The organism is Parashewanella sp. 2210YD4-3, assembly GCF_056591735.1.
Map to the genome: position 1 here is coordinate 288,131 of NZ_JBWQOG010000003.1, position 57,671 is coordinate 345,801.

General features: G+C 38.6%; 46 protein-coding genes and 1 tRNA gene (2 of these 47 running past the window's edge). 17 read left to right on the forward strand and 30 right to left on the reverse strand.

What is annotated here, in order from left to right; translation table 11 throughout:
- The 3 genes in view from AC1EU0_RS06565 to AC1EU0_RS06575 are tightly spaced (at most 10 nt apart) and all read left to right on the forward strand, a layout consistent with a single transcriptional unit that may run on beyond the window.
- Positions 1-1,029, forward strand: the 3' portion of a protein-coding gene (locus AC1EU0_RS06565) for a type VI secretion system Vgr family protein (RefSeq protein ID WP_480301362.1). 1,011 nt of this gene lie to the left of the window's left edge; the window shows 1,029 of its 2,040 coding nt (coding positions 1,012-2,040); its start codon lies beyond the left edge, outside the window; it ends in the stop codon at positions 1,027-1,029.
- Positions 1,029-1,598 carry a DUF6931 family protein gene (locus AC1EU0_RS06570; protein WP_480301363.1) on the forward strand — a complete coding sequence of 190 codons (570 nt, stop codon included), beginning with the start codon at positions 1,029-1,031 and terminating at the stop codon, positions 1,596-1,598. Before AC1EU0_RS06565 ends, AC1EU0_RS06570 begins: the two co-directional genes overlap by 1 nt.
- A 10-nt stretch (positions 1,599-1,608) precedes the next feature.
- Positions 1,609-1,908, forward strand: a complete 300-nt coding sequence (locus AC1EU0_RS06575; RefSeq protein ID WP_121837495.1) for a PAAR domain-containing protein — start codon at positions 1,609-1,611, stop codon at positions 1,906-1,908.
- 57 nt (positions 1,909-1,965) lie between these two features.
- On the opposite strand, the gene AC1EU0_RS06580 is transcribed toward AC1EU0_RS06575, so the two are convergent.
- The 13 genes from AC1EU0_RS06580 to AC1EU0_RS06640 all read right to left on the reverse strand — a co-directional run bounded on the left by AC1EU0_RS06580 (position 1,966) and on the right by AC1EU0_RS06640 (position 28,089).
- Complete coding sequence (locus AC1EU0_RS06580; protein WP_480301365.1) at positions 1,966-8,418, reverse strand: tetratricopeptide repeat protein; 6,453 nt, start codon at positions 8,416-8,418, stop codon at positions 1,966-1,968.
- Between the two features lie 128 nt (positions 8,419-8,546).
- Positions 8,547-11,042 (reverse strand): VWA domain-containing protein, encoded by a 2,496-nt coding sequence (locus AC1EU0_RS06585; protein ID WP_480301367.1) that lies wholly within the window; start codon positions 11,040-11,042, stop codon positions 8,547-8,549.
- 10 nt (positions 11,043-11,052) lie between these two features.
- Entirely contained in the window at positions 11,053-12,759 is a 1,707-nt protein-coding gene (locus AC1EU0_RS06590; protein ID WP_480301368.1) for a BatA domain-containing protein, read from the reverse strand.
- Positions 12,756-13,667 carry a DUF58 domain-containing protein gene (locus tag AC1EU0_RS06595; protein WP_480301370.1) on the reverse strand — a complete coding sequence of 304 codons (912 nt, stop codon included), beginning with the start codon at positions 13,665-13,667 and terminating at the stop codon, positions 12,756-12,758. Before AC1EU0_RS06595 ends, AC1EU0_RS06590 begins: the two co-directional genes overlap by 4 nt.
- Positions 13,668-13,735: 68 nt before the next feature.
- Positions 13,736-14,746, reverse strand: coding sequence for an AAA family ATPase (locus AC1EU0_RS06600; RefSeq protein WP_480301372.1), 1,011 nt, complete (start codon positions 14,744-14,746; stop codon positions 13,736-13,738).
- 25 nt (positions 14,747-14,771) lie between these two features.
- A complete protein-coding gene (locus AC1EU0_RS06605) occupies positions 14,772-16,268 on the reverse strand; it encodes a hypothetical protein (protein WP_480301373.1) in 1,497 nt (498 codons plus the stop codon).
- Positions 16,261-17,847, reverse strand: coding sequence for a hypothetical protein (locus AC1EU0_RS06610; protein WP_480301375.1), 1,587 nt, complete (start codon positions 17,845-17,847; stop codon positions 16,261-16,263). The genes AC1EU0_RS06605 and AC1EU0_RS06610 overlap by 8 nt, the downstream gene beginning before the upstream one ends.
- Before the next feature lie 196 nt (positions 17,848-18,043).
- The gene (locus AC1EU0_RS06615) at positions 18,044-19,420 is read right to left on the reverse strand and encodes a TolC family protein (protein ID WP_480301377.1); all 1,377 of its coding nucleotides are present in this window, start codon (positions 19,418-19,420) and stop codon (positions 18,044-18,046) included.
- A complete protein-coding gene (locus tag AC1EU0_RS06620; RefSeq protein WP_480301379.1) occupies positions 19,398-20,390 on the reverse strand; it encodes an HlyD family secretion protein in 993 nt (330 codons plus the stop codon). Before AC1EU0_RS06620 ends, AC1EU0_RS06615 begins: the two co-directional genes overlap by 23 nt.
- A gap of 11 nt (positions 20,391-20,401) precedes the next feature.
- Positions 20,402-21,103, reverse strand: a complete 702-nt coding sequence (locus tag AC1EU0_RS06625) for an ABC transporter ATP-binding protein (RefSeq protein WP_480301380.1) — start codon at positions 21,101-21,103, stop codon at positions 20,402-20,404.
- Positions 21,103-22,215 (reverse strand): ABC transporter permease, encoded by a 1,113-nt coding sequence (locus AC1EU0_RS06630; RefSeq protein ID WP_480301381.1) that lies wholly within the window; start codon positions 22,213-22,215, stop codon positions 21,103-21,105. The genes AC1EU0_RS06625 and AC1EU0_RS06630 overlap by 1 nt, the downstream gene beginning before the upstream one ends.
- Positions 22,216-22,341: 126 nt before the next feature.
- Positions 22,342-25,092 carry a M16 family metallopeptidase gene (locus tag AC1EU0_RS06635; RefSeq protein ID WP_480301383.1) on the reverse strand — a complete coding sequence of 917 codons (2,751 nt, stop codon included), beginning with the start codon at positions 25,090-25,092 and terminating at the stop codon, positions 22,342-22,344.
- A gap of 309 nt (positions 25,093-25,401) precedes the next feature.
- Positions 25,402-28,089 carry a TonB-dependent receptor domain-containing protein gene (locus AC1EU0_RS06640; protein WP_480301567.1) on the reverse strand — a complete coding sequence of 896 codons (2,688 nt, stop codon included), beginning with the start codon at positions 28,087-28,089 and terminating at the stop codon, positions 25,402-25,404.
- Here AC1EU0_RS06640 and AC1EU0_RS06645 point away from each other — a divergent pair.
- Positions 28,043-28,348, forward strand: coding sequence for a hypothetical protein (locus AC1EU0_RS06645; RefSeq protein ID WP_480301571.1), 306 nt, complete (start codon positions 28,043-28,045; stop codon positions 28,346-28,348). The genes AC1EU0_RS06640 and AC1EU0_RS06645 overlap by 47 nt on opposite strands.
- Before the next feature lie 223 nt (positions 28,349-28,571).
- Here AC1EU0_RS06645 and AC1EU0_RS06650 read toward each other — a convergent pair whose 3' ends face one another.
- The 5 genes from AC1EU0_RS06650 to dapA form a co-directional block, all read right to left on the reverse strand.
- The gene (locus AC1EU0_RS06650; RefSeq protein ID WP_480301384.1) at positions 28,572-29,975 is read right to left on the reverse strand and encodes a HAMP domain-containing sensor histidine kinase; all 1,404 of its coding nucleotides are present in this window, start codon (positions 29,973-29,975) and stop codon (positions 28,572-28,574) included.
- Positions 29,968-30,648, reverse strand: a complete 681-nt coding sequence (locus AC1EU0_RS06655; protein WP_480301386.1) for a response regulator transcription factor — start codon at positions 30,646-30,648, stop codon at positions 29,968-29,970. The genes AC1EU0_RS06650 and AC1EU0_RS06655 overlap by 8 nt, the downstream gene beginning before the upstream one ends.
- A 168-nt stretch (positions 30,649-30,816) precedes the next feature.
- On the reverse strand, positions 30,817-31,518 hold the full coding sequence (gene tsaB, locus AC1EU0_RS06660) for a tRNA (adenosine(37)-N6)-threonylcarbamoyltransferase complex dimerization subunit type 1 TsaB (protein WP_480301387.1): 702 nt from the start codon (positions 31,516-31,518) through the stop codon (positions 30,817-30,819).
- Between the two features lie 121 nt (positions 31,519-31,639).
- A complete protein-coding gene (bamC, locus tag AC1EU0_RS06665; RefSeq protein ID WP_480301389.1) occupies positions 31,640-32,725 on the reverse strand; it encodes an outer membrane protein assembly factor BamC in 1,086 nt (361 codons plus the stop codon).
- A 4-nt stretch (positions 32,726-32,729) separates the two neighbouring features.
- A complete protein-coding gene (gene dapA / locus AC1EU0_RS06670) occupies positions 32,730-33,614 on the reverse strand; it encodes a 4-hydroxy-tetrahydrodipicolinate synthase (RefSeq protein ID WP_480301390.1) in 885 nt (294 codons plus the stop codon).
- Positions 33,615-33,789: 175 nt separating this feature from the next.
- On the opposite strand from dapA, the gene AC1EU0_RS06675 reads away from it, so the two are divergent.
- Positions 33,790-34,332, forward strand: coding sequence for a glycine cleavage system transcriptional repressor (locus AC1EU0_RS06675; RefSeq protein ID WP_480301391.1), 543 nt, complete (start codon positions 33,790-33,792; stop codon positions 34,330-34,332).
- A gap of 3 nt (positions 34,333-34,335) precedes the next feature.
- Positions 34,336-34,803, forward strand: coding sequence for a thioredoxin-dependent thiol peroxidase (gene bcp, locus AC1EU0_RS06680; RefSeq protein WP_480301393.1), 468 nt, complete (start codon positions 34,336-34,338; stop codon positions 34,801-34,803).
- Between the two features lie 204 nt (positions 34,804-35,007).
- Here the strand turns inward: bcp and ihfA are convergent, their stop codons facing one another.
- From ihfA to pheS, 3 genes are read right to left on the reverse strand one after another with little or no spacing between them, the layout of a single operon-like run.
- Entirely contained in the window at positions 35,008-35,304 is a 297-nt protein-coding gene (gene ihfA, locus AC1EU0_RS06685) for an integration host factor subunit alpha (RefSeq protein WP_480301395.1), read from the reverse strand.
- A 3-nt stretch (positions 35,305-35,307) separates the two neighbouring features.
- On the reverse strand, positions 35,308-37,695 hold the full coding sequence (gene pheT, locus AC1EU0_RS06690) for a phenylalanine--tRNA ligase subunit beta (protein ID WP_480301396.1): 2,388 nt from the start codon (positions 37,693-37,695) through the stop codon (positions 35,308-35,310).
- Positions 37,696-37,710: 15 nt separating this feature from the next.
- A complete protein-coding gene (pheS, locus tag AC1EU0_RS06695; RefSeq protein ID WP_480301398.1) occupies positions 37,711-38,691 on the reverse strand; it encodes a phenylalanine--tRNA ligase subunit alpha in 981 nt (326 codons plus the stop codon).
- 406 nt (positions 38,692-39,097) lie between these two features.
- Between pheS and AC1EU0_RS06700 the strand changes: the two genes are divergently transcribed.
- Both AC1EU0_RS06700 and AC1EU0_RS06705 read left to right on the forward strand, forming a co-directional pair.
- Positions 39,098-40,564: a methyl-accepting chemotaxis protein gene (locus tag AC1EU0_RS06700; RefSeq protein WP_480301400.1), complete on the forward strand. Its 1,467-nt coding sequence runs from the start codon at positions 39,098-39,100 to the stop codon at positions 40,562-40,564.
- Positions 40,565-40,638: 74 nt separating this feature from the next.
- Positions 40,639-41,163, forward strand: coding sequence for a hypothetical protein (locus AC1EU0_RS06705; protein WP_480301401.1), 525 nt, complete (start codon positions 40,639-40,641; stop codon positions 41,161-41,163).
- A gap of 40 nt (positions 41,164-41,203) precedes the next feature.
- On the opposite strand, the gene rplT is transcribed toward AC1EU0_RS06705, so the two are convergent.
- The 4 genes from rplT to thrS all read right to left on the reverse strand — a co-directional run bounded on the left by rplT (position 41,204) and on the right by thrS (position 44,336).
- The gene (rplT, locus tag AC1EU0_RS06710) at positions 41,204-41,560 is read right to left on the reverse strand and encodes a 50S ribosomal protein L20 (protein ID WP_480301403.1); all 357 of its coding nucleotides are present in this window, start codon (positions 41,558-41,560) and stop codon (positions 41,204-41,206) included.
- 16 nt (positions 41,561-41,576) lie between these two features.
- Positions 41,577-41,771 carry a 50S ribosomal protein L35 gene (gene rpmI / locus AC1EU0_RS06715; RefSeq protein ID WP_011496149.1) on the reverse strand — a complete coding sequence of 65 codons (195 nt, stop codon included), beginning with the start codon at positions 41,769-41,771 and terminating at the stop codon, positions 41,577-41,579.
- A gap of 90 nt (positions 41,772-41,861) precedes the next feature.
- Positions 41,862-42,404, reverse strand: coding sequence for a translation initiation factor IF-3 (infC, locus tag AC1EU0_RS06720; RefSeq protein ID WP_480301569.1), 543 nt, complete (start codon positions 42,402-42,404; stop codon positions 41,862-41,864).
- Positions 42,405-42,407: 3 nt separating this feature from the next.
- The gene (thrS, locus tag AC1EU0_RS06725) at positions 42,408-44,336 is read right to left on the reverse strand and encodes a threonine--tRNA ligase (protein ID WP_480301405.1); all 1,929 of its coding nucleotides are present in this window, start codon (positions 44,334-44,336) and stop codon (positions 42,408-42,410) included.
- 257 nt (positions 44,337-44,593) lie between these two features.
- Here thrS and AC1EU0_RS06730 point away from each other — a divergent pair, with 257 nt between their 5' ends.
- Positions 44,594-44,869 carry a hypothetical protein gene (locus AC1EU0_RS06730; RefSeq protein ID WP_480301407.1) on the forward strand — a complete coding sequence of 92 codons (276 nt, stop codon included), beginning with the start codon at positions 44,594-44,596 and terminating at the stop codon, positions 44,867-44,869.
- Here AC1EU0_RS06730 and AC1EU0_RS06735 read toward each other — a convergent pair.
- Positions 44,866-45,480, reverse strand: a complete 615-nt coding sequence (locus AC1EU0_RS06735) for a riboflavin synthase subunit alpha (protein ID WP_480301409.1) — start codon at positions 45,478-45,480, stop codon at positions 44,866-44,868. The genes AC1EU0_RS06730 and AC1EU0_RS06735 overlap by 4 nt on opposite strands.
- Positions 45,481-45,513: 33 nt before the next feature.
- Here AC1EU0_RS06735 and AC1EU0_RS06740 point away from each other — a divergent pair, with 33 nt between their 5' ends.
- Together AC1EU0_RS06740 and AC1EU0_RS06745 are read left to right on the forward strand one after the other, a co-directional pair.
- Complete coding sequence (locus AC1EU0_RS06740; protein WP_480301411.1) at positions 45,514-46,881, forward strand: MATE family efflux transporter; 1,368 nt, start codon at positions 45,514-45,516, stop codon at positions 46,879-46,881.
- Between the two features lie 113 nt (positions 46,882-46,994).
- Positions 46,995-47,071: transfer RNA gene (locus AC1EU0_RS06745), tRNA-Val, on the forward strand.
- Between the two features lie 594 nt (positions 47,072-47,665).
- Here AC1EU0_RS06745 and AC1EU0_RS06750 read toward each other — a convergent pair.
- A complete protein-coding gene (locus AC1EU0_RS06750) occupies positions 47,666-48,028 on the reverse strand; it encodes a cupin domain-containing protein (RefSeq protein ID WP_480301413.1) in 363 nt (120 codons plus the stop codon).
- 19 nt (positions 48,029-48,047) lie between these two features.
- Positions 48,048-48,545, reverse strand: a complete 498-nt coding sequence (locus AC1EU0_RS06755; protein ID WP_480301414.1) for a VOC family protein — start codon at positions 48,543-48,545, stop codon at positions 48,048-48,050.
- 157 nt (positions 48,546-48,702) lie between these two features.
- On the opposite strand from AC1EU0_RS06755, the gene bla reads away from it, so the two are divergent.
- Positions 48,703-49,602: a class A beta-lactamase gene (gene bla / locus AC1EU0_RS06760; protein WP_480301416.1), complete on the forward strand. Its 900-nt coding sequence runs from the start codon at positions 48,703-48,705 to the stop codon at positions 49,600-49,602.
- 96 nt (positions 49,603-49,698) lie between these two features.
- Entirely contained in the window at positions 49,699-50,751 is a 1,053-nt protein-coding gene (locus AC1EU0_RS06765; protein ID WP_480301417.1) for a serine hydrolase domain-containing protein, read from the forward strand.
- Between the two features lie 98 nt (positions 50,752-50,849).
- Here AC1EU0_RS06765 and AC1EU0_RS06770 read toward each other — a convergent pair whose 3' ends face one another.
- Both AC1EU0_RS06770 and AC1EU0_RS06775 read right to left on the reverse strand, forming a co-directional pair.
- Positions 50,850-52,106, reverse strand: coding sequence for a Y-family DNA polymerase (locus tag AC1EU0_RS06770; RefSeq protein WP_480301419.1), 1,257 nt, complete (start codon positions 52,104-52,106; stop codon positions 50,850-50,852).
- Positions 52,094-52,513, reverse strand: a complete 420-nt coding sequence (locus AC1EU0_RS06775) for a LexA family protein (protein ID WP_480301421.1) — start codon at positions 52,511-52,513, stop codon at positions 52,094-52,096. The genes AC1EU0_RS06770 and AC1EU0_RS06775 overlap by 13 nt, the downstream gene beginning before the upstream one ends.
- 214 nt (positions 52,514-52,727) lie before the next feature.
- Here AC1EU0_RS06775 and AC1EU0_RS06780 point away from each other — a divergent pair, with 214 nt between their 5' ends.
- The 4 genes from AC1EU0_RS06780 to AC1EU0_RS06795 form a co-directional block, all read left to right on the forward strand.
- The gene (locus tag AC1EU0_RS06780) at positions 52,728-55,403 is read left to right on the forward strand and encodes an AAA domain-containing protein (RefSeq protein ID WP_480301422.1); all 2,676 of its coding nucleotides are present in this window, start codon (positions 52,728-52,730) and stop codon (positions 55,401-55,403) included.
- A gap of 679 nt (positions 55,404-56,082) precedes the next feature.
- A complete protein-coding gene (locus AC1EU0_RS06785; protein WP_480301424.1) occupies positions 56,083-56,406 on the forward strand; it encodes a TrbC/VirB2 family protein in 324 nt (107 codons plus the stop codon).
- A 9-nt stretch (positions 56,407-56,415) separates the two neighbouring features.
- The gene (locus tag AC1EU0_RS06790) at positions 56,416-56,751 is read left to right on the forward strand and encodes a VirB3 family type IV secretion system protein (protein WP_480301426.1); all 336 of its coding nucleotides are present in this window, start codon (positions 56,416-56,418) and stop codon (positions 56,749-56,751) included.
- Positions 56,751-57,671, forward strand: partial view of a VirB4 family type IV secretion/conjugal transfer ATPase gene (locus AC1EU0_RS06795; RefSeq protein WP_480301428.1) — the beginning only. 1,557 nt of this gene lie beyond the right edge of the window; 921 of the gene's 2,478 nt are visible here — the first part of the coding sequence; its start codon is at positions 56,751-56,753; its stop codon lies off the right edge, out of view. The genes AC1EU0_RS06790 and AC1EU0_RS06795 overlap by 1 nt, the downstream gene beginning before the upstream one ends.

The window sequence follows — 57,671 nt, forward strand, 5'->3', positions numbered from 1 at the left end:
CAGAACAGCTTTCAATGCATTCCTGCCGCAGTACCTTTTAGACCTAAACTGGAACCTAAACCACTAGTACAAGGACTACACACAGCAACCGTTACAGGGCCAAGTGGTGATGAAATTTATTCAGATAAAAAAGGACAAGTTAAAGTTCAATTTCATTGGGATACCAATGGTCAGAGTGACGAAAATACTTCATGCTGGCTTCCAGTTTCACAAATCTTCGCAAGCAATGGTTTTGGTGCGGTATTTATGCCACGAATTGGTGACGAAGTACTGGTGCAATATATTGACGGAAATCCGGATCGGCCAGTTGTAGTCGGCTCTATTTATAATACTAACAACCAAATCCCTTACGATGTTCTCACTCAATCAGGCATAAAAACTCGCACATCTCCAAATGGCAGCAGTGACAGGGCTAATGAACTCGTATTTGATGATAAAGAAGATAACGAGCAAATATACCTCCACGGTGAAAAAGATTTACTTCTTGATGTAAAGAATGACGTCATTACCACTATTGCCAATGATTCAAATACAAGCATTGAAAATGATTGCATTTCAACCATAAAAGGTAATCAAACAACAACGGTAGAGAAAGCAATCGAAATGACTTGCAAAGAAGCTTGGACAGCTTCAACTGACAAAGATTTCACAGCTACTACCAAAGGTACATTTAGCGCTACCGCTGATAAAGACGTTTCATTACAAGCAAGTTCTAGCCTAGAAGCGAAAGCGAACTCTTCAGTAACCGTGGATGGCCAAAGCATTGAGCTTAGTGGCAAAACTAAAATAGCGCTATCAGTGGGAGGCTGCTCAATTGAACTAAGTCCAAGCGGAATAAAAATCTCAGGCCCACAAGTTGAAATTGAAGGTAAAGCAAAAGCTGAATTGAAAGCGGCAATGGTTACAGTAGAGGGACAAGGTAAAGCGGATCTAAAAGGAGCGCTTGTAAGTGTAGAAGGAACAGCTATGACGCAACTAAAGGCTGGAGCCATGGTTCAACTTCAAGGGGCAATTGCCAAAATCAACTAATGAAATTATTAAAAATCCCTTACGAGACACCACAACAGCTATTCAGCGTTTACCAACCAAATGCAGATTACATAATTTTTGCAGAGCCATACCCTACCCCTTATGAATTGATTCAAAACTCTCGCACCAATGAGAACTTTAGCCATGTAATTAGCTTTCTTGCACATGGTTTACCAATAAGAGAAGCCGTATGGTGGGCAGTATGCTGCGCATCAAAGCGTACTGATTGGAATGAACCTGAACTAAATGCCATCCAAGCATCAAGAGCTTGGGTTCACGCACCAAATGAAGCAAACAGAAGATATGCAGAAGACATGGCGAAACAAGCAGGATTAGAGTCAGGAGCTGGTTGGGCTGCTCAGTCAGCATTCTGGAGCGGTGGCAGTATGATTGATCCTGATTCACCGGAAGTGTTACCTCCAGCTTATTTATACGCACAAGCAGTGTCAGGCTGCATTACACTCACAGCCGTATTACCCTATGGTGAAAATGCAGAACAAAGATACAACGAATTTATTGATATCGGTTTAAACATCGCCATGGGAGGCAATGGTAAAATAGAAAAATAGGTAATAGATTATGAGTTTTCCCGCAGCAAGAGCAACAGATATGCATGTGTGTCCAATGCAAACGCCTGCAATAGTGCCAATTCCTCACGTTGGCGGTCCAATTCTCCCCTTACCAAATATGGTACTTATCGGGAATCTACCAGCTGCAACCATGGGGCAACCCTGCGTTTGCGTGGGGCCACCAGACAGTATTGTGAAAGGAAGTATGACAGTATTGCTAAGTAATCAGCCAGCAGCCCGAATGCTGGATATCACAGCACACGGAGGAACCATCATTTTAGGTTGGCCAACAGTATTGATTGGTGGCTAGCAAATTATAGATAAGACCCAGCTATAAGGACTGGATCTTATACTTGTAGCTTAAGCTTTAAAACTTAAATTGAGCTCTAGCTTCTCGTTCAACGATTACTTTCTTTGTTAATTCAGGTTCTGTCTTATTTAAGCTCTCAGCCATGGACAAAAGCGCTTCCATCACATTAAGCTTATCTGTATCTTCAGCAAATAATTTAGCTTGACGATACTGACTTTCACTTGGTTTTCCTTTACTCAACCGTTGTATTACTCTCGCTTCGTCTTCAGAGGATAGCATCCCGCTTTCAGCAAGTAATTGTGTTACCGAAGCTGATAACGCTATATCAAGGTTATTGCTAATAGCAATCACCTGTTCCCAGTTGCGACCTGTGAAGCGATCAGGGTTGGCTTCCATAAATCCGATAATTTGAGTCACATTATCGGAAGCTAGTATTGGGCTTATTTTTCCTATTTGAGCATTAACCAAAAATGCTAGTTCAACTACTTTGCCAGACTCAAATGTAGCATCACTCAAAGCATTGGATAATTTGTTACTAACAAAAGATAACCATTCTCTATCTTCTTTCTGAAATAGAGATTCTGAATTAAAGAAGATTTGTTGCCATGGTGTTAATAGTTTACGACTAAACCGGTTTGTAGTGAGAGCAGCAGTTACCCCCAACACTTTAGCTGTTTGCTGCACATTTGATATAACTCGATATGATTCAGATTCATCTAAATCCTGCTCAAAAATGCTATTTGTTACTGAGTATTGGCTCAATAATTCATAGGCTTTATCAAAGTCCCCAATTTGTTTATAAGCTTCGATAAGAGCTATGCGTTGAGGAGACTGAAACTTCAATTTAGGATCTTCACTAACAGCATTTTTCGAAATAGAGCGAGCAAGTGCAATGGGATTTTCAGGAGCAACTAAAAGACTCGCCTTTAATACAAATGCATTATAATAACTATCAACAGCTGCTTTATTATCAGCACGTTTTACTATATTTGCTATTTGTCTGAACAACGATTGTGCCTGGGATGGTTGATAATAGCTCTTAATTCTCTTAACTATTTCTAAAACCGTAACAGCCGGAATGGCATTAATAGCGTCAAAATTTGGAGCAGTTGAAAATTCATCATATTGTACTAATTGCGCTGCTAATAATAGGTACTGCTCACTTGCAACTGAAAACTCACCATGCCTTGCAAGTAAATCAGCTGACTTAGCTGTTTGCCAATGACTAGAAGCAAATTGATTATTAGAAATATTTTTTAGAACACCAATTACTTTGTCGGAAACTTCTATAGACTGCTTATCAACTAGAGTTAAGTATAAACTTAAGTCATGTGATGAAATTGTACCTTTGAGTAATCTTCTCTCTAACTGTATTAATTTTTTATCAACACCATTATTGTGAATGATAGAATCAGCAATGAGTGAATAGAACTTACCCACTTCCCCTTGCTTTTTGTAAGGAAGAGCACGTATAAATTTATCAAATTCAACGGAAGCAAATTTGTATTCGGCAATTACATCAAAAAGATTTTGCTTAATTTCTGCCGTCGTATCAAGTCGTGAAATTAGATCATTTGAAGTCGATGATTTTACAACTCTATTTCTGTTAGTCACACTTTTCTCAGAAACGCCCATATCCCACTGTAATGCATCATTGTATGAAATACCAGGACCGAAATTTCTAGTTTTGGTTGAGCCAGAAAGAACATGCCTCCATAGAGCTCTAAGATTGGCTTGAACTTTTAGGCTATCTTTTGCTTCAACACTCGCAACTAACCCGTCGATATAACGTAAGCTAGCATTTTGGGTCTGACCACCACTAGGAATATTAGATGCGTCAATCTTAGCCACTACCTTGTACAAACGAGCACTAGAAAGCGAGATTTTTGTATCCGTCAATGCCTGTTGGCTTAGTTTTTCCTTCACTTCAGGTAAACGAAGATCCTCTCCGCCATCTTGCAGTAACGTCAACGCCTTAGTGTATTTATGCTCACTAATCAACTGCTCATATAAAGCTGCACGTACAAAGGGTTCTTTAGGATCATGCTGATAATAATTGAGCAAACTTTGCTCGAACTGAATCTTATCATCCAGCTTTAGAGCTACATCCATTTCAGCCAGTCTGAACGTTTTTTCTGCTGGGTAGTTCTTTATTAATTTCTTTAATAAAGATAATTGTTGTGTATATTCCTGAGAGCTTAACTCATAAAAACTGAAACGATATTTAGCATCGTAAAAGGCTTTGACTATATCAAGAGGTAGTTTGATATCACCATCAACACCAGATAAATATTCATCTACAATAGATGAGAAGTTATCGACAACTAAGGTGTTGAGCTGATACCCAATTGTTGGATTCTTAGCTTTAAACTCAAATATTTTAAACAGTAGTTCTTCATCGGAGCCATTGAATATTAATTCAGCTAAATCAGTATAAGATGAGCCTAATTTTGCTTTACTTCCAATATAACCAATTGCTTTAGATAGTAATTCTTTATGAGACTTATTTGCACCAGGAACAATAAAACCCACTGCCAACTGTGGTATATCAAAAGCATTTTTGAAGTCAGCACGCTCTAATATCTCTTTAATTAGTAAGTCAAATTTTTGTTTTTCCTTATCAGAAAGCTGTTGCTTCAAACCCTTTTTAACAAGGTCGAAGTGTGACAAAACAGCGTAGCCTGCTGTCGCTTTTGCAATTTGTTTTCGAGCATAGTCAATTTGCTCTGAAATAGATAATGATTCAGCAAGGATAGAATTAATATTTTTTGAGGCTATAAACGATGTTCTTGGATCTAACTTGGGATCATAATTATCAATATATTCAGCCATTGTCTCTGCAGATAACAATTTTCTTCCTAGAGCTTTCTCTACATTACGATAGAGGTCTAAATTGGTAATCGCCGTATTAAAATAACCTTGGTCCATTGAGCCATCATTAATCAATTTAGCACCAACAACAGATTTAAACTGTTCTAGTGATAATAAAGATAACCCTCGAGCAAAAACCTCTACAAATTCTTGCTTCTGAATCAATCGATTGAATAATGCTGAGATTTTAGCTCTGTCGTTAGATGCACTCAGCAATTGAAACTGTGTTTCAATATCATTTTGGTACTCTGCATAACTTAATGCATTTGATAAAACCGATGTATTAACCGGATCACTTACAAAAATTTGATGTTTTTTATCGGCACTAGCTTCTAACTCTGCTAATTCCTTAAAATTTCCAACTCTATGGTAATGCTGTGCAATATCGGTATGGAGTAACTCATCATCCTTAAACAATGAAAGTAACTTTGTATCAATTTGCAAAGCAATATCACTATTGTCGGTTGAAGTGGCAACACGTCTGACCAATTTTGATGTTTGATTCAACCTTGAGTATTGATTTAAAGGTAACGGCTCTTCTTGTAATTGAAGTTTTTTAACATTCACCAGTTCAGAATTAAACAATGAGAGTAATTCTTGCAGTCTAGTTTTGACTAATTTCGAGTCTGTTGGCCAAGTTACAATGAACCCCTCTGCAAGCGATTCAAAATGATTACGAAATGAACGGCTTACCGTGGTATCAACCGGGGGCTCCCAAAAGTTTGATCTTTTTTCTTTTGGAACGCCATTACGAAGCGCTGCTGGCTGTTGTTGAATAAGCCCTTGTAATGCATTCCAGTACCATGCATTTGCAATGTCATCTTGCCCAATTTCTTCCCGTAACAACGCTGTACTTTTAAGTAAGCCAAGATCTGAACGGTTACGGCTTAGTGCTTTATTGAAGAAACTCAACGCTTTTTCTACATAACCTGCATCAAGGAACATTTGCGCCTTTGTTTTGTCAACATCTATTAAACCTGTGATATCCGTGATCATATCAAAAGACTTTTCTGCCTCTAGCACATTGCCTTTACTGAGTAATGTTTTACTTAAATCGATATATATTTCAGGAGGAAGCTCTTGTTTTAATCCAATAAGACGTCGACCGTAAGTCAATTTACGTTGTTCATCACCGAGTCTAAGGCCTGTTATTCCGTGTGCCGCAGTAGATAAGGTGATAAGCTCACGCAAAATACTCGCACGGCGAATCCCAGCCTGCGCTAATGAGTTTTCTACTGCAGTAAACTCCCCTTGTTTATCATTAGTTTCTTGAGAAATTTCAGATAAAAGCGTGTAAAGATAAAACTTATCCGCTCTAGATGTGATACGTTCAAGAATGAGACGATGAACCCAACGGAATGTGCTTTGAATTTTGGGCGTTAACTCCTCGCCGAAGCGACGAGCACCGATCATATTTATGATGCCGTCAATAGCGACAACGAATTCGTTATCTCCGTCAGCATGTTCAGCTACGTATTGTAAGATCGCTACGGCTTCATCACGTCGCCCGTGATCTTTCATTAGATCGGACATTAATAGTAGATTGTCAGACATGGTTGGTGTTTCTGCAATTGAGCGACGATAACTTTCAATCGCTCGCTCAGGGAATCCACCCATTGTCATAATACCAGCTTCAAACTCACCTGCGACTTGAGCGGCATTATCTGCTTTCAAACTGTTAAGTAAGTTATTAACTTCAGCCAACCGCTTGTCTTTATCTTGCTCTAATTCATTAGTTAGCATATTCAAAATTATGTTGCGAACATGCTCCGTCTTGAAATCGGGTTCAGCGACAAGAAGTTTCCGTAAGACTTTATCGTATGATTCAGGATCTTCCAGCATTAAGTAGACTTTACTTAATTGATTAAGCTTCTCGACTTCGTTCATATTGCTGCGGCGAGCAAATTCTTCAATAACTTCAATTGCTGATAACTGATCACCGACTTCAACGTAAATACGAACCAGTAGATTGATTTCGTTTTCGTTGGCTTTATTCAGAATGAGCTTTTCTTCAATATCTACAACGATGTCAGCCAATTTATTTAATTCAGCAGCTAATAACATCAATTGAGCTTCAGAGAAACTACGTCGAGCCGGACTTTTAACACCAGTCCAAATATCCTGCCAAAGATCTAGGGCTTGTTGTTTTTGACCGTTAATACTGTATAGCCAAGCAAGGCGCATGCGCTCGTCATAACCAAGGCCCTCGCCTTGCTGATCAAGGCGTTGATAGATGGCTAATGCTTTGTCAGCACGAGATAATCGCTCATAAGCATCAGCGATATCTTTATGTTCTCCTGCTGTTTCAGATAAGAGAGTTTCTAAACGCTCTAAAGCCTGTGTTGCTTGTTGCTCTTGACCACTATTTAAGTAAGTTTCGAATAAAAAGAAATTGGCGGGAGCTGCAAACCCTTTATTAGTTGCATGCTTGGTAACAAAAGAAATCGCTTCATCAACAAACCCCATTTTGACCATGCTTTCAGCGCCATCAACCAGAGAAAAAATATTTTTCTCATTATGCGAAGCCATTTCCTTCCATACATTTAAGGCCTTCTCAGTTTTCCCTATGTTCATATAGTGGGAGGCGAGACCATCATACCAAGCGATAACATCAGGCTCTTTTTTGATCTGATTGTTATATTCATTAATCATATCTTGAGAGCGATCTGCAGAAAGATACAATTTAATTAATCTTTGTCTCTGTCCCAGATCAAGTTCATCAGCTGACGTCGTTTTGAATAAATCAATAGCCTCGTCATAACGACTTAACTCTACTAAAACATCAACACGAGCTTGCTGAAGATCTAAATCGTTTGGATAGGTTTCTAAAAGTGGCAGTACTGATGCTAATTCGTCGGCATCACGGTAGGACTCAATCAGAATAGAAAGCGCATAGCGTAAATCGTATTTAGCTCCTGCGTTCTCAAAGGCAGCCCATGCATTTTTTTGAGCAGTTTTGTAATCTTTAGATTTAATCGCCCAGCCAGCTAAGCGGATATATTGCTGAAAAGGTTTACCGGCTTGTTCTTCAACTTTGTATAAATCCAGTGCTTTCTTTTGATAGCCCATAATAGCTAACACGACAGCTGCACGGTTTTTGAAAGCTTGCTCACGAGTATTTGCCAATTCAACTAATGCATCTGTATTATCAGTTGCATTTATCATGGTTAAGCGGATCAGTATAAATTCTTTTTCCACTTTACTTTTTGTCAAATCAATGGCTTTTTGATACCAATTTATGGCTTGTTCTGGTTTTCCTTGTGCGTCAAGCAAACGAGCTTTAAGCAAAAAACCATCTGAGGTTTTTGCCAGCTTAAGTCCTGCATCCACCGCTTTTTGAGCATTAATAGAATCGCCATGTCGCCAATACAAATGACCAATAGTCAATTGAGCATTAGCTCTTTCAGATAAATTATTTTTTTTATTCTTTGAGAATTGATTAAGTTTGGTAATGGATTGGCTAATGTCTTTATCTTCCAAAATGGACTTATTATAAAGATCATGAATACCTTTATTTTCAACACCGCTTACATCCTTAACTACAGAAGCAATGTCACCAGTAGATACAGCAGCATACACAGGAAAACATAGGGCCGCTGAAATAGTGGTCGCCAGCAACGTCTTTTTAACATTAAACATAGTCTCAAAACCCTTAATTCTTTTTGATATTTGGGATACACATCCGTGTGTTTCATGGAACACTAATCTCAAGACTGAACTTAAATGCTTATAGAAGCCTTACATTAAGTCCAATCTTTTATCGATAATTAACGGCGAGTGCTCTTTGGCCAGCGGCGATACACAAGTTCTGCGATATAAAACAATAAAGCTAATAACAGTAAGTAAGGCCAAAGCTTGGTAACGATAAATGCCATATCACCTTGCTTGCTTTTTAACTGCCAATCACTTGTTGCGATCTCATTTAGGAACTGTCCTTGGGTTAATTCAGATAGCTTTGCAAAATCCAGTAGCTTCGATGGGCTTACCTGATTTTCTTTAGCGATATCTGAATATGAACGTAATGCATTACGTTGCCAGTTACGGCTACCTTTAACTTCGACTAAAGCATCTTGCCCAACAGGGAAATCAATATTAGCTACAAATAGACCTGGGGCTTTTTCATCAAAGCGGATTTTCTGACTGTTACTCGCACCATCCCAATCCAAAATTCGAACACTTGGCGTTAACTCTAAATCATGTGAAAGACGTTGAGCAGCGATCGATAACTGATCATGCTTACGATCAACCGTTAAATGGAACTCATTCTGATTACTTGCTGTTTTTCGAATTATGCGACCTAACCATTGACCATATTGCTCCCAATCAACGAAATTTTGAGTACCATGACCTAAAGGCTCTGTCATCAAGGCCGTAACACGACCTAAACCATATTGCCAAGTGGACAAGACTGGATATTTACCAACCGACTCTTCAAGTAATACTTCAGCGGCAGGTTTACGGCCTACTTGTACATAACCAGCAAGTTGAGGAAGGTTGTCTTTTTTTACATCCCCCCACCAACCCGTTCCGCCTTGCGCTGTCATTGAGAAAGCACCACGTTTATAGGTTGGAAGTTTCTTAGTAGATGGTTGCTTGAGGATCATTTCAACAAGGTTGAATTCATTTCCTACAGAATAGAAACGCCCTTTACCCCAATTGGCCATATCAGACATAATTAAGTTATGGCCACCCTGACCAACCAAAATAGTTGATACGTTAATATTGTCTTTGGCAATACGACGTAACATACCTTCGTAGTCATCATCCTCAATACCTGCATCTGTAATCATGATAATATGTTTGAAGCGTGTATTGATGTTTTTTAAACCGTAATAAGCTTCTTGTATGGCAGGGAATAAAACGGTTCCACCAATAGCTTTCATACGGCCAATTGCACGGTCAACTTCAATTTTATTAGATGCTGGCTGCATTGGAATAGCCCAGTGCTTAGCACCATAAAACTCAACAATACCTATACGATCATGTGGTTGTAAGCGTCGAACAGCAATACGCGCCATTTGTTTTGCCAACTCGATCCGTGTCCCAGCCATAGAACCAGAAGTATCGATAATGATAGCTAGACCAACACTTGGATCATTTTTATCGTCTTTCTGTTGCAACTGAACAGGCAAAGCATCAGCAATTGGGGTGTCAAAATAACCGCCACCGGCAAAGGCTGATTCACCACCAGAATGTAGCAAACCGACACCTTTATTCTGAACCGCAGTAACCAGCTTTTCTTGAATGGCTTTCGAGATTTGATTTGAAGGAAGGTCATCTTGGATTACAACATCATATTCAGAAAAATCAAAATCAGTAGTGAGCTCAGCAGCATCTACCGACTCAATATTAAAGCCCGTGCCCAATAACTTACCGAAATGCTGTTCCGCATTAATCTGGCGATCGCCTAAATACAAAACGTTAATACCATCTTGAACAGCCAGTACAGTAGAAAGTTGATTATTAGATGCATCCGACTCATCACCAGAGATAACCTCAAGTTGTGCACGTAATGGATAAAACCCAGCATTTTCCGCTTCAAAGCTTAATTCGATGTGAGCCTGGCCATTGACAGTAAATGATGAAGATTTTGCCAGTAGGGTGTCATTACTGAATAAGTTGACAATTACGGACTCTGCATTACCTGCGACCTCAACTGATACATTTGCTTTTTCACCAACACGTACAGTTCGAGCTTTAATATCAGCAACGTAAAGATCAGAATAATCACGGTCAAGCTCGTAAGTATGAACTGGAATACCTCGATCTTGATATTGAGCGATGACTTTGCTCCAATTTTGGTCTGTAGCTAAACCATCTGTAATCAGTGATACTGAACTATTCACACCTAATGGAATGGTTTGAATTGCATGAGCTAAAGCTTGTGACAACGATGAAGTATTTAATGTATTACTGATCAACAAATGGTTTTCAGCATCAAAACTGTGCTTTTGACCACCTAGCTGTACCAAAATTAATTCATCATCTGCCGATACATTAGCTGAGAGTTCATTAAAGATTGATTGAGCATTTTGTTGTGCTTCTGCAGAAAGGCTATCCGATTGATCTACAATAATGACATGATGAGCCTTATTACTTGAATTAATCAATACTGGTTGTGTCAATGCCACTATCACACAAGTAAAAACAGCTGCACGGATTAATTTGTGATTATTATCGCCACGTTTTTTCCATAGCAACCAAAGCACAGGCAATCCGAAAAGTAATATGCCAAAATAGGCGTGTAAAAATGATAATTCCATAACAACCTCTCTACGGCATTAGGCCACGTTGATAGATAACCCACTCAGCAATTAGCAATAACAAAATCAAACTGATCAATAGTGTGACAAACTCACTAAAGTCACTGAGTACCGAATTTACCGAGGCAACGTTATATTCTGTGCTATCGGTAATAGCTGTGGTCACATCGCTATTAGTTAAAGATACATGAGCCTTTTTACCAGCTAACTCAATGCCACCTGCTTTACCCAGATACAAGCTACCATTTAAGCTTTGTTCAAAACGGTCTTGAATATTTGATAGACCATATAAACTGTCTTGATGATATAACTCTTGACCAGCACTCAAGTATGGCTGCCAGCCATTATTACCGCTTAACCATCGAATTGATTGAGCGACAAACACAGGATAGGATTTTGACTGGGTAAAGTTAAATTCAGGCTGAAGCAAAGCATTCCACACCTGAACACTTGGTGTATCTGCATGACTAAGTTCAACACTGATAGGTTGAGAAGATGCAGTAGCCAACCCATTAGCATCTATTTGATCGAGTGCTAATTCATGCAAGCTGTCCGCTAACGCTTGTTCCGTACTCTTATCACCTTGATAAAAGAGGTTAAACGCTGGCGTTTGATTCGACATTTGAGAAAATTCTAGCGCGGGTAACTGGCTGCCAAAATTTTCACCAACTTGGCGAATCACGACATCTGCATCCTCAGCTCCAACCAAACGTACACTTGGATCGGAATTGACTACTGCGAAAACTGAGTTATGTACTGTTGATGAAACAGCAACATTAACAATTGAATTTTTGGGTAAAACAACACTTGCACTATCATCGATGGCAAACGCATCACTATTTTTAAGACGTGCAGTAAACTGCTCACCAGCAAGAGGCACATCACGTAATACGAATTTACCTTCACCTAACTTTTGGATTTGATCTGGTGTAAAAAATGCATCGTCTAATAAGAACTCTAAATCAGCTAGCTTAACCTTAGTTGTAGCATTCGTTTTAGCCTCAACCAAGATATCAATTAGATTTGCTTTACCAGAAGCGGCAAGGCTAATACCTAAGTTTACTAATCCAGCATTATTTTCAGCTGTTTTAAATGAAGTGGCATGAGAAACCGTGATATTGTCTGGTATAGAAACAGGCAATTTAGACTTGCCATATACAATCACATTAACTTGCGTATTATCATTAAATCTTTGGGATAAAAGCGTTAATTGTTCTGCAAATGAATCAGGCACCGCTTGCGGGAAAATTTTAGTTAAACGTTGCTCGAATACTGCTAGTTGTTCACTTTGACTTAAGATCTTTGTGTGAAATTCACCACCGAATATCACTTCTCTACGATTCTCAGGTAAGCTTGAAATATCGGCTTCTAAAGCAGTCACCGCTTTTTCAAAGTGTTCACCTTGTGTCATGGCAGCACTGCCATCCAAATACAGGACATAATATTCGTTACTTGCTTCTTTATTCACTTCTGGCTCAGAAAAGCCAAGCCAAAGTAAACTGGCAATCAGCAAGGTTAATAAGTAAGCCAATATATGCTTAAATTTTTGTCTAAAGACGCGTACAGGCGCATCTCGTGCCGCTTGTTGCCAAAACATAGATGTTGGCACAATCAGCGTACGATATCTTGTACGTAACTGTTGAAGTGCAAACAACAAGCCAGCAATAGCTAATAGGCCAGCCACAACAAAACTGGGACTTAAATTGATGAAGTTCATAGAACCAAACCTCCGGACTCGAATAAGCTAGACAACTGTTCTAATACATCTTCATCAGTATCAATCTGAACAAAGCCAGCACCGTATTGATTAGTAAAATCCAATAATCGTTGGTTGAATGATTGGTAGATTTCTTTGTATTTTTCGAGTAAAGCTGGCGTAATAGTGATCTCAGCAGATCCGTTAGTCTCACAATCTTGCAGCTTTATATCACCATAAAAATCATCACTTAAACTTGGGTCTGCATCACTCGCCTTAGTTAATTGAACAAGAAGTAACTTGTGGCGTAATAATTTCAATGAATCCACTATCTTTTCTATACCTGAATCATCAAAGAAGTCAGAAATCACAACAACCAAACCTTTTCGTAAATTTAAATTTGCTAGGTGATGGATACTGGTTGATAAATTAGTTTGATTTTGAGGCTCTAATTCAGATAAATGCTTTGCGATTTTCATTACATTTCGCTTACCCGATGAGGATTTAACCTTTACCTGCATTTCATCAGCAAATGGGAATAAACCAACACTGTCATGCTGACTTAAACTAATAGAAGACAATGCTAAACTAGTTTGTAGAGCGGCATTAATCCTTGGAGTATTCTCTAAAAACATACTAGCCGACACATCGATTAAGAAGTAGACCGGCATATCTTGCTGCTCTTCGAAAATTCGAACAAACACACGACCAAGTCTACGATAAATGTTCCAGTCGATGGCGCGTAAATCATCACCTGCTACATAAGGTTTGAAATCCGCAAATTCTAAACCTTGTCCTCTGGCCGCTGTTTTTTGCTCTGCCAAACGTCCGCCCTTCTGCACCTGTGCCACTCTCAACGAAAAGTGCTGAAGTGCAGACAAAAAATCAGCATCGAATAGCTCATTAAATGTTAAAGTTTGTGATGCCATGATAGTTACCTTGTCAATTACGTACTCTTATTGTTATTACCCCAGTCATCGCCAGGGCCATAAATTATTTATGAGACTGTATTTGGCACTTGTACATGGTTTAGTACATCAGTAATTAAAGAATCTGCACTAACACCATTAGCTTGAGCATGAAAGTTCAGTACTAATCGGTGGCGAAGTACGGGTGTAGCAATAGATTTAATGTCATCACAACTTACAGCAAATCGACCACTTAACAATGCTTGCACTTTAGCCGCTAACATAAGGCCTTGAATACCACGAGGCGATGAACCTAGAGCAGCATAAGCATTAACTGATTCAGGCGCATATTGGCTTTGTGGCTGTGTTCCCATAACGAGGCGAATTGCGTAAGATTTAGCAGCTTCAGGTACAGGAACGGCACGGACAATGTCACGCATTTCACGGAGAGTCGCGGCATCCGTAACAGGTGTAATTTCAACTTTTTCGCCACTAGTCGTGCGGTCAATAATCGTGTGATAGTCTTGTTCGGTTGGATAGCCAACAACAAGTTTGAATAAGAAACGGTCAAGCTGTGCTTCAGGTAATGGATATGTACCTTCTTGTTCAACAGGGTTTTGAGTTGCCATTACACAGTAAGGCTCATCCATTTTAATGGTACGACGACCTACGGTAACTTGCTTCTCTTGCATGACCTCAAGTAATGCAGACTGAGTCTTAGGCGTTGCTCGGTTAATTTCATCAGCAAGCACTAGATTAGAAATGATTGGTCCTTCTTGGAAGGTCAATTCATGACCACCACTTTCAGTTTCGGTTAGTACTGTCGTACCTTGTATGTCGGCTGGCATCATATCAGGAGTAAACTGAATACGAGAGAACTCTAGGCTAACAGCTTTACTCAGTGAACTAACCAACATAGTTTTACCTAGACCAGGAACACCTTCTAGTAAAACATGACCACCAGCTAATAATGCAGTGAGTACTCCTTCGATAATATCGTCTTGACCGACCATCATATTGCTAATTTCGGTCTTAATTTGAGTGAACGTATGTTTAAACTTTTCAGCTTGTTCATTTACATTGATTGAATGTTGTTCCATAACGCTAACCTTCTTAGTTGGTAAATTATTGTTTAGTTTTTTCGTCTGAACGTTGTGCGACAAAATATTGAGTAATGACTTTCTTGATCCAAGGCAGTAAAGGTTTTTCTGGCACCTCACCTACCGCACCAGTTCGAGCACCGTGGTCTTCACTATTCGTTTGAGCAACTTGCTGCTGTTCAGGTTGAGATTGTTCTTGTATGGACTTTGTTCGCCCTGGATTTGGGGTTCCTTGCAATCTATCTGGCATAGGTACACCTAATAACATTGCAGCCACTCCACGAGTTTTCTTTAATCCGCCAGGGCCACCACGACCGTTAGCATCCTCATTTTCTTGATCTGACTCTCCAGATATACTGAGCTTGCGATCAGCTGGCGCTTTACGTTTGTTTTTTTTCGGCCCTGATGAAGAATTTGCTTTTTGTTCTTCGTCTTCCTCTTCTTCAGCTTCATCCGCATTGTCAGTTTCATCTTCTTGACGAGCCTTGTTTTCAGCGGCAGCTTTATCTGAATTAGCTGGCTGCTGACCAGAAGTGCTTCCCTTGCCGTTGGCTACGCCAGCAGAAGGGCTATTTTTCTGTTTTTTTTCACCATCTTGCTTTGTTTGCTTATTGGTCTTTTTCTTGGTCGCTGGTTTTTCCTTCTTTTTCTGCTTTTGCTTGGAAGACGAACTTTGTGAAGAAGCACCACTACCAGCCGTTTCAGATTGATTCTGCTTTGCATCACTATTTTGACTCGATGCATTTGAGGCTGCCTTAGGCTGGCTTTGCTTGGCTTTTAACTGAGATTGTTCCTCACCCATCTCAGATGCTGAATCAGATTGAGATGAGCTGTTCTTTATTCCTGAAGTTTTTTTATTCACCTCAAGTTTAGACTCAACATGCTCAGAGTCTTGTGTCGTTTTTATTGCCGATAGCAACTGAGTTGTTTCTACTTGTTTTTCAGCAACATTGGTATCAAAACCAAAATTGATAAAGGGTAATAAAACAGCTAATACAGTCAAAGATACCGCAGTGGCTAAACTGCGCCATTTGGCAAATGAAAGCACTGGAGCAGATAACTCTTTTTTAGGTAGATTAGTGACAATAGCTTCATTGATGAATTTTTTTGAATCTTCAATAGCGGCTAACTCAAAATCAGATGGATTTTCGATATTTAGAAATTCATCAGCTGTTTGTAGACGATCTTTGATAGCTAAATGATGGTCATAAAGCGCTAAAGCAAGCCTTCTGTCTATTTGATACTGACTCGAAGCTTGAAAGTATCGAATAACAAAAGCCACTAACGGAATAAGTACGAGGCCAATGTAATAAAACAGATTCAATTCAAGTTGCACAAGTTCTGTTACATCAACCAAAGCAGCAATAAATAAAATTGCAGGATAAAACCACACACTATATATAGCGACTTTCCAACCTTGCTCAAGCGCATGGCGATGTCTAAGCTGTGATAGATGTTTAGTACCCTTTTTCGCCAGCTCATTTAATTGTTGTTTTAACTTCATTGCTGTCGAATCAGTCATTATCTTTCTCCAATAGCGGGTCGTTAAGTTTTAAATGCTTTCGCACATCTGCCATTGCTTTAGTAAGTCCTGCTTGTTCATGGAATTCCGAAGGAATTAACTTAGCAACACGTTGATAATTGGAATAAGCACGTCGATAGCGCTTTAAGGCAGCATATGTTTTAGCAAGTCCCATTCGTGTAGGAATTTCTTGTTGTGGGTCACCATTAAACGATGCAGATAGGAAATATTTCCATGCCGTGTGAGGATCATTTTTATGTAAGTAAGCTTCACCCAGCATGCGTTGTACAGGTTCACGGTCTTTAGGCGACTGAGAGCGAGCAATGTAATTAAGAGCTTTTTGACCTAGTGTTATGACGATTTCATTATGCTTTTTTTCATACTTATCTTGGTTAGCTAGCCAAGCAAATCTACTGTAATAACTAGCAATAGCACGAGTCTTTTGGGTTGCAGCACCTTGTTCAATAGTCCGAACAAATTCGTCATGTGCTACATTTGTAGCTAAACCAATTTTCGCCATCTCAGTTACAGCTTCTTCAACATTACGATCTTTGGGATAGGCGTCAATATAAGCCTTTAAGTTGTTCCAATTTTGCTGATACGAAGCTTCGTAAAAAGCGGCATCGGCATCAGAATATTGGCTATCAACCACTCGAGTAAGTGCGAGGAAACCTACTTGTGAGTCAAATTCAACTTCATAGCCGCTCCATAAACTCAAACCAGCCTTCATAACACGATCTTTAGGGAACTCTTGTTGGTAGATAATTGTTGGCATTTCGCCTTGTTTTTGTGACGGCTGCTCAACAATGAAGGCTTTAGGCAGTGCTTGCTTTCTAATGGCAACCATTTCAGACAACATTGCATTCGTCTCGGACTTACCAAATTTGATGTCTTTAGCAATGATTAACTTATTTCCAACTTCGGGCTTGATGATGGTGTGATATCCTGCGGTATTAAGTTCCATTAAGCCGATATCTTTTCCGTTGGCATGAACAGGAACATACACATTATTTTGGTAAACGGTTAAAGAAGGTAAATAAACATCAGCACTTTGCTGTACTTTAGCGGCATGAACTATTGAAGAAGGTGTAAAATGAATTTCTTTATTATTCAAATTTAGTTTGATGCTGTAACTTTTTAAAATCGGGTAACCGATTATTGCTGCAATATCAATATTCTGTAATTCAACATCATATCTTGCCGTCAAAGCGTCCATAGATGTCGAGCCCGATGATTTTTTAGTGATTTCAGCTATAGGCACTTCAATCCCAAAGCTTTCAAAATTAATCTTGAGGGTCGTTTCATTCTTTCCCAGTCGACCTCCCAGGCTATCATATACGCTTTCATGCAAACCGAATGCTTCGTGGTTGCCGTAATCAAGTATGATGTGAGTTTGTTTGGTGAGGCCAGCTGTTTTTAAAGTCACAGGAATTAGTATGTGATCACCCAAGATCTTAATTTTTACAGATCCACCTTGTTCGTTCGCAACTGCATACTGACTTGCCAACAAACATAACATTGCCAGTAGTACAACATGCCGTATTCGTGCGATGTGTTTAGTCAGGTTATCCCAGTCCATAATCATTGCCTTAAAGTGTAATTGGTATTGGCTCACTTTATTTAACTGGCTTTAACTTATGGCAACCTTACGATTTAACCTTTTAAAAACATTTGATTGTTTTACGGACTATTTTATTAGAAATATTGATAAAAAAACGCAGCTAAGTATTAGAATAGCTGCGTTTCGACTTGATTTAAGGAATTGGAGTAATAGATTATCTAGAAGGGTGAATCCCTAGTGCTCTAATCAGCGCAATGGTAGTTTTTAAATTACTTAGTTTTTGCTGCAATATTGCTTCCTGTTGGTTAACTAAAGCTCGCTCTTGACTAATTTTATCAAAAGCCGAAACCGTTCCTAATTGATATTTTAGATTCGTCTCCCGAGTTAACCTTTGTTGCGAACTTAGCTGTGCAGTAGCTATCTTTAATTGTCTTTGGCCTGAAGACTGAGCACTCAGTGCATCTTCTACCTCTTTAAGAGCATTAAGTATTGATCGTCGAAAAGATATTATTTGTTGCTCAGCATCGAGCTTTGCCCGTTTAATACTTCTTTCTCTAGTCCCATTATCGAGCAACAATACTGCAACGTTTGCTGCAGTTCCCCAACTAAAAATATCGCCTTTAATAAAATCAGAGAGTTTATTACTTGATACTCCAGTATTAATGTCTAGTTTCAAATTAGGAAAAATACTGTCTTTCGCCAGATCAAAATTTAGATAGCTTGACTTTAAATTAGCTTCCGCAATTTGAATATCAGGTCTATGCCTTAATACTTCTAGTGGCGTTTTTGCAGTTAAAAGCACTTCAGGCAGCTTTGTATGAGATTGATCAATAAGTTCAAATTTTTGAGCCGGAATTCCTTGCAAATTTGCCAATCGAGTTACATTACTTTGCCGATCAGCCCTCAAGTCTTCAATTCGTGCTTTAATACTTTCAATTTCAACAGATTTATTAGCTACATCAAGGCTGGTGATCATTCCAGCTTTGTGCCTTGCCTCCAACATATTCAGCTGTTTTGCATTATTGTGTAAAGTATCACTTAATAACGTTAGACGTTGATCTTGAACCACGATATCGTAATAAACATCTACAATAGTGGCTACCAGAGTAATATGTGCAATTTCAAGATTTACCTTTGAATTAAATAAGCTTAATTGCGCAATGTCTAACTGTTTTTCTTTTTTCCCCCACAAATCAACTTCATAGCTAGCTTGTCCATTTAAACCAAAGGTTTGATTTCCACTGACATCTTTTCGCTTGGAATAACCAGCACTAGTATTTACTGAATAATTTATTCCTTGCTGGCTATCTGTATCTTCAAACTGTAATTTAGCTAACTTCAATGCGAGCGAAGCGGAGTTGAAATCAGGATTATTGTTTAAGCCATTAGCAATCAATTTTTTTAATAATCGATTATGTAAATTCTCCCAACCAATTTCAGCATTAGGAATATTTTGCTGCTGTTCAAGCCATTGTTCTGGAACGTTATTGTTCACAACATCAACATGCTCTAAATTTACAGAAGAGCAACCAGCTAGAATAACGCTAAAGGTGATAGCAAAATTCGATTTAGTAAGACTTAGTCGAAGCATTGTCACCTCCTAGCTTTGCTACAGATCTATTCGGCGCTTCTGAAGATGATTTTTCAAACCGCACCAATACCTTTTGACCAATTAACAATGGAATATTACCCGCAGCGACAACAACTTCTATCATTGAATCGTTACCTGCACCTCCGCCAACTCCTTGACTACCTGATGAAGAATTACGGCCAAATATTTCACCTACTCGAATCACTTTACCTGAATAAGTCGCGGTCTTATCAGAATTAGGAATTATGGTGGCAAGTTGTCCGACCCTAACCTTGCCAACAAACTCCTGACCTAGATCAGTTCTTACAATCTTTTGGGCATTTGGCATTAAAGTAAATGCGGTAGATACATTTAATGTTGATGCTCCCATACCAGGTCTTGCTTTAACTTCAATGATTCGGCCTGGTCTTGGTGCACGTATGGTTCGTTGATCTAATCTGAATTTAGCCGACTCAAGACTCGCTTCAGCTTGTTCAATTGCCGCGTACTGTTGTTCGAGCTGAATATTTAACGATTCAATTTCATCTTTGGCACGATCCAGCTCTAATTGCGATGAAGCATCAACTTCAACTAATGGCATGAGCCGAGCAAGCTCACGCTTTTTGATTTTTAATGAAAGTTGTTGAGATTTAAGCTGAGCCATGGCACTACGTAACGAAGCTTGTGCAGTCTTCAAGCCTATTCGCTCTTCGTCATCTTCTTGTACAGCAAGTACCTGCCCTTGATCAACAACATCCCCTTCTTTAACCAAAACCTCGCGGTAAGTACCACCTTGTCGCGCTGATATTTCTATAACCCCACCCTCAATATCTATTTTACCTTGTGCGACAGCACTGTAATTAGGAGCGGGGATTGAAACCATTTGATAATCATATGTCTTGGGTTCTAGACCTAGATCTTTTTTGAATAACCAGATCAAACCTAATACAATTAAAATTAACAACCAAAATTTTTTTGACTTAATTATCATAATACTGTCCATTAATTATTGCTTTTCGCTGGCCTTGTATCGCTATAAATCTTACCATCTTCTATTGTTAGAATGCGGTCTGCATGTCCGGTTAGGCGGTCATCATGGGTTACGCAAAGCACCATTGCATCGTGCAATTTAGCGGACCGATGAAGGAGGTCTGCTACTATTAGTCCATTCTTACTATCTAATGCTGAAGTTGGTTCATCAGCAAAAATGATTTTAGGATTTTTAGCTAACATTCGTGCAATAGCGACTCTTTGATTTTCTCCACCTGACATTTGCGCAGGTCGATTATTTCTTCGGTGGGATAGCCCTACTTCATCCAAAAGTTCATCAGCAATTTTAGAAGCCTCTTTAAAATTTGCTCCCATGTATTGCAGCGGGAGTACTATTTGTTCATGTGCAGTTAAAGAAGCAAACAGTCCCATACTTTGAAATACAAAACCACAATGCTTAGCTCTAAACTCGTCTAATTTTCCTTCTTTTTTAGACCAAATATTTTCATCTAAAACGTTCACTTCACCAGAGTTTGGTCTTTGAAGTCCCCCCAGACTTGATATCAAAGTTGACTTACCAGAACCTGATGGGCCCTTAACTAAAGTCATCTCTCCAGAATAAAGTTCTAAACTTAAATGATCCATGGCTGTTATAAGGGTATCCCCCTGTCCAAAGGTTTTAACCACATCTTTAGCGACAACTACTTTATTCATTATCGTAATAACTCCGCTGGTTGGGCTTTAAATACAGCCGTAAGAGAAACTAAGCCTGCGATAAGAGCGACAAGCAATAATAAAGCCGAACTTGCAGCTAATAAGAAAAATGGGATATGAATCGTGATATCAAATATCCCCATAATGAGCCTCAAAATATGTGCTGTAATTGCAGCAATAGGAATACTGACAACGCCAGTCCAGAAGGCTTGTTCCATCGCAATATAAGCAAGAATTCGCCTTTTCACTCCAAGCGCCCTAAGTGAACCAAATTCTTTTATTTGTGCTAAAAATGCTCCACGTAGCGTTTGACTTGCAATTGCACAACCGACTAACAAAGCAAATGCAGCAGAACCTATGAGCATTCGCCCATTACCCCTTAATACCTGAGAAAAGCCAGCATTAGAAGCAGAATTTTCGACAGTAGTGGCTTTCAAATCATGTGCAAGTAGCATCTGATTGAGTTGCGATTGAACTACTAGTTTATCGGCGGATGGTTTTAGTTTGATTAAAAATAATGAAGCATTATTTGTTGGGTTTCCACCGATCAATTGAACTGTTTGAGGCGAAGCAAATACTTTGGCTTCATAGCCACCAGCTAAACCATTTACCAAGCCACCGACTGTAACTTCTACATTGCCAATTCTAGCCTTTTGACCTATTCCGGTATTTAGTTGATTTGCCGAAGCGCGAGGTAATATAACAACACCTGGAGTTTCAAGAATTGTTCTCAATTCATCAGAAAAATATCTTGGAAAGTCGAGTGATTCAGGCCGCGGGTCGATAGAATAAATACTGACATAGTTACCGAAACTAAAACCACTATTTTGATCGGTTATTTGTTTTTCAGAGTCTTGATTAATATTTTCCCAGCGACTATTAAAGCCATAACTTGACCATGGTTCTACAGCTTCTACATTTGGATTCATCCAGATCAAATCTTGAAATCGGGTATCTAATTGGCCATTAAAAAATTGAAAGCGGTTATTACCATTATTTTTAACTACGACCAGATCGGCACGAAGTTGACTTTGTAATTCACTATAAGATTTAGAAAAACCAAAAACAAAACCAAGTTGAATTGTCATCAGCAAACCAGCTAAAACTAACACAACAATCGCTGTCGCATGTCGCTTCCAATCGTGAATTAAATTTGCTCTTGCTAACGAGATCATTATTGACCCTCTTGTTGTTATAAACGCCACCACGATCATAATGATCGTGGTGGTTTATCGGGATTAATGACGTACTTTATTTCCGTAAGCATCCCATACTTCTACGTCTCCAAGTTTAAGAGCACGAACTTCTTTTTCAATTTTATCTAAATCGCCAACAATAACCCAAGTCAAAGCATTTGGCTTAATGGTTTTTTGTGCTAACTTTTTAACATCTTCAATCGATACAGCTTGCAACTTGGAAGAGCGGCGCTCATCATCATTGAATGGCAGACCATATTTAGCAGCTCGTAGCATACTACTTAAATAACCAGAGTTTGAACTATATCTTGAAGGAATTGAGCGTGTTTTATTCGCTACATCTCTGCCCATCTCCTCTTTTGATATAGGGCGTGATGTTACATAGTCATTAAATTCACGCTTAAGCTCTTTAATACTTTCAATGGTTTTATCAGTTTGAAAACCACCGCCAGCAGAAATGAACATATCACCGCTGTTGTTGTAACCAATACCTGAATATGCACCGTATGTCCAACCTTTATCTTCACGAAGATTCATGTTGATACGTCCATTAAAACCACCACCTAAAGCAGCATTCATCAATTCAAGAGTTTCAGCTGTTTTATGGTTATAACCAGGAATAGAGTGACCGACTCTGATATTTGATTGAATAGCATTCGGGTTATCTACTAAAATAACGCGAGCTTTATTAGGTTTAGCACTTCCAACAGCCTTAAGTTTTGAGTTGCCAGTGTTATCCCAGTCTTCAAATGCATCACCAACCAATTTTTTAGCTTGCTTTATATTAATATCACCAACTAGGTAGATAGTAGTATTTTGTGGTGTAATTTCATTTTGATGGAAATTAATCAAATCTTGACGAGTGAGTGCATTAAGATTTTCACGAGTCCAAATTGTTCCTAGAGGTGAATCTGCGCCATAAATTGCACGACTGAACAAGCTACGATCTGCACTTCCAGGGTTACGCTCTAAATTAATGAAATAGCCTTCTGCATTATCTTTGTATTTCTTTAATTCATCCGCAGGGAAAGAAGGGTTAATGATTGTTTCTGCTGCAAGCTCTAGAGACTCTTCTAGTTTTTGAGATAAAATACCATAAGAGAATGTCGATGACTCAGTACCACTTCGAATCTGGGGCGACATGGCAATTTTATCAAATTCAGCAACAAGCTCATTTGCGTCATATTTATCACTACCTTTATTTAGCTGACTAAATACAGTAGCCGCTGTATTTGTACGGTAGCCATGGTCTGCAGCACTGCCTGTTTTAAACTCGATACCAACTGAAACTAACGGCAACTTATCACGCTTAGCAACAACAAGCTTAATACCGTTATCTAATAAAGCAGTTTCAATGTCAGGGAACTTGACATTACCAACAGAACCGACTGCAGGGATCTTACTGCGATCAACTTTATTGGTTTTTGCCGTATTTTGCGATGAAGGTAAAATTTGAAGTTCATAATAAGGCTTTGATAACCACTTGTTAGCTACTGTTTTAATATTTTTGGTATTGGCACTGTTGTACCATTTTTGCGAGGTTTTAAAATGCAATGGATCGTTGTGATACAACTCACCTTCAACTAAAAAGCGCCCAATACTACCTGTACTTTCCATCGAAGATACAAAATAACTATTTACGCCATATACTGTATTTTCAATTAAATCGCTGTCAGGACCTTTTTTAAGGAATTTAGCTAACTCTTGATCCAGAACTTTTTCGACTTCAGCTACATCTACACCAGGGCGGACATTAACTGTTACAGAAAATAATCCTGATAGTATTTGTGCATTTGCAGAAGCACTTACACTTGTAGCAAGTTTTAATTCATCGACAAGCTTTTTATATAGAGGTGAGTTTTTCCCTCCAGCCAATGCTTCTCCTGCGATGTATAGTAATGCTGAATCTTTTGATTGGTTGTTTGGAGTAGACCAAACACGCATTAAGCGAGCTGCGCCTACTTTGTCGTATAAAACTTCTTGCTTAACAGTATTAATGTCAGGTTGCCACTCAACCATTTGATTAAGTTGCTTGCCTGGACGCACGCTGCCAAAATAATGCTCAACTTTCTTTTTCGCTTCTTCGGCTGTTATATCACCAGATAGAACAACAACAGCATTGGCAGCACCATAGTAGTCTTTGTACCATTGGTGAACATCTTCCATTGCAGCATTATTAAGGTCATCCATTGAGCCAATCACTGTGTGTTGATATGGATGCCCTTTAGGGTAAACTCCTTTAAGGATCCTTTCATAAGCGCGACCGTATGGTCTGTTTTCGCCTTGACGCTTTTCGTTTTTAACTACTGCACGCTGTTCATCCAGTGCCTCTTTGGTAACAGCGCCAAGTAGATTACTCATACGGTCAGATTCCATCCAAAGCGCCATATCTACGGCTGAACTAGGAACTGTTGCATAATAGTTAGTTCTATCTTGGCTGGTTGTACCGTTCATTCCAACCGCACCTGCTTTAGTGAATGGTAAGAAATACTCACCTTCACGATTTTCAGTACCTTGGAACATTAAATGTTCAAATAGGTGAGCAAAACCAGATTTTCCAGCTGGTTCATCTTTAGAACCAACTCCATACCATACGCCGACGAAAACACTTGGTGTTGAATGATCTGAATGAACAATGACTCTTAAGCCATTATCTAGTGTGATTTTTTGATAGTTAACTTTAACCTGATCCACAATGCTAGATTTCGCTTCTGCTGTTGCAGGTAACATAGTTACACTACTGGTAGCACAAGCTAAAATAACTGCGGCGGCTATTTTTTTCATTGTTGCCATAATTGATCGCTTCCTTTTTATAATTTCAATTCCAATTAAGCGAAATATACATTATCGCAACCTTATCGAACATAAAATTTTACAATTGAAAATTACATCCATAAAAAAAGCACTGCAATTTAAACTTCATTTGCAGTGCTTTACCCAGGGAGAACTAATTTCATCGCTCTAATTGATAATCCCCCCTCAAGCTTACAAAAGCCTTACGCTACTGCTTTATCAACAATAGTTTTTCTGATGTTAAATCGCACATACAAAAACAAGCACGACTGATTAGTAGTGCTTTTATTTTATAATTACTCAATAACATCAAAAGCTATATGAAACTTCGCCATATATAACTCGACCTTTCAAATCAACACGTTTAGCATCATAGGGTTTTCCGAATCCGTTCAACGCAAATGGAAAATCTGCATCAAAGATATTTCTTCCACCAACACGTACTGCAAGGCCGTTGGTAAATTCATATTTTAAGTTAAGATCAAAAGTTGTATAAGAGTCAACATTCATAAAAGGTAGATCTTTTCCTTTTAAATCTTGAGAGTCGTTTACGTAACTAGGGGTATACTTACCAATTACCTCACCAGACCACTTATCATAATTCCATCCAACACTTGAAACTATCTTATATCTATCAACTCCGTTAAATAGCCCAACAAAAGACTTTTTTTCTGATTCTGGTGTTGCTCGGTCAAACTGACTAATTACCCTTGTATAATAAATTCTTGGTGAGAATTGCCCAAAGTCAGTATCGAAAATTGATGTTAATTCAATATCAAGATTCTTTGATGTTCTTTCAGATATATTTATGGGTCGCCCTATATACTCGATCAATTTCCCACTGTCATCTCGAATAAAAAATTGATTGAGATTGCCATAAACTTCTTTTGGCAAAAGATCCATTAATTGCCCACTAGAAGAAATGCGGTTTTTTAGTTCGATATCTGAATAGGTGACGTCTAGTTTTGTGTTTTCACTCCAACTTGGCTCATAACTGAACCCTATACTAGTTATCTGAGAAGTTTCAGGTTTTAGATCTGGATTTGGACCAAATGTACTAAAAGCTGGAACGAATGGAAAGCCATCAACTAATGGATCAAACACAAAATTTGACATTCTTCTATCAGAGTTTCTTGTAGAAAATAAATCTGAAAAACTTGGTGCTTTAAATGCCTCAGTCCAACTGGTTCTAATTGTAAGGTCTTTATTCACATTCCAAGTTAAGCCAATACGAGGACTTAGGTTGCTAAACTTTGAATGAATAAGAATTGGTACTATTCGACCTGTTACAGGATCTTTTACTTCTTTGGGCCTGCCGAAATTATCAGGATCTGGCACTGGTACTTCATTGCCATCAACAATTTGGGTTACAATTTCGCGCCCTGCTGCCCCTTGCATATCGTATTTATCGTATCTTGCTTGTAAGGATAAAGTTAAGCCCTCTATATATGGAAATTTATTATTCTCCCCAATCAAAGGAATTCGTGCCTCAGCATAATAGGCATTTAATTTTCTGTTTGGGTTTAAAGTCCCATGTCTGTCAAAAAGGTCATCCTCGTCTTTATTATCAAGACCTTCTACACGATACTCAGTACCAATGACATAATTAATCGCGCCTGCTGGTAGACTTCCGAATTCTCCCGAAAAATATAAGTTAATGCTTTCATTCGTGGAAATATCTTCATTGGTTGAAATAGGAACTAACAACTCAGCAATTGTGGAGTTTTGTGCTGTACCATCTCCAAATAAATTAATAGCAACCTTCGGATCACTTGAATCTAATAATTCTCGTATCTTTTGCTCTTGCGCTAGATTTCGATACCTTGGATTTCGCTCTGTTGTTTGCCCATAGTCATACTGTGTTGTATCACTAGAAGACTCTGAATTTGTATACTCTAAGCTAATACTATTATCATCATTAAAGTCATATTGTAAGCCCAAATCAAATTGAATTAGTGTGCTTTCATTTGTTTGATTAAAGTTTCCTATCAACCCATTATCTCGCTCATAGACCGGATCATAACTTACCCAAACACTACGCTGTTGGTCTTTCGGCAAATTGTGGTAAGGGCTGAAAGCATTGCTAGCGTGCACCAAAAACTTACCTCCTGACAAAGGAGCTGCAGATGTTTTCGTTCTTGAACGTGTTGCAAGCAAGGTAGTATCTATAGACAATTTGTCTGTAAGGTCTTGCTGGAAATTAAAAGTAACAGAAGTATCAGATGTTTTGCCTCCTGCATCAGGAGCAATATTTTCTGACCATTCAGCTTGAGTTGGTGCTTTTAAATCATCAGGGGTTAACCCAATACCGTTCCCACTCGGCACTATAAAATCAAAAGGACGAAAGCTAGCAAATCGAGGTGGTAGGTTTGGAGGAACAACAATAATACCGGGCCTATTTAAATCACGATCTGTTTTATAATTATAGGCTTGGTTGCCACCAAACCTTGCACTATGATCTCGTGTTACAAAACCTGCTTTTTGAGTACTGATTGGAGTACTTTCACTATACCCTAAAGTTGCAGTTAAACTCCCTGAGTCCCAATTTGTTCCATAAGAACCACTAATTTTAGTAAATCCACCACCGTTGCTTGCTGAATCTCGCTGAATGTTTAGATTTCCGCCATTGTAATCTTTACGAGTAATGATATTAATTACACCTGCAATTGCATCGGTTCCGTAAACAGCTGAACCACCATCAAGCATGATGTCAACTCTTTCAATCGCATCTGCTGGAATTGTTTTTAAATTGGCAAAAAAATTCTGTTGACCAGCAGCACCTGCCATACGTTTACCATTAAGTAACACTAAGGTGTATTGTGAGCCAAGTCCACGTAAATTGGCTGTTGCAGTGCCAGAGCCAAGTGCACCTAGATTTGTATCTAGTGCACCACCAATATCCAAGTTGGTCGTAGAATTAAGCGTAGACAGGTTCTGAGGGATAGTACGTATGACATCTTCTGCAGAAACTAAGCCTCGCGCTCTGATGTCTTGCACCGTTATAGATTCAACACGAACAGATGGATCACCAACTTTAAGACGTGAGCCGGTAACTTCAAAAGATTCGATTTCTTCTTTTTTATTTACTTTATTATCTTCTTCAGCGAACGCCGAAGTAGACAATGAAGAGATTATTGCCAATGGCAATAATTTTTTTGACGTAAGGCAGTACTTATTCATAGATAAGGTTCCTGAGCTAGGCTATTGTCCTTGTCCTCTCTCCCGGAAGGAATATAGCGATATAGTTATTATTTAAATCAACTAACTACCTCTTTACGATGTTGATTGTTCTTACCAGTTACCGAAATCCATATTCAATAACTTACCTTACGTGAACCTTACGACAACCTTATTGTTTTACATTAATTTTACATATAAGAAAATTAAATTTTTGGTAAAAGGTCAAATGAATTGTTTTCGATATCAAACAAACAAGATATCCCCAAAAGTTATATCGGAATTGATTGCGTGAAGAAATATTAAGAAAAATTGATAGAGAAACATGCTCCACTATTTTCTAAGTTGGAAGCGGTAATTTTTCCTTTATGTAAACTGATAATGGATTTTACAATAGCTAACCCTAAACCATGACCGTCTCTATTTGGTGGAGACTTAGCGAAAGGTTCAAATAGCCTTGGTAAAACTGTAGGATTAATGCCTTGTCCTTGATCTTTGACTTGAATACAACCTTCTTCAGAAATTATTACCGATACCTTTCCATTTTTTGGTGAAAAAGAAACAGCGTTATCAATTAGATTTGCTATAGCTACTTCAAAAAGCCCCTTATCTCCAATAATCACATAATCATCAAATTCAGTGTCAAACTCCAATTCAACGCTATTAGTTATAGCATTGGGTGCTCTTTCAGCAATTACACCCTTTATAAGAGACACTAATTCTATTTCCTTTGTAAACTGTTCTGGCGTTTTTATACGCATCAACTTAAGCAAATCATTTATCAGTTTAGTTAAACGATGAATATCATTTTTTAATTCGTTTTTAACTTCACTATCTTCAATTTCTTCAATTCTGGTTCTTAAAATCGCTAGAGGGGTTCGCATTTCATGAGCAGCTGTAGATAAAAAGAAATTTTGCTGCTCTTTTGATTCGTCAATTTTTACTATCATTTGATTTATCGCACGCACCAACGGCAGCACTTCTGATGGAAGACCTTTTTCTGGAAGCTCATGATCAAGAGAATCTGGGTCAAAAGATTGTGCAACTTTAGCGACTCGCCGTATAGATTTAGTTGTAATTAGTACGACTAAAAATGCAATAACCATGATGCCTAGTGTCGTGTAGACATAATTTTTACTTCTATACCAAAGCCAGTCTTGTAAATCACTAGTAAACCATCCTTGGTATTCAGGGATCGGTGTCGTTATCCCCGACACTTCATAATAAATTTCCTTACTTCCACAAAGGCTGGAAAACACATATCCCATTCCATTGTCCGTCTTTTTGTACATTCTTAAACTGACATTGGCACAGTCATCAACATCTGTTAACTTACGTTCCATTTGTGTTACGTTGGGCAAATCAAAAAGTTTTGCCCAACGGGCAACTTTATTGCTAGTTGAACTATAAACGTCATCATTGATTTTTAAATAATATTCAAAGTTTGGATTATATTTTTTTACGTGCTTTATCTTTTCTGATCTTGTTAAATCATTAAGTGTATTTTCTTCACTTGGTCCAAAAACAAATTTGGTGACATCAGCTAGTGAATAATGGATGGTATTTTTTATAGGATCATCACCCTTATGCACCTTTAATATCGGTATCACAACAATTGCAAGCAATACCGTTACGAGAAAAGCAAAAGTTAAAGATAACATTTGCCCTAACATGGAGCGAAAAAGAAATGAAAAGTTCTTAATCATCTGTTATCTCTTTTAAAATATAGCCCACACCTCTCACAGTATGGATTGAGGCATTAATTTCATTTTCTTTAAGGTTTTTTCTTAACTTCGAAACATGAGATTCTAATGAATTAGATAGAATTTCGTCGTCGTAACCATACATCTCAGATTCTATAGTCTCACGTGTTGTTACCCTACCTACACGCTGAATAAGCGTTTCAAGTACGACCATTTCACGTCTAGGTAAAACAAACGCGTCACCATTAAGTTGAAAGCTACGCCCAACGCAATCAAAAACCAATTGACCACATTTGACTTCTTTGGTTACTTCCTCTAATCCGTGCCTCATAGCTGCACGAATTCTTGCAAGCAATTCATCTGGTTCAAATGGTTTGGGAATATAGTCATCAGCCCCGAGATCCAGTCCTTGAATCTTATCTCCTACCTCATTGAGCGCACTTAGTACAAGAAAACGATTTGGGATATGTTTATGTTGAGAGAACTTAATCAATTCAAGGCCTTCCCCGTCAGGAAGCATCCGGTCTAATAAGATTATGTCATATTTGATATCTACGACAGCAGCCTTAGCGATCGCAAGAGAAGGCGCTACATCGACTACATACCCTTCTCGAATTAATAAACGACGATTTACATCAGCTAAATTCATATCGTCTTCAACTAACAAAATACGCATACAAAAACCTCCATATTTATAAACATATTTGTAACATATGAAAAATACAAAGAACAGCTTAATTAATGAGGATTTTTCACTGCTATGCGGATTTTATTGTTGACATAAAAAGCTTATGAAAAGCTTATGGGGTAAAGAAATGAGATTTTTAAGAGATAAAGGCAGAGATTATCCTCTGCCCGGTAATTTTTTCCATGTGACTGTATCGCGCAAGTAAACAGGAGAAAGATCATCTACCGACGTATATAGCCCTTTTTGCCATGCTTCAATTGCAATCGAGAGCATTGCTTTGGCTGAAGGAAGCTCTGCGAGGGGCTGAATTTCTAAATCGGCAAAATTTTCAGCTAAATCAGGATAAGCAGAAAATCCCGTTCCGCAGCCAGTAACTTTCATTGCATTATCTAAAGAAATGCTGATGCTTTTTGGTGCACAGACTTGTTCATCAGAAACTGCAATACATTTGTCTTCTTCGATTCTATATTGTGCTGTGTAAATCTCATTCATTCGAGCATCAATGGCACAAATGATTTGCTTTGCTCCATGTTCTTTAGCGACTTGAGCCATGGTTTCTAAAGTTGATACACCATAAACAGGAATATTGTGCCCTAAAGCCAAGCCTTGTGTCATGCTTGTGCAAATTCTAATCCCTGTAAAGCTTCCGGGACCACGGCCATAAGCAATTCCATCTACATCACTAAGTGAAACATCCGCTTTAGACAGTAATAAATCAACCATTCCTAACAGTCTTTGACTGTGCTCTCTTGGCGCATTGGCTGATTCAAAGAATATTTGGCCATTTACATACAATGCTGCGGAGCAGGCTTCTGTGCAAGTATCAACGGCAAGAATAATTGGGTTAGTTTTAGGCATAGTGTTACTACAAATTGAAAGGTTAGATTGCTAACGCATGAAAAGGACAGAAATCGCGATTAGAGCATAAGCATAGGCAAAATAGCAAGTGGGATTAACCCCACTTGCCAGGAGCAATAGATTACTTACGCTTTTCAGCCATTTGAGTAATCAATGGCTTACTTAACGTCTTTAATTGCTCAAGAGGGAGTGCTTTATCTTCAATATCATGAAGAGTGATTTTAACTGATGAGTTATCTTGTGGTTCAACAGTTAAACGATACGATCCTTCTTTAAGATCAATCTTATTGCTGTCACCCCACAATGAGCTCCAAAAACCGGTATCATTTTTATAATCTACGAAGTACAGGTTTTTACTTAAATCTTTGTCAACAATTTCAAAACCTAGTTCTGGTAAAACGATGCGTAATCGTTCCCAAACTTTGTTATGAGCAGAGTTAACTATCCAGTAACCGGACTCCGAGTCCGTTTTAAACTCAACTTTCATGCCTAGGCTACGCTCTACACGTTCAGCTTTAATCGCTTTATTTCGCTCAATTCTTAAATAAGAAATGGCTGAATTTAACATATCAACTGTATAGCGATGCATATCTGTATCGGTAAGCTTCATTCCTTGCATATCACCATTATATTGCTCTTGGTGATCAAGTAATTTAACTGCGATTTCTCCAGTACGTCCGTGGGGTTTTATGTTCACATCAAATTCATAACGTTGACGCAAAGTGTAACTGGTATCGCTGCCGATAATACTTGAATCAATAACTTTAGTGGTATCAACCCAATCAGTTTGTATTTTCAAAGGATTATCGGTTTGTTTCAATATTGAGATGTTACGGCTCTTAAGAAACGCTTTAAGCGTTGCAATTATCTCGTTCTTAAGATTTATTTTATTATTTACTGATTCAACAAGTACTTTTACACCCTTACTATTATCCTCAACCCGAGTTCCTTCAGCCAATGCCAACACTTGCAAAGGGGGACGAATATCTAGGGAGGCTCCAACTTGCTTTGGCGCATCATTACTTAGTTTAGGCAAATCAAATTCTGACTTATAGGTGATCGGCTTCAAACCATTGGGAATAATAAGTGATGGTTCTGTTTTTTGTTTGGTGTAATTATCCGAACCGTTAGCTTGACGACGGTCTGTTGGAGTAGAACAAGCTGCAACGGTCATAATCAAGACCAATGGTGAAACTTTTTTTAGCATGTAATTATTTAACCTCTAGTTGGGCTTTTTTCATTGCGTCTATTAACAGACCATGGTGACTAGAAGAAAGTTCAGTCAAAGGTAGTCTCATTGTTGGATTAGCAATTAAATCAAGATGGTATGAAGCCCATTTTACAGGGATAGGATTTGCTTCTACAAATAAAGCATCATAAAGACCAGATAAGCTTTCATCAACTTGTTGAGAAAGATCTGTGTTACCAGCTAAAGCAAGATCACAAAGGTGTTTGAATTTTTTTGGGGCGATGTTATTCACCACAGAAATAACCCCATCTCCACCGAGCAACATAAACTCACGGCAAGTGGCATCATCCCCACTTAAAATTGCAAAATCTTCACCGCAAAGTTCACGCAAAATTTCGACTCTATTAACATCACCGGTAGCTTCTTTTATACCAACAACATTAGATAATTTAGCAAGCTGAGCAACAACTTCTGGCTGCATGTCTACAGCTGTTCTGCCGGGAACGTTATATAAAATCTGAGGGACATCTGTGCTGTTAGCTACTTGTGTAAAGTGTGCAATTAAACCTTTGGGAGATGGTTTATTGTAATAAGGAGTGACGCAAAGCATTGCATCTATACCAAGTGGTGAGAGCGCTTGGGTAAGCTCAACAGCATGTGCCGTGGAGTTCGAACCATTTCCAGCAATGACATGCACTCTACCGTCTACGACTGTTACAACATGTTTAACTACATCAACATATTCAGTTGTAGTAAGAGTTGCGGACTCGCCAGTTGTACCAACAGCAACAATCCCATCAGTGCCATTTTCGATATGAAATTCAATCAGCCTATTTAAGCTTGGGTAATCAATACTACCATCAAGCTCCAAGGGCGTGACTAAGGCAACAAAACTTCCCTTAAACATTTGTTATCCCCTCAACTAAGAAAAATTCTCAAGTATCACTTGAGCCACGCTATGTTACTTACGCTCAGCAATAATGACAAGTACAAACAAGAGGATAAATTTGGTAACATCTTCCTCCCAATTGAGTTCTGTGGTTTATTGCAGTCAATTTTCGCTTTTCCAAAGAGGTAAATTAATGACCAATTATTTAGTACTTACGGCTATGGGAGCAGACCGCTCCGGTATTGTAAGCCGCCTTGCAATGCTCGCTAGGGATTGTGATTGCGATATTGTCGATAGCAGAATGGCAATTTTTGGAAGTGAATTTACCATGATTATGATGCTTTCAGGCTCTTGGACATCAATCGCAAAAATAGAAACAACTATCCCAAGCTTGAGTGCAGAGTTGGATTTATTAACCGTGGTTAAGCGGACATCAAAACATACGCTTACTAACTTTATCTCTAGGTTAGAAGTTAATTTTTCTGGCACAAACCAGCAAGGTACTATGGCAACCATTACCCGTTTTCTTGCAGATAAACAGTTAGACTTAGCAAGTGTTAAATCCCATGCTGAATCTGGTGATGATGGCAACCACACACAACAAATTCAGGTGATTGTTAATATTCCTGAATCAATCTCTCCTAATGAAATAACCCCGCAAATTATGGAAATGGCGCAACAGCTTGGATTAGAATGTTCTATAAAACAACTTTCCAAAATTTCTCAGGATGAATAATTTATGAATACCCTACAAGCAGGCGATAAAGCACCTTTATTCAATTTGCAAGATCAAAAAGGTGAAACACATTCTTTAGAATCAGCATTAAAGACAGGGAGAGTATTAGTATATTTTTATCCCAAAGCAAGCACACCAGGTTGTACAGTACAAGCATGTGGATTACGAGATTCAAAAGTCGAACTAGATGATCTTAATATTACGGTATTTGGGTTAAGCCCTGATCCGGTTGCTAAGCTAACACGATTTAGTGATAAGCAAGAATTGAATTTTACCCTATTGAGTGATGAAGACCACGCTATTGCGGATGCCTTTGGTGTTTGGGGAGAAAAGAAGTTCATGGGAAAAGTGTACGATGGAATCCACCGTTTAAGCTTTCTAATCGCTCAAGATGGCACTATCGAGCATGTTTTTAATAAATTTAAAACTAAAGAACACCACCAAGTTGTTTTAAATCACCTCAAAGGTTAATCCTCCAAGCTCACTTCTGTTTGCTGATGAAGCCCAAGTTCTTAAACTAGGATTTGGGTAAGTCAAGCCAGCTCAAGAACCAACAGTTATGCTTCCCCAGACTTTGCCAATCTGTAAAAAACTAAAAATAAACCCCAATATCCTAAAATATTGGGGTTTGACTTTAATTTCAGACCACTTAATAGTTGGTCTTGGTAAAGTTTATTATTTAACCATGTTAGATTTTTCTACACGGCTTTTCAATTTTTGCCCAGGGCGGAAAGTAACTACCCTGCGTGCTGAAATTGGAATATCTTCACCCGTTTTTGGATTCCTTCCCGGTCTTTGATTCTTATCCCTAAGGTCAAAATTGCCAAAGCCAGATAGCTTGACCTGCTCACCATTTTCGAGTGCCCCACGAATTTCTTCAAAGAACATCTCAACAATCTCTTTGGCTAGGCGCTTGTTAATGCCAAGCTCTTCAAAAAGATGTTCTGCCATTTCGGCTTTGGTAAGTGCCATACTTTAATCCCTCAACGATGCGTTGAACTCTTTTTTAAGAACAGAAACTATAGAGTCAACTTGCTCTGTAATTTCTTTTTCTTCCAGTGTACGAGTAGTGTCTTGTAATATCAGTGCAATAGCTAAACTTTTCTTGCCTTCCTCAATACCTTTACCTTGGTAAACGTCAAACAAGTTCACTCCAACTAACTGATTATCGCTTACTTTTTGAATTGCATCAACAATATTTCCAGCTGCGATAGAGTCATCTACAACAACTGCAATATCACGTCGGTTCGCAGGGAATTTAGAAACTGCCTGTGCTGAAGGGATCTTCTGTTGCAACAAAGCGTCTAATTCGACTTCGAAAACAATTGTCTTGCCATTCAAGCCAAAAGGCTTTTCCAAGTTTGGATGGATTACACCGATATAACCAATTACTCGATCATTTCTTAGTATTTCAGCAGATTGCCCTGGATGCAGCGCAGAATGCTGACAGGCTTTAAAAGTAAATTCAGAAGCGTCTGCTGTCAAGCCAATAATCGCCTCTAAATCACCTTTAAGATCGAAGAAATCAACAGCTTTGCTTTCCATTGACCAATGTTCGTCCGCATTATTACCCGTAATGACGGCTCCGATCATTTGCTGTTGGCGAACACCAGATTCTGCATTTTCGTCCGGTACAAAACGCAAACCTGTTTCAAACAAGCGTACACGACCTTGCTGACGTTTTTGGTTGTATGCCACAGTAGTCAAAAGACCTGTGAACATAGACAAACGCATAACTGACATTTCGCTGGAAATTGGATTTGGCAATTCCATAACTTTTGCTTCTGGATGAACCAGCTGCTGTAGTTTAGGATCAACAAAACTATAAGTAATTGCTTCTTGGAAACCACGAGTGATTAACGTTTGACGCACTTTGCGAAGTGGTAAGTTTGCCTCTTTATGATCAGACATAACCAAACGAGCTTGTGGTGCAGTGTTTGGTATATTGTTATAACCATAAATACGAGCAACTTCTTCAATCAAATCATCTTCGATAGCCATATCAAAACGATAGGTACGAGTAGTCACTTGCCAGCTACTTTCTTTCACTTCAACGGCGAAACCTAAAAGCTCTAGAATCTCTACAACATCAGTATCACCAATGTGATGACCTAATCGACTATCAAGACGAGCGCGACGAAGTGTAATGATATTTTCAGTTGGAAGTTCTTGATCAGCAACGGCTTCAACAACCTCACCAGCTTCACCACCGCAAATGTCTAAAATAAGACGAGTTGCTCGATCCATCACTTTACGCTGAATTTGCGGGTCAACACCACGCTCGAAACGATGAGAAGCATCAGTGTGCAAGCCATACTGACGCGCTTTTCCACGAATCGCACTCGGAGCAAAAAACGCACATTCAAGGATGATATCTTGAGTTTCAGAGGTTACTCCTGAAGATTCACCTCCAAAGATACCGCCTAATGCTACAACGCCATTATCGTCAGCAATAGCAAGAACATCATTCGCAACAGTAATTTCATTACCGTCCAATAAGGTAAGTTTTTCTTCACCGTTACCGAAACGAACTTGAATATCACCTACTATTTTAGCGGCATCAAATGCGTGCATTGGTTGACCAAACTCAATCAATACATAGTTAGTCACGTCAACAATTGGATCGATTGAACGAATGCCACTGCGGCGCAATTTCTCTTGCATCCAAAGCGGTGTTTCAGCTTTAACGTCAATACCTTTAACAGTACGAGCTAAGTAACGTGGACAAGCAGCACCTTCAATTACATTGACGTTTGGCTTATCTGAAGCTGTCGCAGTGACGGCTTCCCAAGTTGGCTCTGTCGCTGTGGTACGGTTAAGTACTGCAACTTCACGGGCTAGACCAACCATACCAAGACAATCTGCACGGTTCGCGGTTAAATCAACATCGATAATTTTATCGTTAAGATCTAAATATTCACGGATATCTTTGCCAATAGGTGCATCCAGTGGTAGTTCAATGATACCATCACTTTCAATATCAATGCCTAGTTCAGTGTACGAGCACAGCATACCGAAAGATGGTTGACCACGCAGTTTTGCTTTCTTTATTTTGAAGTCACCAGGCAGTTTGGCACCTACCATTGCAACAGCAACTTTCAAACCTAAACGGCAGTTGGGTGCACCACAAACGATATCAATCAGTTCTTCTTCACCAACGTTGATCTTGGTTACGCGCAGTTTGTCAGCATCAGGGTGCTGACCACATTCAACCACTTCACCAACGATTACACCACTGAATTCTTCAGCAACGGGATCTACACCATCAACTTCTAGGCCAGCCATGGTGATTTGTTCTGATAATGCTTCACTATCAATAGCAGGATTAACCCACTCACGAAGCCATGATTCACTAAATTTCATTTTAAATTTGCTCCGTTATTTGTATTGCTTTAAGAAACGTAAATCGTTTTCAAAGAATGAACGTAAATCGTTCACGCCATAACGCAGCATAGTAAGACGCTCTACGCCCATACCGAATGCGAAACCAGAGTATTTTTCTGGGTCGATACCAACGCTTCTTAATACATTTGGATGTACCATTCCGCAGCCAAGTACTTCTAACCAGCCATTCTTACCTTTAACATCTACTTCCGCTGAAGGCTCTGTGAACGGGAAGTAAGATGGACGGAAACGCACTTCTAAATCATCTTCGAAGAAGTTACGTAAAAAATCGTGCAAAATACCTTTCAATTCAGCAAAAGTGGCATGCTCATCTACCATCAAACCTTCTACCTGGTGGAACATCGGTGTGTGGGTTTGATCATAATCATTACGATAAACACGACCTGGAGAAATGATACGCAATGGCGGTTGCTCTTGCTCCATAGTTCGGATCTGAACACCTGAAGTTTGAGTACGTAGCACTAACTTAGGGTTAAAGTAGAAAGTATCGTGATCAGCACGAGCTGGGTGATGTGCAGGGATATTCAATGCATCAAAGTTATGAAAGTCATCTTCAATCTCTGGACCTTGTTTTACACTAAAGCCTAACTCCCCAAAGAAAGTTTCGATTCTTTCAATAGTTCGAGTTACTGGATGCAAGCCACCAAGTTCAAGACCGCGACCAGGTAAAGTTACATCAATGCTTTCTGTCTTTAGCTTTTCTGCTAACAATTCAGCTTTAATGTTTTCAATTTTTGTATTTAAAGCACGCTGGACACTTTGTTTAGCGTCATTGACAGCTTGACCAAAAGCTGGCTTTTCTTCAGGTGATAAAGTAGCCATCATTCGCATCATTGCGGTTATCTGACCTTTCTTACCTAAAAAATCAACTCTAATGTCGTCCAACGCTTTCAAATCGTTGGTTTGCTCTATCACTTCTAAGGCTTTAGATACGATGTCTGTAAGTTGTTGCATTGTAGGTTCCACTGCATACCAAAACTAAGATTAGAAAAAGATTCTAATCCTAGTGAAAACATACATTTTGACGGATATGAAAAAAGGAAAATTTTACGTTATCGCAGCGTTTTTGACTAGGGGCTATTCTTGTTTTTCTTCTTTAAATAAGCGGAATCTAAAAGATAATGTTAATTAGGTATAACAAGAGTGAAAAATCAAATCACACTAGATAAAATTAATCGTTGCCACTTAGCTGAAACCGCAGCTCAATTTGTAGGATAAATATAACCAAATGAGCATATTGAACACATATTTGCCACTTAAATCACAATTTTGAAAATGTTGTTTAAGGTTTTGCAACGAGTGCCGATTAAACTATGTGTCTAGCCACTAATCCCATGTATTTATCGCGGATAAAAACCCTATGAAAGAAGTAAAATTTCGCTGGATTGACGGATTGTTAATTCAAATGACCATAAAGCAAAAATTCATAGCTTTAGCTACTTTTGCAATATTGCCATTGATTGCACTAACTTATGTCATGAGTGCACAGGTCAATCAAGCTCATATTGAGCAGTATCTTGAAAGCCAAGTTGATTCGCTGAATCAACAAATCAAGATAATTCAAACGATGGAGCATGATGCTCTATCTCAATTAAACATAGAAGGACAATTAACAGATATAGCAAAATTGCCTTCTGAGCAAAAAGGGATTGCTCTATCTGGTGGTGGTGTTCTTGGAAATAAGGCAATAAGTCAAGTTTCAACCAATCAAAAGGCACTGATAAAAAACCTTGATTTAGAAGGACAAAATTTATTTGATCATATAAGCTACATCTATTTAATCGCGGCGATTTGCGTATTATTTGTAGCAATTGCGATATATTACGTTTCAACCTTCATTCGTGGTGCATTATATACAACAGTTCAGGCTCTTGATAATGCAGCAAACGGAGATTTAACTCAGCGTCTAAACTTCCAGATAGTACCTGATGAATTCAGTGTATTAGCAGTAAGTATTGATTCATTAGTTGAACGCCAACATAACTTAGTTCAGCAATTAATGACCGCCACGACTAAGATCCGTGACGTTGTGATTGATTTCCGTGCAAGTGCATCTCAAGGTCAAAGCTTAGCTGTTGAGCAGCGTCAGCACTTGGACTCTTTAGCTACGGCAATGGAAGAAATGACAGCTGCTGTCAAAGAGGTTTCAAGAAATGCTGAGCAATCTGCAGCAGAAACACAAGAAACCAACCATCAAATCACAACAGGTTCTGAAGATATTTCAAGCACTGTTTCTGTTGTTGGTGATTTAGCCCATGACATTACCAACGCTTCTGAAGCTGTTCATGAGCTCAATGATAATGCTTCTAGAATTGATGAAGTGGTAACTACGATTAATGCCATCTCAGAACAAACAAATTTACTTGCACTTAATGCCGCAATTGAAGCAGCACGAGCTGGTGAACAGGGACGCGGCTTTGCAGTAGTAGCAGATGAAGTTCGAACACTTGCAGGTCGCACACAATCAGCGACAGTTGAAATTAAATCTATGATTGAATCGCTTCAACAAGGCGCAAGTGCCCTAACACAAATCATGGCCAGAACGGTCGAGCAAGCTGAGCAAGGTAAGCAATGCATCATAAAAACTGGTGAAGACTTAAGCTCCATTTCAAATAAGAGCGATAGAGTTCTTGATATGAGTGTCTTAATTGCTAGTTCAGCAGAAGAACAATCAGCTACCGTAAATGAAGTAGCCAGCAACTTAATGGAGATTAGAAATCAGTCTCACGACGTTGAAAACTCAGCCAACAATGCAGTATCAGGTTGCGATGAGTTACATGCAACAGCGGAGACTCTAGATCAGTTATTAGTAGGCTTAAAGGTTTAAACAGTTAGTAACAGACCTTAAAATATACTGTATCGAACAGTAGCTATTTCAAAAATTAATAGAGTCCTATCTCAATGCATGATATAGCTACTTCACAAATTGCTTCATATAGTTACAAACCAGCTATGGCGCTTGAAGATCCTTTAGAATCATGTCAATCCATGATTACCTTGTGTACAGATGATATCAACTTAGAGGATCTTTCTAGCGATGAAGACGACACTAAAGAAGTTAGTATCGTCTCTAAACTTTATAGTTCGTCCTCACTCACTCCCGCCAAAGAACATAGACCCCCTCTTTCTCTAGCAGACAAGGCTAAACACTTTCATTCCTCTAGCCTAAATAACTTTTCTGAAGCCTCAAACCAAGCTAGATTTAGTTCAAATTATAAAAGTGTGCTGTCTCAATCTGCAGAAACCCGCAGTGTAATTTACGGTCTACAAAAGTGGAGTGTTGAGCTAAAGAGTAAAGATAAGCAAAGCTCTGCGAACCAACAGGTGAGCGGCGAGAGTAAAAAACTAAGTAAGGAAAGTAAGGTTCAGCAATACATGAGACACGGTTTGCAAAGTTCACAACGAACAAAGCCCCAGAAAAACTGAGGCTTTGAAACAAAAAACAAATTGAAGTTGAACTAATTACTTAGTTTAATGCTTCTTTTGCTTTTTCAACTAAAGTTGCGAAAACAACTTTGTCGTATACTGCGATGTCTGCCAAAATCTTACGATCGATTTCGATAGACGCCTTCTTAAGACCGTTGATGAAACGGCTATAAGATAGACCATTTTGACGAGACGCTGCATTGATACGTGCAATCCATAGTTGACGGAATTGACGTTTCTTTTGACGACGGTCACGGTAAGCATATTGACCAGCTTTAGTTACAGCTTGTACTGCTACGCGATAAACGCGTGAACGAGCACCGTAATAACCTTTGGCAAGTTTCAGTACTTTCTTGTGACGAGCACGAGCGGTTACACCACGCTTAACTCTTGGCATTTTCTAATCTCCTAAATTAAGCGTATGGTAATTGACGCGCGATTGCTGGAACGTCAGACTTAGCAACAAGACACTTAGCACGCAAATGACGTTTACGCTTAGTGCTTTTCTTAGTCAAAATGTGACGAAGGTGAGCTTGCTTACGTTTAAAACCATTAGCAGTTTTCTTAAAACGCTTAGCAACACCCTTATCGGTTTTCATCTTAGGCATTGTATACTACTCCGCATTGGGAATGTTAATAAATAGCAAGGCGAAATGAGACTCCTAAAAGCCTCATTTACTTTTAAATAATTGCCCTACTTATTTCTTTTTAGGCGCTAGCACCATTACAGCTTGGCGACCTTCCATTTTCGGGAAAGACTCCACTACTGCAATTTCTTCCAAATCAGCTTTAATACGGTTCAAAAGAGCCATACCAATGCTTTGGTGTGCCATTTCACGGCCACGGAAACGCAGCGTAACTTTCGCTTTGTCACCATCGCTTAGAAAACGATTCAGGTTGCGTAGTTTTACCTGATAATCGTTTTCATCAGTTCCAGGACGGAATTTAACTTCCTTAACCTGAACCTGCTTTTGCTTTTTCTTCTGTTCTTTTTGAGCCTTAGCTTTATCGAACAAGAATTTTCCGTAGTCCATGATGCGACATACTGGAGGCTCAGCATTTGGACTAATCTCTACAAGGTCTAGCCCTGCTTCATCAGCTTTACTCTGAGCGTCTCTGATGTTCATGATACTTGGCTGCTCACCTTCAGCACCACTTAATCTAACTTCAGTTACACCAGTAATTTCATCATTGATTCTATTGGCAGCGTCTTTGCGTCCGCCTGTTCTCTTAGTCTTTATGACTTATTCCTCCAAAAGATTTAGACTACGGAGCGAAATTTGTTCACGGATTTTAGCGGCAAAGGAGTCAATACTCAACTTACCTAAATCTTTTCCGTCTCGGGTTCGCACCGCGACTTCCCTATTTTCCATTTCTTGGTCACCTACGACCAGCAAATAAGGAACACGTCGTAACGTGTGCTCGCGTATTTTAAAGCCTATCTTCTCGTTTCTCAAGTCACTTGATGCACGAATATCTTGCTTTTTAAATAATCCGACTACTTCTTGTACATAATCAGCTTGTTTATCAGTGATATTCATCACAACAACTTGTGATGGTGCTAACCAAGTTGGGAAACGACCAGCGTATTCTTCAATCAGAATACCGATGAAACGCTCCAATGAACCTAAAATGGCACGGTGGATCATTACTGGAGTTTGACGACTTCCATCTTCTGCTACATAAGTTGCACCTAAACGAGATGGTAACGCGTAATCTAATTGTACAGTACCACACTGCCAAGCACGATCTAAACAGTCATGAAGTGTGAACTCGATCTTAGGGCCGTAAAATGCGCCCTCGCCTTCAAGAATACTGTACTCAATATTGTTGTTAGCTAAAGCTTGCTTTAATGCTTCTTCTGCTCTATCCCACATATCATCATCACCGATACGTTTTTCTGGTCGAGTAGAAAGCTTAACAACAATATCTTCAAAGCCGAAAGTTGAGTATGTATCATAAACCATCTTGATACATTTACTCACTTCTTGTTGAACTTGATCATCAGTACAAAATACGTGCGCATCATCTTGAGTAAAACCACGTACGCGCATTAGACCATGAAGCGAACCTGATGGTTCATTACGATGACAACAACCAAACTCAGCCATACGCAGTGGTAAATCACGGTATGACTTTAAACCTTGATTGAAAATTTGAACGTGACCAGGGCAGTTCATCGGCTTAAGTGCGTAATCACGAGCTTCACTATGCGTAGTGAACATGGCTTCTGAGTATTTATCCCAGTGACCAGAACGCTCCCATAGTACGCGATCCATGATCATAGGACCTTTAACTTCATCGTAGTCATAATCAACTAACTTAGTACGAACAAACGTTTCTAGCTCACGGAAAATACTCCAACCATCGTTATGCCAAAACACCATGCCCGGTGCTTCTTCTTGCATATGATATAGGTCAAGCTGTTTACCAATTTTACGATGATCGCGTTTTGCCGCTTCTTCTAGGCGATTTAAGTAAGCTTTTAATGCTTTTTTATCAGCCCAAGCTGTACCGTAGATACGCTGCAGCATTTTATTATTTGAATCACCACGCCAGTATGCTCCTGCAACACTCATAAGCTTAAAGTGCTGGCAAAACTTCATGTTTGGTACGTGGGGACCACGACACATGTCGATGTATTCTTCGTGATGGTACAAAGCAGGCGTTGAGTCTTGACTGATATTTTCGTCAAGGATTTGTATCTTATAGGTTTCCCCACGAGCTTCAAACGTGTCTCTAGCCGTTTGCCAACTGCCAACTTTTTTAACTACGTTATAGTTAGTTTTGGCTAGTTGAAGCATGCGCTTTTCTAGAGCATCAATATCTTCTTGAGTCAGTTTATGATCAAGATCAACATCGTAATAGAAGCCATTGTCGATCACTGGCCCAATTGCCATTTTGACATCTGGCCACAATTGCTTAATGGCATGACCTAATAAATGAGCACAAGAATGACGCAGGATCTCTACTCCTTCATCATCTTTTGCAGTAATGATTGAAAGCTCAGAATCAGTTTCGATAATGTCACATGCATCTTTTAGTTCACCATTAACTCGACCAGCGATACAAGCTTTTGCAAGACCGGGACCGATATCAGCGGCAACATCATATGTAGAGACAGGTTGTGCAAACTCGCGTTTGCTTCCATCAGGAAGTGTAATAACAGGCATAAAATTTCCTTTCCAGTGGTGACCCATACGAAGGGCCACTTGGGTAGTAGTTTGAAATTCAATTAGAGGGTTAGCCTATACCAGAGTCTAATTATTCCCCAATTGATTGAAGCCATATAATACGTGATTGCTATTAACGACCGCAAACAAAGATTAAATTTTTTTGAATTTAATTTTGAGACTTAGACAAGTTCAAAATCTGTTCTATTATTAAATTCCCTTTGGGTATTGATTCACGTAAATACTGAGGTACAAGGATGTTAAAAATTGTAGTATTTGCAGCGATATCATCAATGAATATTTCGATGTATAGCTTGCCAAAAATAGAAGTAGAACTTGAAAATCATTTAGAAACCCCACAATCAAAAGCCCTTTTACTAAAAGACATAGAGCAAGGACTGAAAACACAGCATTTACAAATGTTAGACAGAATCCGTAAAGAAGATTTTTTTGACCAAGGCTTAGACATTCAAAAAGTAAGCTTTCCAAAAATCAAAAAAGTTGATGACCAAAACAAACCTATAGAATATTAAATTAATTCTTTGGTTTTAAGTACACGTTCAACTGTATCCACAATTGACTGTGTCTGAGCATCAATTTCAATATTAAGAAATGTACCCGATCCCGCTTCACTTAAGTTCGTTAACTTAAGTGTTTCAGGGATTAAATAAAGCTCAAAAGTATTATTCTCCACTTTTCCTATTGTTAAGCTACAACCGTTTACAGCAATAAAACCCTTATACAATATATATTTCATCCATGTAGGAGCAACCTCTAGTTTCAAGTTGAAGTAATCGTCAGTATTCTTAACTGAGACGACTTTTGCTTGGGTATGAATATGCCCTGAAACAAGATGCCCTCCGATCTCATCTCCAAATGACAATGATCTTTCAATATTTACTTGATGCCCCTGGCTAACAACATCTAGATTTGTAACCCTTAATGTTTCTTCCATTACATCAAAAAACACCTTATCATCTCGTTGCTCAGTAACTGTCAAACACACGCCGTTAACAGCAACGCTTGCACCACTTACTAAGTTTTTACAAAACTCAGCTTTAATAGCGATCCCAAATTGCTTTAGGCCGTGCTGTTTATTAATTGAAACTACTTCAGCTGTTGTTTGTACAATTCCTGTGAACATTTAATTATTCTCTTCAGTTATAAAGGTGTATGAATGAATCATTTCGGGTATCAAGCTAAACGTTTATTTCAGCTCGCAGCCCCGATATTTATCGCGCAAATAACCCAAACATTGATGGGATTTACTGATACGGTTATGGCAGGTCAAATTAGTGCTACTGATATGGCTGCCGTAGCCATCGGTACCAGTTTATGGTTTCCGCCATTTCTATTTATTTTGGGCATATTGATGGCATACACACCAGTGGTATCTGGGCATCATGGTGCCAATAGCACAGAAAAAATTCGACCTCTTATTCATCAAGCTGCTTACATTGCCTTAATCGGGGCAATTTTAGTTATGCTAGCACTGAGTTTTTCTTCACTCATTCTCTCAAAAATGTCCCTAGAACCCAAGTTAGCTGAATTGGCAAAAGGCTATATTGATGCTGTTTTATGGGGAGCGCCAGCTTTTATGCTTTATCAAACGCTAAGGGGATGTAGTGAAGGAATTTCTTATACTTTGCCGACCATGGTGATTGGGTTTATTGGTTTACTAATTAATATTCCTGCAAACTATATATTTATCCATGGATATTTTGGAGCGCCTGAAATGGGTGGTGCTGGTTGTGGTGTGGCAACAGCACTTGTAATGTGGTGCACGCTATTTAGCATGGCTATATATATACATTTCCATCCAAAATTCAAACAAATAAAGTTATTTAATAAATTATACAAACCAGATTTATCAGTAATAAAATCATTAATCATATTAGGCTTACCAATAGGTTTATCCGTTTTATTTGAGGTCAGCTTATTTTCAGTTATTGCTCTCATGCTTGCACCACTAGGATCAAATGTTGTAGCAAGTCATCAGATAGCACTAAATTTTTCATCACTGGTATTTATGCTTCCATTATCCATTGGAATGGCTGTTTCAATTCGAGTAGGATATTACGTTGGACGTGGAAATATTAGTTTATCAAAAACTGCTACCAAGGTTGGATTAGCCGTCGGATTGATTATGGCCGTAGTTACAGCTATCTTTACCCTCTTATTTAAAGAACAAATCGCTTTGATCTACAACGATAATCCTATTGTTGTACAAATGGCTGTCGCACTGATGGGCCTTGCTGCCATGTATCAAATTTCAGATGCTATCCAAGTTGTCGCAGCAGGCGCTTTGCGTGGTTACAAAGACAATACTGTCACTTTTTTCATTACCTTAGCATCTTACTGGGGGGTAGGAGTGACGCTCGGATATATTCTAGGTAAAACGAGTCTTATTGTAACTCCTATGGGAGCCAAAGGTTTTTGGATAGGGCTCATTGCAGGGTTAACGACAGCAGCTATATTATTCTTTTGGCGTTTACATTTCACTCAAAATAGAGCGGCGCATCAAATTAAAACTATTAATTATTAAGCAAGTCGCATATAAAACCAGCGAACAAGTTAGTAATCGTAAATTCGGACTTGCGCTTATCACTGCTTCAACCTAAGATAAGCGCCATCGGACATCATGTCCCATTTCAAAATACAACCGTAGCTCAGTTGGTTAGAGCACCACCTTGACATGGTGGGGGTCGGTGGTTCGAATCCACTCGGTTGTACCATTATCTTACTGATTCAATTCAAGTTTTTCTGTTAGAATTTTTAACAAATATTTCAATGCGCAAAATCGGCGCAAAACTCGCGCAAAACCCCTGCCCTTTATTAAGCAAATTTGTCTTAAATACTCTCTGTTCTATAAAGTAGTTTTACTAGCTTAACGTTTGAATATGGCTAAATTGAGGAAAAGATATTTAGAACAGTTTTGCAGCACAACTTTCTTGAATGCACCAAAATACCTATACATCTATTAATCAGGCTAATTGGTCTTTGTGTTCTGTCTAGCATTGCAATAAACAATTTCAGGGTAACGAAGGTGATCAATTCACTTCATTAACCACAATCTATTGTAAACAATGAATATTTCAAAAGTTAATTCTATTCTTTCAAGGGTGATCTCTAGGGTAATATAGGGGTAACCAGATTACCCTATAAAAATTAATATTCTCAAAATATAAATTGTTTATTAATCAATAACATTACCTTAGTGGTAACTTTTGATCACCTTTTAGGGGTAACGGCTTTTATGATTTTTAATCAATAGGTTATCTAGAATTCTAGTGAGAGATCACCTTTGTTACCCCTGAGCCAAATCGTGCCTATATCCAAACATCATTAGGAGCAGTTAACTCCCCTTCTTCTCCTGTATTGATCACACCTCTTGGTTCGATAAGCATTACTGAGCACTCATTCTTTGTTGATGGTTTGTGTAAAACGCCTTTTGGTACGACGCACATCTCACCAGTGGCTAATTCAACATGCCCATCTTCAAACTCGATGGTCATATTACCTTCAATCACGAGAAACACCTCATCAGTATCATCGTGTTTGTGCCATGTGAATTCATCTTTAAATTTTGCCAATTTAAACTGATAGTCATTCATTTCAGCGACAACCTTTGGAGACCAATGTTCTGAAAACTTAGTCAGCTTTTCTGTGATATTGATTTTTGTTTGTTTCATGATGGCGTTTTGTCCTGATTCACTTACGAGAAGGGTTGTATGCAAACTCTAGTCGATTTCCGCTGGGTTCTCTGATCATCATATGGATTGTTTTGCTATTACCATTCGGCTGCGGAGCAAACTCAATAACCACATCTTTGATGGACTTAAAAGTTTCGTGAAGTTGATTCAAGTCTTCAAGGCTCGCTACAGATAACGCTAAATGGTGAAGACCGACATTATTCTTTCGATCAAACTCAACAATTTTAGTTTCATTTTGAGTTTTCCATAATGTCAGAAAAATAGAACCATCAGTTACAAAAATAGACGGATAATCAGGATAACCCCCAGCCTTTCTCCAGCCCAAAGTTTCAATGAAGAACTCAGATGAACGCTTAAGGTTCTTTACCGTTAAACCTAAATGATTTAACCCTTGAGTCATCACTCTTTTAGACGGTTGTTGATCTGCTGCGAAAACTTGAGTTAAAGCCCCAGCAGACAATGCTGCAATTGATAGTGCCAGTACTTTGAAATTCATTATTTATAAGCCCTTTAAATTTACTTCCTTTTACTGACCAGAGAAACCAACAAAAATGTTCAATCCAGTTAACAATATGTTACTTTAAATTTTTTACAGCATTGATTGTTATGTTTAATCTGTAGCCAACATAGCAAAATCATGCAGCGGATTAGTCATGAGCTTGATAACAAAACTTATTCCATTGGTTCTGATTTTCACTTCAAACGTATCCTCGGCATTTGATTGTGACTCTGATTGCCGACTAGCCAAAGGAAAGAGGCATTCGCTAAAGAAAGATTTGAGTGCAATAGAAACAAAAACCTCTGGCCGGCTTGGTATTGCTCTCTTAGACACGAAAAGCGGAAAAACATTCAGCTATAAAGGAGATGATCGTTTTCCTCTTATGAGTACGTTTAAAGTATTGGCTTGTGCCAAGATGTTCGACGATATAAACAAAGAGATAATATCCAGAAAAGATAGTTCCTCAATAAAGAGGGAAGATTTAATTACTTGGTCACCAGTAACCAAAAAGCTTGTTAACAAAAAGATTAGTGTTTTCGATGCTTGTAAGGCAACAATGCTAACCAGCGACAACACTGCCGCTAATATAGTTTTAGAGCACATTGGTGATTCAGCTGCTTTGACTCAATTTTTGCGAAATCATGGTGACAGCACGACAAGACTCGACCGAATTGAGCCTGATCTGAATATGGCAGAAGTCGGTGATCACAGAGACACTACAACTCCAATCGCTATGGTGAGAACATTTCACCGTCTTATTTATGGTGATGATTTAGATTCTGAATCTAAAACTCAGCTCAGATCTTGGATGCAGAAAAATATCATTTCTGACTCACTACTCCGCTCTGTACTACCCACCAATTGGAAAATAGCTGATAGAACTGGCGCTGGGAGCAATGGTTCACGAGGTATCGTCGCTTCTATATGGAAACAGGATCATCCACCTATCATTATGAGTATTTATCTCACTGAAACCAACTTATCACTTAGAGAGCGTAATCAAGTAATCGCAGAAATTGGACAATTAATTTTCAAGGAATATATGGTCGAATGAAAAAGTTAGTTTTGCCATGTTTCATGTTCAGGCCTTTGCTTTAATGCATATATAGTAATGTACACAAGATCAGGAATAACCAGACATTGGAATGTTATGAAAAATCTAATATTGACACTTTTAGCTTTATATTATGCCGTTGCTTCATGTTCAGCATTTGCTAATTCTATAAATCAAAAGTTGGACAACAGCTTAGAAAAAATAAGAAGTGATAATAATATACCTGCGATGGCGATTGGGGTTCTTGATAGTGGAAAAATTATTTATCAAAAAGGCTTTGGCAAAACATCGACTAGTCAAAATGTGACTCATACAACTAAGTTCAGGGTCGCTTCAATAACAAAGTTATTCACTTCACAAGCTGTGATGCAATTGGTCGAGCAAGAAAAGGTAAGCCTCAATGATGACATTGGTAAATATTTACCTGAACTCGTTGGTAAAAATATCTCGATACTCGAACTAATGACTCATCACTCTGGTTTGCAAGACGCGTTAAAGCCCGAAAAAGTTAGTAAGCAGCGCTCTATTAATCAATATTTAAAACTCTCAATCAAGGCACAGAATCAACAGCAAAAATCATTTGAATATGCTGATTTAAACTACAATGTGCTCGGAGCAATTATTTCTAAAGTTAGCAAAAAACCATACCCTCGCTACATCTACGATCATATTATAAAGCCCTTAAACCTCGTTAATACTGGCTTCAAGAATTTAGATAACTCGTATACTCCCGATGTTGAAGCTTATATCAATAGCTGGCCTTTGAGAAAAGCATCAATGCGACCATTTGATCCGTCTTTCGCTCCAAGCGAGGGTTTAATTACAAATACCACTGACCTATTAACATGGTTAGCAGCCACACTGTCCAATGAAATACCATTAATTACACAAAAAACTTTTCAAAAAATGATTTCACCAAGAAAGGCTACAACATGGGGTAAGATCAAAATGGGTTTGGGTTGGCAAGTGTATAACAACAAATATGGCAGAGTGATTCGACATGCAGGATCATTTAAAGGCGTTAAAGCTTTGCTGATCGCATATCCTGATACTCAGCGTGGGATCATTATTCTAACGAACGCAGATGAAGTACCCAGATGGGATATTGCCGCACAAATAAACAGAATCTTAGACAATGATTCGAATTAACTTGATAAATTATTTATGGCAAATCTAGAGTGCGCTCTCAATTAAGCTGCAAATAAACTATGTAAAGTCAATTAGGTGTAATAAGCAACAAGAAATGCTCAACACCGTATGGCAGGTATGTTTTTCCAATCGGTTGTGTATTGCGGTGTTAAGAAGGCTCGGCGCATGCCCCATTTAACTTCTGTGCCCTGCGCTGAAACGAAAACGGTATCTCGACCATATCTGTGGTTCAATTTATCGATGGTTTGCATCAACTCTGGTTTACTCATTGGTTTATCAAACATATCGAGTTGCTGATGCTTTGCGTCAGTTAGATCTAATAACCCTACACCGACTTTGTAATAACGAACGCCCATCACAAATAGCTCATTAACCACTTCTGAAACGCCTTTACTTAACTCTAAAGTGCAGTTGGTTGGTCTTGCAAACTTCACCAATCTTTTAAAGTATCTTTGATTATCATCATGGGGGGAGCTGTGAACAAAAACTAATACGTGCGTACACGCTGAGTTTTGTTTACGAGCTTTGGCAGCAGCAATCCCAATGTGCTTACACAAGGCTTGTTGTAACTCATTTTCTATTGTTATCCGGTTGCCCATACTTCGGGTAGAAAATATTTGCTTCATATCAGCTCTAACTTCATCCCACGTTTTACATGCAATGCCATTCAGTTCATTAATTGTGCGCTCAACTTCAACGTTGAACTGCTTTCTTGCTAACTTAGGAGGCATACGAGCTAACTCATAAGCGGTATGGATTTTCATCAGATGCAATTTTGCAGAAAGCTTTCTTCCTATGCCCCATATTTCTTCAACAGGCGTATTCATCAATATTTCAGCAGTTTTATTGGCTGAGTCGAGGACACAAACGCCTTGATAGTCTCTTTCATTTTTGGCTGTATGATTAGCTAACTTGGCAAGCGTCAAGGTTTCCCCAACACCAACGCACACAGGTAAACGAGTTTCTTTCCATACCGTTTTTCTGATTAATTGACCGTGTGAAACTAAATCAGGAATAGTCTTATCAATATTTTTGAAAGATAGAAACGTCTCATCTATCGAATATACATGTTGTTCTGGTGCAAACTGACCTATCACTTGCATCAATTTTGCTGACAGGTCTGCATACAACTCATAGTTTGATGAGCAGACTATAACGCCCTTTTGCTCACACAAATGCCGAGCTTGAAAGTATGGAATGAATTTTTTGATCCCAGCTTCTTTTGCTCTGCGGTTTGCAGCAACAATACAACCATCATTGTTACTCAATACAATAATCGGTTTGTCTCGCCAATCAGGACGAAACACCGCTTCTGCAGAACAATAAAAGCTATTAGCATCAACTAATGCAAACACTGCATTCTCTGGATCAGATTGCTAGGACGATGACAGCGAATTGAACGCACAACTACACCTTCAATACTAAATACATCATATTGATTAATAGGAACAGCTTGGTACTTTTCATTTGCCGAAAGTAGTTGCCTTCTTATTGGGTCAATGATCTTACATACAAATTCGCCGTTTAGATTAGCAACAATCACATCCATTTCTTGAAGCGTGACATGTCGATCAACAATCAAAATATCATTATCAAAAATACCAACACCTTGCATACTGTCACCCATTGCCTGACCAATGAAGGTTGCGCTTGGATGCTCAATCAATAACTGATCCAAACTTAATGCAAGCTGTGAATATTCTGCTGCTGGAGACTCAAAACCTGAGATCCCTGCTTGGGCAAAAAGTGGAATTACTCTCATATTTACGTAATACTGTTTATTTACACAGTATGTATTGGCAATAATAATCACACTTAGTAAATTCAACATTGTAAAAACTTGATAATGCTTGAGTATTAGTTTGCAATAAGTTTTTTTTGTTATAAATTTGTTGGCTACATTTGGGAAGCTGTGAAAATAAAAAAGCAGAGCTTAGTTAGCCACTAAAACTAAAGCTGTATGTTAGGGTGTATTTTTGAACATTAAAAAATTACTTAAGTTTTACAAGGACTGCTTTAATGAAGATAGTGCTGATTTAAACCTCTGGAACCTAAATAAACTTAAAAGTGAAGATCGCTTCATGCTAACTGGTCACGATGAGCTGCTATCTAACACCGTCCTTAGACTACCTATTCCTAGTGATTTTGCGACTCCCCTTTCAAAACGTGTAGAAATCTATGCAAGAGAAAGAGTTTTACTCTATGTTAATTTTATCGTTTCAGGAAACTTAGAAATTAACGGTGAGAAAAAGAATGTTTTTTCTCCATTAATTTACACTGAAGCTGATTTAGAAAATGATAAAGGAGACTTTTACTTTAGCTCTGCGAGTCAAAAACATGTAGCTAACGAGCCTTTGATCAAATTGCTCATGCCAGAAGAGTACAACTACAAGCTTAATGAAGAAGAAATAACATTACCTGCTTATTGGACGTCATTTTTCAAGAATAGCCAGTTAGATATTGATGCTCTACAGTTATTGAATTTCCCTCGATTACAATCAGCAAAAGATCTAGATAAAAACGATAAAGGACTTAAGGTTTTACCTGCTTCAATGCTTATTTTTGTTGAGCGCTCTATAGCAAGTAGAGGTATTCTCCATGAATTGGAGGCTATGGTTAATGCAGATAAGTGGTCTACTCCTATAAATGATTTATTCAAGGGGGAATGCACTACAAGTTATAAGAATTCACTCAAGTATGATTATTTACCCGGACTATTATCTACTCCTCAAAAATCAATAATAGAGAGTGCGGCAAGCTTCGGAGTAAGTTGTGTTTCTGGACCACCCGGTACAGGAAAGAGCTATACAATTGCTGCAACCGCTGCTGAAAACATGGCTAGAGGAAAGACAGTTCTTATCGTTGCAGCAAATGATACTGCCTTAAATGTCATTGCAGCTAAACTAGAAGAAAACTTTCATTTAAATGACATTGCTATCAGAGCGGGACAAAACCAATATCTAAAGCAACTTAAAAGTTATCTGAATGATTTACTATCAGGTAATTTTGATAACTTATTGCGACCAGAAGTTATTAGCCATGAACCTGAATTGCAGGATCTTAATGGAGTCCTTACCAAGCTTGAAAAGAGTTTTGTTCGGTTCTGTAAAAAGTCAATAAAACGTGGGCAACATATCAAAAAATTAGAAGATATGCAGAGTGACCGTTTATTGAAAATATATAATTTTATTTTTGCAAGCCGTATCAAGCAACTCATTAATCAATGGGAAACTCTTGAAGATATTGATACTAAACATGAACACAGAGAAAAGCTTGCAAGTAAATATCTAAATTCTCTGAAACATCATAATCTTCAGAATTTAGTAAAAAATCACAGAAATGATTTACGAACATTTAATCAAGCTGTTAGAAGTCGCACTTCCAAACGACAATTTGAACTTTTTGAAGACATTGATTTTTCAAATGTGCTTTTGGCATTTCCAATTTGGTTAGCAAGTTTAGGGAGTCTGCATAGAGTGCTGCCTATGCATCGAGAGCTGTTTGATTTAGTCATCATAGATGAAGCATCTCAATGTAATATTTCTAGTTGCTTACCAGCACTATATAGAGCCAAAAAGGCTGTCATTGTAGGTGACACCAAACAACTCAGGCACTACTCATTCCTTTCAAAAGACAAAGAAAAACAATTACTCAAAATCAATAAAATTGTAGACCAGCTTGAACATACTGGATATAGAACATTGTCAATTTTAGACAAAGCTTTATTGTCGATAAATAATCATAGCCAGATAAATTTTCTCGACGAACATTTCAGAAGCAAGCCAGAGTTAATTAACTTCAGTAACAAAAAATTTTACAACAATCAATTAAAAGTAATGCAGCATCGACCATGTACAAGTAATGGTCATTTGCATTTGTATAGAGTCAATGGCAATAGAAACACAATGGGAGTTAATATTGCTGAAGCTGATAAAGCAATTGAAGAGATTAGATTACAAATTGATCTAGACAATCAACAAGGTATCTACCATTCAATAGGTGTTTTATCACCATTTAGAAAGCAAGCTGAATTTATTGCTAAACAAATAGTTGGTAATTTCACATCATCCGAGATAGAAAAGCACAAACTCTACTCAGCTACGGCATTCGGCTTTCAGGGTGAGGAAAGAGATATTATGTTAATTTCATTTTCTGTCGATAATAACTCAGCAAGAGCTGCTGCGTACTTAAACAAAGCCGATGTATTCAACGTTTCAATAACAAGGTCAAGACAAAAGCAAGTTGTCCTTCTATCAATTGATGAATCAGTCTTGCCTCATCACAGCCTACTACGAGAGTATATTCAATCTATACAACTATTTAACGCTGAACATTCAGCCAATGATAACATTGACGAATTCCAGCATGCACTGATAGAAGAGTTAAACGAAAAAGGCGTTGAAACTTGGGCTGGCTATAATATGGCAGGTGTTGAAATTGATCTTTTGTGCCGATTAAATGCTAATTACTTAGCTATAGACCTTATTGGCTACCCCGGTGAATGGGAGGATTTCTTTGAATTAGATACATATAAGGTTTTAGGAAGAGCTGGTATACCTATTATTCCTATCAGTTACGGACTGTGGAAAACAGAGCCTCACCTTTGCATAGATAAAATTATTTCATCGTTAAAAAGTTTAACCTCAAGGTAATGAAAAATGCACTCAAACTCAAGAGTTACTTATAGAGCATTATGGTTAATTGCTAGCTGTTATGCATTTCTTACTATCGTCTTTTATTTTCTTGATAAGGAAACATCTAATATTTTAGTAGAATTCGCTATTACGATATTCTACCCAGCTTTAGCGATAGGTTTTTTGATCGTTTCACTGAGAGAACGTAAAAAGAAACGACTGTTTACCGCATTCTCAAAATATTTTGTTTGCCTTTTTTCAATTGTAAGTATCATATTAGGCGGGTATCTAGTATATCGAGGTATTTTCGAAAAATCTCTGCTATCAGAAGGGGTTGGTATTATTGCGGTTTACCTTAGTCTATGCGCTTTGTTCATCTTTTACCCTATGCTAATTATAAAAAAATACATCAACAATAAGAGCTGAATAAGTGTGCTTATTTAATTCTCCTCTTCGTCATGAATATTATCAAGTATTAAATACCCAATTCCATTAACTCCCCTTCATCAAACCACCATCAATTTGAATCAAAAATTCGCAATTTGAGATAGCTTTTCGCAATCCCAAATTATTTGTTTTCTTAAGTGTTTACAGCCCTTGTTTGCCGTGTAATTTTTTGTGCATCAGACAATTTCAGCTTGATGCTTTCATGGATGTGAGTGTCTTTCATACTGATAAGACTTAGTAGGAAATGACAATGAACACAGCAAAACAACCACTACACTCCGACTCTGAGAAGGCACTTAGGGCGCTAGTCGCCCATCTTTTTTTAGCCTTAATCCTGATGCTTATTCCTGAATTGGCTTTCGCTGATCCTATTTCAGAAGGCGTCGATTGGGTGATGAATTTACTCACCAATGGCATTGCTCGCAGTGCTGCAATTATCGGTATTGCCATTCTTGGTTACTTGGCATGGTTCGGAAGGATAACGGGTGAAACCTGCGGCAAATATATTGCAGGGATTGTTCTGGTATTTGGTGGTTCAACCATTGTTGACCTGATCATTTCAGCCGTTAAGTAGGAGCTTGTTATGTCTCATCGTTATCAAGATCCCTTGTTTGTTGCTGTGACTCGTCCTGCGATGAAATGGGGCGTCACTTTAGATGGCATTATCGTCGCTGCGGCTTTTGTGGCGGTATTGATGATTGCAGCCAAAAATCCCTTTGTCTTACTGGTGTATTTTCCTTTGCATGGGTTGATGTACGGCATTTGCTTACGTGATCCTCGCAGCTTTCGCTTGTTACACCTTAGGTTACTGACTAAAGCCAAGTCTTTGGGCTGGCGTCAGTTTGGTGCGGCAAGTGCTGCGCCTTTAGTGTCTACTCGACACACGACTTATGAGATTGGCAGTTGGAGGATGGCGTAATGACCTTAAGCAAATTGCCTACCTTGTGGCAACGTGAAAACACGGCGAGCGAACACATTCCCTATCAGACGTTATGTGATACTCATACGATTAAAACCAGTAATGGTGAATACCTGCAAGTTTTGAAGTTACAAGGTATTGCTCATGAGACACAAGATCCTGAGCAGATTGAGATATTCAAAGAACAAATCAATCTTTTACTCCGCAACATTGCCAGTCCTAAAGTGTGTTTATGGTCGCATCTGATCCGTCGTGAACATCAGGTGTTTCCAGAAGGTGAATTTGATTGTGAGTTTGATAGAAAACTTAATCAAAAATACGCTGAGCAGATCTGCCAAAGCTCACTATTCATCAATGAGCTGTATCTCACCATAATCTACCGTGATGGAGTTACTGACTCCCTCAACCTTTTTAAGAAAACTCAGACTCAAGAGCAAGCGATTGCACAACAACTCTCAGCCATGAAAGCGTTAGATGAGGTGGTTGATACTGTTCATGCTTCATTGCATGATTACCAACCCGAACGGCTGGGTGTTTATTTTAAAGGCAAAAAATTCTACTCCGAGACTCTGACGTTTCTTGATTTTCTGATAAACGGTGATTGGCAAGTTCGTACTTGCCCAAGCAGTGATATTAGCAACGTATTGTCGCGCAAGCGCCCTTTTTTCCCTCACAACACCATTGCGCTACAAGGGATCTCTGATAAACAATATGCTGCTTGCATTGGCATTGCCGAATACCCAGAGCATACCGAAGCTGGTTTGTTAAATGCCCTACTTTCGGCGCCTTGTCGTTTTATCCTCAGCCAAAGTTTCCAGTTTTTATCTAAACCGTTAGCGACACAATTATTGATCAAACAACAAAACCGCCTCAATACCACGGGAGACTTAGCACAATCACAAGTTGCCGCCATCAGCCTA

What these genes read in the sequence shown, in the direction of transcription:
- AC1EU0_RS06605 (WP_480301373.1), bottom strand. Translation starts at nt 16,268, where the DNA reads ATGACTGATTCGACAGCAATGAAGTTAAAACAACAATTAAATGAGCTG.
- AC1EU0_RS06635 (WP_480301383.1), bottom strand. Translation starts at nt 25,092, where the DNA reads ATGGCAACAATGAAAAAAATAGCCGCCGCAGTTATTTTAGCTTGTGCT.
- AC1EU0_RS06600 (WP_480301372.1), bottom strand. Translation starts at nt 14,746, where the DNA reads ATGGAACAACATTCAATCAATGTAAATGAACAAGCTGAAAAGTTTAAA.
- AC1EU0_RS06700 (WP_480301400.1), top strand. Translation starts at nt 39,098, where the DNA reads ATGAAAGAAGTAAAATTTCGCTGGATTGACGGATTGTTAATTCAAATG.
- AC1EU0_RS06615 (WP_480301377.1), bottom strand. Translation starts at nt 19,420, where the DNA reads ATGCTTCGACTAAGTCTTACTAAATCGAATTTTGCTATCACCTTTAGC.
- AC1EU0_RS06585 (WP_480301367.1), bottom strand. Translation starts at nt 11,042, where the DNA reads ATGGAATTATCATTTTTACACGCCTATTTTGGCATATTACTTTTCGGA.
- AC1EU0_RS06570 (WP_480301363.1), top strand. Translation starts at nt 1,029, where the DNA reads ATGAAATTATTAAAAATCCCTTACGAGACACCACAACAGCTATTCAGC.
- tsaB (WP_480301387.1), bottom strand. Translation starts at nt 31,518, where the DNA reads ATGCCTAAAACTAACCCAATTATTCTTGCCGTTGATACTTGCACAGAA.
- AC1EU0_RS06610 (WP_480301375.1), bottom strand. Translation starts at nt 17,847, where the DNA reads ATGGACTGGGATAACCTGACTAAACACATCGCACGAATACGGCATGTT.
- AC1EU0_RS06625 (WP_480301380.1), bottom strand. Translation starts at nt 21,103, where the DNA reads ATGAATAAAGTAGTTGTCGCTAAAGATGTGGTTAAAACCTTTGGACAG.
- ihfA (WP_480301395.1), bottom strand. Translation starts at nt 35,304, where the DNA reads ATGGCACTTACCAAAGCCGAAATGGCAGAACATCTTTTTGAAGAGCTT.
- bcp (WP_480301393.1), top strand. Translation starts at nt 34,336, where the DNA reads ATGAATACCCTACAAGCAGGCGATAAAGCACCTTTATTCAATTTGCAA.
- thrS (WP_480301405.1), bottom strand. Translation starts at nt 44,336, where the DNA reads ATGCCTGTTATTACACTTCCTGATGGAAGCAAACGCGAGTTTGCACAA.
- AC1EU0_RS06750 (WP_480301413.1), bottom strand. Translation starts at nt 48,028, where the DNA reads ATGAAACAAACAAAAATCAATATCACAGAAAAGCTGACTAAGTTTTCA.
- AC1EU0_RS06740 (WP_480301411.1), top strand. Translation starts at nt 45,514, where the DNA reads ATGAATCATTTCGGGTATCAAGCTAAACGTTTATTTCAGCTCGCAGCC.
- rpmI (WP_011496149.1), bottom strand. Translation starts at nt 41,771, where the DNA reads ATGCCTAAGATGAAAACCGATAAGGGTGTTGCTAAGCGTTTTAAGAAA.
- dapA (WP_480301390.1), bottom strand. Translation starts at nt 33,614, where the DNA reads ATGTTTAAGGGAAGTTTTGTTGCCTTAGTCACGCCCTTGGAGCTTGAT.
- AC1EU0_RS06735 (WP_480301409.1), bottom strand. Translation starts at nt 45,480, where the DNA reads ATGTTCACAGGAATTGTACAAACAACAGCTGAAGTAGTTTCAATTAAT.
- AC1EU0_RS06620 (WP_480301379.1), bottom strand. Translation starts at nt 20,390, where the DNA reads ATGATAATTAAGTCAAAAAAATTTTGGTTGTTAATTTTAATTGTATTA.
- AC1EU0_RS06575 (WP_121837495.1), top strand. Translation starts at nt 1,609, where the DNA reads ATGAGTTTTCCCGCAGCAAGAGCAACAGATATGCATGTGTGTCCAATG.
- AC1EU0_RS06765 (WP_480301417.1), top strand. Translation starts at nt 49,699, where the DNA reads ATGAAAAATCTAATATTGACACTTTTAGCTTTATATTATGCCGTTGCT.
- AC1EU0_RS06705 (WP_480301401.1), top strand. Translation starts at nt 40,639, where the DNA reads ATGCATGATATAGCTACTTCACAAATTGCTTCATATAGTTACAAACCA.
- AC1EU0_RS06580 (WP_480301365.1), bottom strand. Translation starts at nt 8,418, where the DNA reads ATGTTTAATGTTAAAAAGACGTTGCTGGCGACCACTATTTCAGCGGCC.
- AC1EU0_RS06755 (WP_480301414.1), bottom strand. Translation starts at nt 48,545, where the DNA reads ATGAATTTCAAAGTACTGGCACTATCAATTGCAGCATTGTCTGCTGGG.
- bamC (WP_480301389.1), bottom strand. Translation starts at nt 32,725, where the DNA reads ATGCTAAAAAAAGTTTCACCATTGGTCTTGATTATGACCGTTGCAGCT.
- AC1EU0_RS06790 (WP_480301426.1), top strand. Translation starts at nt 56,416, where the DNA reads ATGTCTCATCGTTATCAAGATCCCTTGTTTGTTGCTGTGACTCGTCCT.
- AC1EU0_RS06655 (WP_480301386.1), bottom strand. Translation starts at nt 30,648, where the DNA reads ATGCGTATTTTGTTAGTTGAAGACGATATGAATTTAGCTGATGTAAAT.
- AC1EU0_RS06675 (WP_480301391.1), top strand. Translation starts at nt 33,790, where the DNA reads ATGACCAATTATTTAGTACTTACGGCTATGGGAGCAGACCGCTCCGGT.
- AC1EU0_RS06590 (WP_480301368.1), bottom strand. Translation starts at nt 12,759, where the DNA reads ATGAACTTCATCAATTTAAGTCCCAGTTTTGTTGTGGCTGGCCTATTA.
- pheS (WP_480301398.1), bottom strand. Translation starts at nt 38,691, where the DNA reads ATGCAACAACTTACAGACATCGTATCTAAAGCCTTAGAAGTGATAGAG.
- AC1EU0_RS06775 (WP_480301421.1), bottom strand. Translation starts at nt 52,513, where the DNA reads ATGAGAGTAATTCCACTTTTTGCCCAAGCAGGGATCTCAGGTTTTGAG.
- AC1EU0_RS06595 (WP_480301370.1), bottom strand. Translation starts at nt 13,667, where the DNA reads ATGGCATCACAAACTTTAACATTTAATGAGCTATTCGATGCTGATTTT.
- bla (WP_480301416.1), top strand. Translation starts at nt 48,703, where the DNA reads ATGAGCTTGATAACAAAACTTATTCCATTGGTTCTGATTTTCACTTCA.
- AC1EU0_RS06645 (WP_480301571.1), top strand. Translation starts at nt 28,043, where the DNA reads ATGACATCTTCTGCAGAAACTAAGCCTCGCGCTCTGATGTCTTGCACC.
- AC1EU0_RS06650 (WP_480301384.1), bottom strand. Translation starts at nt 29,975, where the DNA reads ATGATTAAGAACTTTTCATTTCTTTTTCGCTCCATGTTAGGGCAAATG.
- pheT (WP_480301396.1), bottom strand. Translation starts at nt 37,695, where the DNA reads ATGAAATTTAGTGAATCATGGCTTCGTGAGTGGGTTAATCCTGCTATT.
- rplT (WP_480301403.1), bottom strand. Translation starts at nt 41,560, where the DNA reads ATGCCAAGAGTTAAGCGTGGTGTAACCGCTCGTGCTCGTCACAAGAAA.
- AC1EU0_RS06730 (WP_480301407.1), top strand. Translation starts at nt 44,594, where the DNA reads ATGTTAAAAATTGTAGTATTTGCAGCGATATCATCAATGAATATTTCG.
- AC1EU0_RS06785 (WP_480301424.1), top strand. Translation starts at nt 56,083, where the DNA reads ATGAACACAGCAAAACAACCACTACACTCCGACTCTGAGAAGGCACTT.